The sequence below is a fragment of the Streptacidiphilus melanogenes genome (genome assembly GCF_000787835.1).
In the GTDB taxonomy this organism is placed as follows: domain Bacteria; phylum Actinomycetota; class Actinomycetes; order Streptomycetales; family Streptomycetaceae; genus Streptacidiphilus; species Streptacidiphilus melanogenes.
Genome location: NZ_BBPP01000007.1, coordinates 87,292 through 143,880 on the forward strand (window position 1 = coordinate 87,292; position 56,589 = coordinate 143,880).

Consider the following 56,589-nt stretch of genomic DNA (forward strand, 5'->3'; position numbering starts at 1 on the left):
CCCTCACGATTGTCTTCCTGCTCGCGGTCGTGACCCTGCAGCCGATGGCGAAGTACGCGGGCGCCGAGCAGACGATCATCGTCCTGGTCTCCCTGCTGGTCGCGCTGATCCCGACCACGATCGGCGCGCTGCTCTCGGCGATCGGCATCGCCGGCATGGACCGGCTGGTGCAGCGCAACGTGCTGGCGATGTCCGGCCGCGCCGTCGAAGCCGCGGGCGACGTCTCCACCCTGCTGCTCGACAAGACCGGCACCATCACCTTCGGCAACCGCCAGGCCGCCGAGTTCCTGACGGTCGGCCAGGTCACCGAGGCGGACCTCGCGAACGCCGCCCAGCTGTCCTCGCTCGCGGACGAGACCCCGGAGGGCCGCTCCATCGTGGTCCTCGCGAAGGAGAAGTACGACCTGCGCGAGCGCGCCCAGGGCGAGCTCACCCACGCCACCTGGATCGAGTTCACCGCCCAGACCCGCATGTCCGGTGTCGACCTGGACGAGAAGGACGGCGTCCACTCCACCCGCAAGGGCGCGGCCGCGGCCGTGGCCAACTGGGTCAAGGAGAACGGCGGCGAGACCGACAACGAGCTCGACGTCGCGGTCGAGCGGATCTCCAACCTCGGCGGCACCCCGCTCGTCGTGGCGGAGAAGAAGGGCAGCGCCCCGGCGCGCGTCCTCGGCGTCATCTACCTCAAGGACGTCGTCAAGCCGGGCATCCGTGAGCGCTTCGCGGAGATGCGCGCCATGGGCATCAAGACCGTCATGATCACGGGCGACAACCCACTGACGGCCGCCGCCATCGCCGAGGAGGCCGGCGTCGACGACTACCTCGCGGAGGCCACTCCCGAGGACAAGATGGCGCTGATCAAGAAGGAGCAGGAGGGCGGCCGCCTGGTCGCCATGACCGGCGACGGCACCAACGACGCCCCCGCGCTCGCGCAGGCCGACGTCGGCGTGGCGATGAACACCGGTACCTCGGCCGCCAAGGAGGCCGGGAACATGGTGGACCTGGACTCCAACCCCACCAAGCTCATCGAGATCGTCGAGATCGGCAAGCAGCTCCTGATCACCCGAGGCGCGCTGACCACGTTCTCGATCGCCAACGACGTTGCGAAGTACTTCGCGATCATCCCCGCGATGTTCGCGGTCGTGTACCCGGGCCTGGGCAAGCTCAACATCATGCACCTGCACAGCCCGATGTCGGCGATCACCTCGGCGATCATCTTCAACGCCCTGATCATCATCGGCCTGATCCCGCTGGCTCTGCGCGGTGTGCAGTACAAGCCGTCCTCGTCGCAGTCGCTGCTGCGCCGCAACCTGGGGATCTACGGCGTCGGCGGTCTGATCCTGCCGTTCGTCGGCATCAAGGCGATCGACCTGATCGTCCAGTTCATCCCCGGCCTGCACTGAGACAAGAAGAGAGTGATTCAGATGTCCAAGCCTCTTCCGACCGCGGTGCGCAACCACCTGACGGGTCTGCGGATCCTGCTGCTGTTCACGGTGATCTGCGGCCTCGCGTACCCGCTGCTGATCACCGGCGTCTCGCAGGTCGCGTTCCACAGCCAGGCCAACGGCTCGCTGGTCAAGAACGCCTCCGGTCAGGTCGTCGGGTCCTCGCTGCTCGGGCAGAACTTCACGATCGTCTCCAAGGACGGCAAGTCCCAGACGCCCGACCCGAAGTTCTTCCAGTCCCGCCCCTCCGCCGCCGGCGCCCTGGGCTACGACCCGACCGCGTCGGGCGGCACCAACAAGGGCACCAACGACGCCGGTCTGGTGACCACCTACACCCAGCTCAAGTCCGACATCGCCAAGTTCAACGGCGTCCCGGAGAGCCAGGTGCCCGCGGACGCGATCACCTCGTCCGCGTCGGGCCTCGACCCGGACATCAGCCCCGCCTACGCCGCCATCCAGGTGAACCGTGTCGCCAAGGCGCGCGGCCTGAGTGTCGACAAGGTCCAGGCGCTGGTGAAGCAGTACACCCAGGACCGCACCCTCGGCTTCCTCGGCGAGCCCCGGGTCAACGTCCTCCAGCTCAACCTGGCCCTGTCCAAGCTGGGCTGACTGGCTCCCAGACAGGCATACCCGGTCCGGCCGCGCACCGTGCGCGGCCGGACCTCGGCGACAGTCCGCCCCACGAGCGGGGCGGGGACATGGAGATCAGGTCGTGGCAGCGCAAGCCCCCCAACCCCCGCCGCCCGCACGCGGCTACGGCCGGGGCACGCTCAAGGTCTTCCTCGGCTCCGCGCCGGGTGTCGGCAAGACCTTCAAGATGCTGGACGAGGCCCACCGCCGTGCCGAGCGCGGCACGGACGTAGTCGTCGCCTACGTTGAGTGCCACGGCCGCCCCCGCACGGAGCAAATCCTTGCGGGGCTGGAGGTCGTGCCCCGGCTCTCCCGGGAGTACCGGGGTACCTCGTTCACGGAACTGGACACGGACGCGGTGATCGCACGGCGCCCGGAAGTCGCCGTGGTGGACGAGCTCGCCCACACCAACATCCCCGGCGGCCGCCACGCCAAGCGCTGGCAGGACATCGACGACATCCTCGACGCCGGCATCGACGTGCTGACCACCGTCAACGTGCAGCACCTCGAATCGCTCAACGACGTCGTCCAGAAGATCACCGGCGTCCCGCAGCGCGAGACCGTCCCCGACGAGGTCGTCCGCCGCGCCGACCAGATCGAACTGGTCGACATGGCCCCCGAGGGCCTGCGCCGCCGGATGGCCCACGGCAACGTCTACGCCGCCGAGAAGGTCGACGCGGCGCTGTCCAACTACTTCCGCGTCGGCAACCTCACCGCCCTGCGCGAACTCGCCCTGCTCTGGCTCGCCGGGCGCGTGGACGAGGGCCTCAAGCGGTACCGCGCCGCCCACGACATCAGCAAAGTCTGGGAGACCCGCGAACGCGTCGTCGTCGCCCTGACCGGCGGCCCCGAGGGCGAGACACTGATCCGCCGCGCCGCCCGCATCGCCGACCGCGCCGGCAGCGGCGCCCTCCTCGCCGTGCACGTCGCCCGAAGCGACGGCCTCGCCGACGCCGACCCCGCCGCACTGGCCGAGCAACGGCACCTGGTCGAGTCCATCGGCGGCACCTACCACTCGGTGGTCGGCGACAACGTCCCCCAGGCGCTGCTCGACTTCGCCCGCGCCGAGAACGCCACCCAGCTCGTGCTGGGCACCAGCCGCCGCAGCACCGTGCGCCGGGCCCTGTCCGCAGGCCGGGGCATCGGCGAGACAACGATCGAGCTCTCCGGTGACATCGACGTCCACATGGTCACCCACGAGCGCTCCGGGCGTGGACGCCCCCGGGCGAGGGGGCGACTGAGCCCGACCGGACGCCTGATCACCGGCCTCGCCGCCGGCCTCGTGCTGCCGACGCTCCTCACGCTCGTGCTCACGCACTCCCGCCACACCATCAACCTGACCAGCGACGCCCTGCTGTTCCTGGCCCTGGTCGTCGGCATCTCGCTGCTCGGTGGCATCACCTCGGCGCTGGTCGCCTCGCTGGTGGCGTCCCTGCTGCTGAACTACTACTTCATCCCGCCGCTGCACAAGTTCACCATCGCCGAGCCCAACAACGTGCTCGCGCTCTTCGTGTTCGCGATCGTCGCGATCGTCGTCGCCTGGATCGTCGACACCGCACGGCAACTCTCAGGGCGCGCTGCCCGCGCCACCGCAGAGGCCGAGACGCTGTCGGCGCTCGCGGGCAGCGTGCTACGAGGTGATCAGGCTGTTCCCGCCCTGCTCGCCCGGCTGCGCGAGACCTTCACCATGGACAGCGTCCAACTCGTCGACGGAATCCCCCAGCCCGAGCCGGGGGAGGAGGTCGTCCCGGTCGGCGACAACGCCGCCCTCGTCCTGTGCGGCCGGCCCCTGCCCGCCTCCGACCGCAGGGTGCTGGCCGCGTTCGCCGCCCACGTCCAGGTCGCCCTCGAACGTGCCCGACTGGCCGAGGTCGCCGCCGAGATCGAGCCGGTCAAGGCCGCCGACCGCCTGCGCACCGCGCTCCTGGCCGCCGTCAGCCACGACCTGCGCACCCCCCTTGCCGTGGCGCTTGCCTCCGTCAGTTCCCTGCGCAGCGACGACGTCCAGTTCACCCCCGAGGACCAGGCCGACCTGCTCGCGACCGCCGAGGAATCGCTCGGCAAACTCTCCCGCCTGGTGGAGAACCTCCTCGACATGAGCCGCCTCCAAGCCGGCGCGCTCACCTTGGATCTTCAACCCACCGCCGTCGAGGACGTGTGGGCCAGCGCGGTCGGCTCGCTGACCACCCCGGCCGACGACGTCGAAGTCCACGGCATGAATGCGGCACCACCCGTCCTGGCCGATGCCCCGTTGCTGGAGCGGGTCCTGGCGAACCTGGTCACCAACGCCCTGCGGCACGCAGCCGGCTCCCCGGTCCTCGTCTCGGTGAGCGCCCTCGCGGACGCGGTGCAGATCCGCGTCGTCGACCGCGGCCCCGGGCTGCCCGAGGCCGACCGGGACCGGGTCTTCCAGCCCTTCCAGCGACTCGGCGACACCGACAACACCAGCGGTGTCGGACTGGGCCTGGCCCTGTCCCGCGGTCTGACCGAGGCCATGGGCGGCACCCTCACCCCCGAGGACACCCCCGGCGGTGGCCTCACCATGGTGCTCACCCTGCCCGCCCACACCCTCGACGAGGAGACGGACGGGCCCGACGGCTCGGCCGCGCCTCACCCCATCCGTCCCTCCTCGTCCGGAGAATCACTGACGTGACCAAGATCCTGGTCGTCGACGACGAGCCCCAGATGCTGCGGGCCCTGAAGATCAACCTCCAGGCCCGCCAATACGAGATCACAACGGCCGCGGACGGCGCCGAGGCCATCCGCGAGACCGCGCGCATCGCACCCGACGCGGTCATCCTCGACCTCGGCCTGCCCGACATGGACGGCCTCAAGGTCATCCAGGCTGTCCGCGGCTGGAGCAGCGTCCCCATCATCGTGCTCTCCGGCCGGGCCGACGCCGCCGAGAAAGTCGCGGCCCTGGACGCGGGCGCGGACGACTACGTCACCAAGCCGTTCGCCATGAACGAGCTCCTCGCCCGCCTGCGCGCCGCCCTGCGCCGCCCGACCGCCGAGGGAACAGGGAGCGTCACCGCCGTCATCGGAGGGTGGACCATCGACCTCGCCTCCCACACCATCCGCCCCACCGACGACGCCGACTCCCTGGCGCCACTGCGGCTCACGCCGACCGAGTGGAAGATCCTCACCGTGATGCTCCAGCACCCCGGTCGCCTGGTGACGGCCGGTCACCTGCTCAACAGCGTCTGGGGCCCCGGACACGAGCACAACACCAACTACCTGCGCGTCTACTTCACCGGCCTGCGCCGCAAACTCGAACCCGACCCGTCCCGCCCCCGCCACCTGATCACCGAACCCGGCATGGGCTACCGCTACCAGCCCTGACGAGCCGAACGGCACCGGGGGGCGTGACGGGTCTCGCGGCCCTGTCAGCCCTTCCTCACCGGCCTGGCCCAGGTCACCGCCCCGCAGGAAGGGCAGCGCAGCAGCTTCTGCCCCATGCGGTGGTGCGCCAACGCGGCGAGAAGAGGCGAGATGCCGAATGATTCGCCGCAGTGCGTGCACTGGTAGTGGTACAGACTTGTCCGACCTCGCTGCACGAGAAACAGCGCGAGGAAGCCGGCCATGACGACGATCAGCGGCAGCAGGTCCTTCCGCACGGCGCCTCCCCCAAGTTCTGCAGCACCACGCGAGGGCATGGCCGGTCGGTCCGGTGCCCTTTGCGTGCCTGGTGCCGACAGGATCGGTGTTGTGCCCAGGGTTCGGCCAGGGCCGTCTGGCTCTCCTTGTGCAGGACGGCGAGGTCGGTGTGGGCCGGATTCTTCGCGAGCAAGGCCGGCGTGCGGAGCTTACGTGCCGTCACCTGCGCCAGGAGATGAACCTCGCGTCCGGCCCCGGCGCTCAAGGAGGCCGAGGACCGGCGAGGCTACTGGACGTGGGCCGGTGGCCTGACGAGTTCGCCGTTCATGGCGGCGTCGACGGTGTCGGCGAGCTCGGCCCAGCCGGCCACGGCCGCCGCCAGACTTCGTCGTGCCAGGGTCTCGGCCACCGCCTCCACGTCGAGCCCGAGCGCGGCGGCCTCGTCCATCACCTCGCGGGCTGCCGGAAACCGGCCGAGCAGCACGTGGTCCGCGCCAGGTCCGTGTGAGGCGAGCGCCCGCAAGGTGGCCTCGGGCAACAAGGTGATCGTGCCGGGCAGGGACAGGCTCTCGGCGCGCCGCGCGTCGTCGTGAGCGGGATTGCGGGGATGAGCGGGGTCGCGGCGGGGGACGGTGAAAACGTGCCAGAGCAAACGCTCCGCGCGCAGGCCGGTGTGAGCGAGTGACTGCCAGCGTTCGTGGGCCAGCCGGGCGGTGGCGATTGCGATCTGGCCGCGAAGACGCTCGGCCCGTGCGGTGCCCACGCGTGCCAGGAAGACGTCGGCAGCCTGGTCGAGGTGACCGACCGCGAACGAGGCGAAGGCCGCTGCGCTCGCGGGACCGCGCCCTGCCCGGACCGCCTGTTCCAGCCCGGCCTGGAAGGCTTCATGGACCCGAAGCAACCGGCTGGGGGAGAAGACCCGGGTAGCGTGCACGCCGATCCCTTCGGCGAGACAGGTGCGCATGGCCTGCAGTCCCGCGTTCGTTGCCGGGATCTCGACGACGAGGTTGGGGCGGCCCACGAGCTGCCGCACAGCGTGCGCCTCGGCCACGGTGTGCAGGGCGTCGTGGGCGGGACGGGGGTCCATGCCGACCGAGACCCAGCCGTCCATGCCGGCGGATGCCTGGTGCAGTGGGCGCAGGACGTCGCAGGCCCACCGGGCGTTGCAGGCGATGAGCGAGCGCAGCGCGTCCTCGGCGGTGACGCCGGAGGCCGCGCACTGCGCGAGCTCACGGTCGTACTGCTGGGTCGAGTTGATCGGCCACGCAAGGCACGCGGGTCCGGTGACCGCTCCGCTGACGCCGTAGAGCGCCGCCATGCGGGCGAAGGTGCCGCCGCGGAGCAGATCCCGTCCGACGCCGTCCAGCCACACGGAAGTGTCGGCTCTGGTCAGTCTGCCGAGGGGAACGGTCATCGGCTGCCCCTTCTGAGGGCTCCGGGCTACTCCAGCGGCAGTCCTTTGCTCAGAGCAATCCTTGTTCGACGCCGTAGACGCGGCAACAGCTCAGGCGACGCGCAGGCGCACGGCGGGAAGCCGAACCAAGGGGTCACCACTGAGTGGGGCGCCGAGGTCGGGCGGGGCGCGCTCGCTGCCGTGGTCACTGTCCCGACTCGGCTTCGGCTGCGACGTCGCGGATGCCACGTGGGCGTCCGGCCTTGACCCACATCCGGTACAGCACGCCCGCGATGATGACGGCGGCGGCCAGGGAGGCGATGGGCTCGCCCCGGGACAGGTTGACGACGAGGACGAAGGCGACGGCGACGGCTCCGACGAGGTTCACGATGGCGTGGCCGAACTGGCGGTCGCGCAGGGAGAAGCGGGCCATGGCGATCAGGCCGGCGAGGAAGGCCATGAAGACGGAGACGGCGTAGAAGAGGACCAGGCGCTGGTCGTCGCCGCCCGCGGCGACGATGACCAGGGCGGAGACGGCGAGGAAGAGGACGACGCCCCAGTAGGGGGTGTGGTGCTTGTTGGTGCGGCCCCACAGGGCGGGCAGGATGCCGGCGTCGCCGCCGTCGGCGCGGTGGTGGCGGGCGAGGGCCTTGAGCAGGCCGGGGCCGGCGGCGAAGGAGGAGGACGCGGCCGAGAGCAGCAGCAGTGCGGTGAGCAGCTGGAACAGCGCGTAGAGGGGGCCGGAGGCCGCGGCGTGGGCGAGGTCGGCGATCTGGGTGCTGTCGGGGGCGGGGATACCGATGCGCAGATGCACGGCCTCGGCGGTCAGGCCCATGGTGATGCCGCCGACCAGGAGCAGCGTGAGCCAGAGGGTGACGCGTCCGAAGCGGCGGCGTCCCGCGTCGTCGAGCTGGCCCAGCTGGGCGATGGCGGAGGAGGGGGCCTCGACGCCGGTGGCCAGCGCCATCGCGACGGGGAAGGCCACCGCCACGGCGATCGGAGCCCAGTGGCCGGCGCTGTGGGTGATGGTGCCGCTCGGGTGCACGGGGGCGGTCAGCCCGCCCCACAGCACGGCGACCGTGACGGCGATGAAGACCAGCGTCATCAGCGCGAACACCGCACGCCCGAGGTGGCCGAACCAGGTCAGTCCCGCCACCAGCGCGGTCAGGACGAGCGCGAGCGGGATCCGCCACGGCGCGGCGGCGGGCAGGTAGGCGATGATCGCGGACGCTCCGGCCGCGGAGGAGATCGCGATGGTCAGCACAAAGTCGACAATCAGGGCCCCGATCGGCACGAACGCGGCGGCCTCACCGAAGGCGTCCCCGGCGGCGGCAGCAGCGCCGCCGCCCTGCGGGTAGCGGGCGACGAGCTGGTGGTAGTTGACGATGACCAGCGCGATCAGGCCGACGACCAGGCCCATCGTCGGCAGCAGCAGATCCAGGTCCCCGTGCAGGGCCCGCAGGGCGGCCTCGATGGCGTAGGCGACGGAGGAGACCGGGTCGGCCATCACCGCGAACGCGAACGCGATCAGCAGCACCGGCCGGGCATGCAACGCGGCCCGCCAGCGCCCGGGGTGTTCGGCGGTGGGCTGAGACGTGGGTCGGCTGGTCACGGGGCGGACTGCTTTCGCTGGCAGGGGCAACAGGGGTACTGCATCGCCGACCAGACTTCCCGGCACACCAGACCGGGAGCCTAGCTAAGAATCCGCTAGGCAGCCGTCAAGAACGCGTCAAAATCCGCAATCCTGGCGACTGGTCGCCGGGCCCCGGACCGCCCGCCCGCGCAGCCACAGGACCTGTTCGCCCGAGCGACCGTGTCAAGGCGTGGTTAAGGTGAACGGGTAAGGCACGTGCGGAAGGGCCGTGGGGAGGCGGGCGATGGCGCGGTGGATCAGCCGTCCGGAGCGGGTTCTTCGCCGCGCCGGGGCCGGGATCGCGGTGCTCGCCCTGGCCGAGCTGGCCACGCTCCTGGCCGTGTCCGGGCGAGAGCGGCTGATCATGGCCGGCGCCCTGGTGGGAGCCTGCCTGTCGCTGGCGGTCGTCGCCTTCGGCATCCTGCGGCTGCGCCACGTAGTGGGCGCCGCCGAGGTTCCGCATCCGCAGGCCGGCGTGGCGCGGTCGTGGGTGCCGGCGGCGATGCTCGAAGGCTTCCCCATGGACCAGCTGCGTCCGGCTTTGCTGGCCGACCCGGACCGGCTCGACCTGGACCTGCTCTACACGGCCTGGACCAGTGCGGTCCTAGGCCGGGACGCGGCATGGATCCAGGAGCGGTTCCGGTTGGATCCGTGGGTCGCCGACCTGCTGGTGCGGGCGGCGCGAGCGTCCGCCGACTCCTGACCGCCTGCCCGGCTCCGCGCCACGACGTCAGCTTCCGCCCAGGCCCGTTTCCTCCAGGTCGAGTTCGTGCTGGAGGCGGCGCCGGGTGGTGTCACTGATCTCGTGGTCCTCGTAGAGGCGGCGTAGCTCCGCACGCTGCACGGTGATCACCTCGCGGCGCAGCTCGCGGTAGGCGTCGAGCACGCTGCGACCTCCGGGCGCGCCCGTGTCGTCCGGGTCGGTGCCGTGGTCGAGCTGGGCGTCGAGGCGGCGGCGGACCCGGTCGAGCGCCGCGGTGGGCATGGTCTCCAGGTCGGTGATCTCGTCGAGATGGACCAAGGCGGTGCGGGTGAGGGTGTCGCGGGTGTCCGTTTCCTCGCGGGCGGTGTGCTCGGGTTCCAGAGCCAGGCCGGAGCGGTTGACGACGGCGGCGAGGGACAGGCCCTGGACGACGAGGGTGAAGATGACGACAGCGGTGGTCAGGGTGAGGACCAGGGCGCGTCCCTGCAGCGGCTGGTGGTCGGCGGTAGTGAGCGGGATGGACAGGGCGGCGGCCAGCGGCATGACGCCGCGGGTGCCGGCCCAGGAGGCGACGGCGGCCAGCCGCCAGGAGGGGCGGCGGGTGGTGGGCTTGAGTGCGGCCGACAGGGGCAGCATCCACGCCAGTCTCAGTGCGATCAGAGCCAGGGCGATGACCAGGGCCTGGAGCGGCCAGGCGCCGGTGCCGGCCGGGAGGTCGCGGACCAGGGTCGGCAGTTCCAGGCCCACGATGGCGAAGACGACGCTTTCCAGCAGGAAGATCACGACGGCGTAGACGGCCTGGAGCTGGAGCCGGATACGAGCGTCGGTGAGCCGGTGACTGGAGCGGCCGAGCAGAACTCCGGCGATGACCACGCAGGTGACGCCCGAGGTGTGCAGTTCCTCGGCGAGGACGTAGGCGGCGTACGGGGTGACCAGGGCGATGACGGTCTCCAGCACCGGGTCGGTGGTGCGGCGCCGGATCAGGGCGACGATGCCGGCCACCGCCGCGCCGACGAGGGTGCCGCCGCCGGCCAGCAGGAAGAACTCGCCCCCGGCGCGGGTCCAGCTGACCGCGGTGGTGGACACGGCCACCGCGACGGCGACCTTGAACATCACCAGCGAGGTGGCGTCGTTGAACAGGCTCTCGCCCTGCACCAGGACCTGCACGCGGCCGGGCAGAGCCAGGCGGCGGCCCAGCGCGGTCACCGCGACCGGGTCGGTACTGGCCAGCACCGTGCCCAGCACGAACGCCATAGCGCCGCTGAGCGGGGTGAGCCAGGCCCCGAGCAGGCCGATCACCGCCGCCGAGGCGAGAACCAGGCCGAAGGCGAGGACGATCACCGGCTTCCACACGGTGCGCAAGTCCCGGACCGACAACTCCTCCGCCGAGGCGTACAGCAGCGGCGGCAGCACCACGAGGCCGATGGTCTGCGGGGCGATGTGCAGGGCGGGAGTGCCGGGTATCAGCGCGACGGCGAGGCCGACCAGCACCAGCAGCGAGGGCGCGGGGATGCGCCACCGTTTGGCGCCCGTGGCCACCGCGGTGGCCAGGACGACGAGGAGGAGGACGGTGCCCACGGCGCGCATTGAAGAGGGTGCTCCCAGGTCTCACCGGAGGACGCCAGCCGCGCGTTCGCGACCGGTCACTGCCCCCGCGCCGACCAGACTTCCCGGCACACCATGACGGGACTTTATCAACGCTTTAACCAGTTCTCGGGGTCGGGAGCGTTGCCGATGCGTTTCGCGGCCCCGCAGGGTCGCCGCCGGTCCCGCTGGAAGCGGGACAGCCGCCGTTGGGGCCCCGTGCGTGGGGATCACGGCGGGGGCACGACGGCCACCGGGCAGTGGGCGTATTGGACGACGGTCTGGCCGACCGAGCCCAGGCGGCCGAGCGGTCCGGTGGGGTGGCCGTGGCGGCCGACGACGACCAGGCGGGCCTGCTGCGAGAGGGCGACCAGGTACTTGGCCGGAGTGGAGTGGACCGTCTCGGGACGCAGCTGCACCTGCGGGTAGCGCTCGATCCACGGGTCGAGCAGACGGTTGAGGACGCGGTCCTGCTCGGCGGGGATCCGGGCCTCGTCCGCCAGCGGGCCGACGTGGTCGGAGCCGCCGGTGAGGGTGTGGTGCCAGGCGTGCACGACACGGAGCCGGGCGGGCTCGCGCTGGGCGGTCTCGAAGGAGAACGCCAGGCAGGCGTCCGCACGGTCGGGTCCGTCGACGCCCACCACCACCTGCCCGTCCCCTCTGTCAGGGGGCTCCGACCCGCTGCCGGGCACGACCACGACGGGACAGTCCGCCGTGGCGGCGATGCGCAGCGCGGTCGAACCGACCAGAAGACCCGGGAAGCCACCCGTCCCACGCGCCCCGACGACCAGCAGCCGCGCGTCGGCGCTGCGCCGCTGCAGCGCCTCGTGCGCGTCCGCATCGTCGGCCGTGGTGGTGACTTTCAGCCCGGGGTTCCAGTGCCCCAGCTCCCCGGCGAGCGCGTCGAGGCCGCGCCGCACGCCGTCCTGGAGGAATCCCTCGCGCAGCAGGTGCGAGTCTCCGTGGGCGGCGCCGATCCAGCCGGTGACCAGGAGCAGGGGAGCGTCGCGCAGGACGGCCTCCTGCGCGGCCCAGGCGACCGCCGGGGTGTGCTGGGCGGGGTAGTCGACACCGGCGACCACGGCGGAGGACGGCGGACTGGACATGGCGCTCCTTCACGCGCCGCCCGCGCCCGACAAGGCCCGCGCGGTGCCGATGCCGGCGGCGCTTGGGACGTTCGCTCGGGCAGCTGTCCCCCTCATCGTGGGGCACCGCACCGAGCCCCGCCCGCCGCGCGGACGGGGACGGCGTCCGTTCGAGGTGCCTCACCCGCTGAACCGCCACCGCTTCCGCCGACTCGGCCGCAGCCCCTCTGGACGTTGACTGAACAAGTGTTTAGCATGCTGTACATGCGTTCAGTCAAGGACGATCGGACCGCCCGTGCGGTCATCCGGGACGAGGCCTTGCGGCTGTTCGGCGCGCACGGCCCCGACGGGGTGTCGGTGCGGCAGATCGCTGCCGCGGCCGGGGTGTCGCCGGCGCTGGTCGTCCATCACTTCGGTTCGAAGGAGGGCTTGCGCGAAGTGGTCGACCAACACGTGCTCGACACGTTCGACGAGGCGCTGGCCGAAATGACCCAGCCGGGCGCCCCGGACCTGTACGACCCGGCCGCCACCGGCTCGCTGGCGGAGGCGGTCCTACGCCACTTGCCGTCGGACTCGCCGCTGCCCGGCTATCTGCGGCGCCTGCTGCTCGACGACAGCGAGGCGGGCCGCATCCTGTTCAGGCGCCTGTTCACCGTGAGCCAGGGCGTCCTGTCCACCCTGTCGCAGGCGGGACTGGCCAGTGAGGGCAACGACCCGGCCGTGCGCGCCGCCTTCCTGATGGCCAACGACCTGGCCGTGCTGCTCCTTCGCGACCGCCTCACCGAAGTGCTCGGAGTGGACCCCTTCTCGCCGGACGGGATGCGGCGGTGGGCGTCCGAGGTGCTCGCCGTCTACGGATCCGGCCTGCTGGCCGCCGCACCGCGCCAGGAGGAGCCGTGACCGCGATCCTCGTCGCCGAGGGCCTGCACAAGTCCTACGGCCGCCACCGAGTCCTCAGCGGTACGGACCTGAGCGTGGACCGGGGCCAACTGGTCGCCGTGGTCGGCGAGAACGGCGCGGGCAAGTCGACCCTGCTTAAGGCGCTCGCCGGAACACTCAAGACCGACGCCGGAACCGTGCGACTGTCGGGCACGCTGGGCTACTGCCCCCAGGAAGCCGTCCTCTCTGACAACCTGACCGTGGGCCAGCACCTGCGCTACTTCGCCGCCGCGTACCGCCTGGCCGACCTCGGCCGCGGAGAGGAGCTGATGCAGCGGCTCGGCCTGGCCAAGTTCCGCGACACCAGCGCCGGGGCCCTGTCCGGCGGCACCCGGCAGAAACTCAACCTCGTCCTCTCCCTGCTGCACGACCCCGACGTGCTCCTGCTCGACGAGCCCTACCAGGGCTTCGACTGGGAGACCTATCTCCGGTTCTGGGACCTGGTCGGCGACCTGCGCGCCCGGGGCAAGGCCATCGTGCTCATCACCCACCTGGTGTTCGAGCAGGACCGGTTCGACGTCCTGGCCGACCTCGTCGACGGTCGGCTGCACCTGCGCGGCACCACCACGGTCGCCACGAACACGCCGGGAGCCGACGATGACCGTCTCTGACCTCGCCGCCGTTCCCTCCGGCCGATCGAGCGCTCCGGCCGTCCGGCAGTTCGGCGCCGCCCTGCGTTTCGCCCTGCGCAACCAGACCCGCAACCGGCTGGCCGCGCTGCTGCTGGTCGGCTTCGTGCCCACCTGGTACGGCCTGATGCAGGCGATGGCCGGCCACCAGCAGCTCAGCTTCAAGCTGTTCGCCACCGGCCGCACGCTGACCGTCGACGGCGGAGAGCTCACCTTGATCAGCGCGGGCCTCAACGCACTGTCACTGATCGTCGGCTTCGCCGTCTTCGACGCGATCCGCAGAACCCTGGCCTTCGACCGACGCCTGGTGTTCGCGGGATTCCGCCAGCCCACCCTGATCGGCGCGAAGACACTGTCGATCACGGTGATCTCCGCCGCGGTCGCCCTCTACGCCGCACTCGTCCTGCTCGGCTTCTGGCGCCCGAGCCCCGCGGGATGGTTCGCGATCCTGGCCGGCTACGCCGTGATCGCCCTCACCTACGGCGCCTTCGGCCTGCTGCTCGGCGTCCTCGTCAAGGGCGATCTGGAAGGCTTCTTCCTGATCATCATGGGCGGGCTGATGGACACGTTCCTGCAGAACCCGCTCGGCAACCCGCTGGCCAACAAGCCGGTCCTGCAGTGGTTTCCCTCCTTCGGGCCGATGCAGTTCGCCGTCGCCGGCTCCTTCGGCCACACGGCGTTGTGGGGGCACCTCGCCCTCGGGCTCGCGTGGGCCGCCGGGTTCGCCGCCTGCGGACTGATCGTCTTCCAGATCAAGACCCGCACCCGCCGACACGAGCCCCACCGCGGCAACGTTTCGGGGCCCGTGGGATAGGTCGGTCTTCGTCTCGTGCGCGGATGGCCGGGGCAGGTGGGGTGAGGTCACCGGTGGTTGCGGTAGGCGCGCATGGTGAGCGGCGCGAAGATGGCGGTCAGGGCAGCGGAGGCGGCCAGGACGATGCCGACCTGTCCCGGTGTCACCGTTCCGTCCATGGCGGCCCGAGTGGTGGTGACCAGACCGGTGACCGGGTTGACGCGGACGAAGGCGCGCAGCCAGCCGGGCATGGTGTGCGGGTCGACGAAGGCGTTGCTGGCCAAGGTGAGCGGGAAGAGCACCACCACGGCCAGGCTCATGATGGCGTTGGAGGAGCGCACAACAAGGCCCAGAAGGGTGAAGACCCAGGAGAAGGCCAGCGCGAACACGACGACGAGCGCGATGGCCAGCAGCATCCCTGGCGCGCCACCGCCCGGCCGATAGCCCAGCAGCAGACCGAGACCACCGACGAGGGCGGAAGCGAGCAGGTACCGCAAGGCGTCTCCGACCAGCGCGCCGACGATCGGGGCGGGCTGCCAGATCCGAAGTGTGCGGAAGCGGTCGTAGACGCCCTTGCCGAGGTCGGCGTTGAGGTTCACCCCCGTGTACATGGTGGCCAGCAGGACAGCCATGACCAGGGTGCCGGGCAGCAGGAACTGCAGGTAGCCGTGCGGGGATCCGGCCAGCGCGCCGCCGAACAGGTATGTGAACAGCAGGGTGAAGACGATGGGGACGGCGATCACGTCGGACATCTGCTCGGGGATCCGGCGGATCTTCAGCAGCGCCCGCCAGGCGAAGGTGAGCGAGGCGGACACGCGTCCCGGCGGCGCGGGACGCGGCTTCCGCGCGAGCACCGAGCCGGGGTCGTGCAGCGCGGCCGCGGGCTGCGTCGTGATGTCAGGTCCGCCGGCGGGGCTGGGGATCGGGGCCGTGGTCATGCCGCGTGCTCCTTCGAAGAGTCCTGGATGCGGGCGGTGAGGGCCAGGAAGACCTCGTCGAGGCTCGGCCGGGCCAGTGCGAACGCAGCGACCGGGATGCCGTTGCATTCCAGGTGAGCGACGGCCAACGCGGCCTGGTCGGCTGCCGGCCCGGCCACCGAAAGGCTGCCCGGCTCCGTATCGGGGTGGACCGGCAGGTCCAGTAGGTGGGCCAGTGCCGCCTGGGCCTGCTCGCCCTGGCCGGGTGAGGCAAGCTGGATGTGAAGGTGTCCGGCGCCGGTTTCGGCCTTGAGCTCGCCGGGCGTGCCCTCGGCGATCACTCGGCCGTGGTCGATGACGGCGATCCGGGAGGCAAGCCGGTCGGCTTCGTCGAGGTATTGGGTGGTCAGCAGCACGGTCGTGCCGGCGTCGGCGAGGGCCTGAACCGTGTCCCAGACCTGGAGGCGGCTGGCTGGGTCGAGACCGGTGCTGGGCTCGTCGAGGAACAGCAGGTCGGGGGTGGTGATCAGGCTCGCGGCCAGGTCCAGGCGCCTGCGCATGCCGCCCGACCAGGTCTTGACGGGACGATCAGTTACGTCGGCGAGGTTGAAGGCGTCGAGCAGTTCCTGCGCACGGGCATGCGCGGCCCGTCCACGGTTGCCGACGAGGCGGGCGAGGATGCGCAGGTTCTCGCGTGCCGTCAGATCCTCGTCCAAGCAAGCGAACTGGCCCGTGAGGCTGATCCGCGCGCGTACCGCCTCCGGCTCGCGGACCACGTCATGGCCCAGGACGCGGGCGGTGCCGGCGTCCGGGCGCAGCAAGGTGGCCAGGATACGCAGGGTGGTGGTCTTGCCGGCCCCATTGGGGCCGAGGAACCCGTAGACCGTCCCGGCGGGAACGGCCAGGTCGAGTCCGTCCAGGGCCAGGGTCGATCCGAAGCGCTTGGTCAGTCCGGTGGCATGGACGGCGAGGTCGGAGATCGCTTCCACAGCAGGTCTTCTCTCATGAGGTGTTGCGAAGACATCGCGGGACTCACGCCGTCGTCAGGGCATGCAGTGACGCACTGAGCGGCGCTAACTCTGACAGTAATGTCCAAGTTACGCGCGCCCGCTATGATTGACAACCGTGTCAGAGCTAAGGTCCGGTCAGTCCTCCCGCCCGCGCCGTGCGGACGCGCGGCGCAGTATCGCCACGATCCTGGACGCCGCCTCCCGCGTCCTGGCCCGCAGGCCGGACGCGTCGATGGACGAGATCGCCAAGGAAGCCGGGACCGCCCGCCAGACCATCTACGCGCACTTCCCGTCCCGCGACGCCCTGATCAGCGCGCTCGTCGACCGCGCCACGGAGCGCGTCCTTGCCGCGATCGACGCTGCCGACCTTGACAGCGGACCTGCCGACGCGGCCCTGGTCCGCCTGTTGGAGGCCGGCTGGGAGGCTTTCGACACCGATCCGTTCCTGCTCCACCTCGCCCAACCCGATGTCACGCCCGAGCGGGACCGGGAACGGCACGAGCCCGTGATGGCGCGTCTGGAGCGTGTCATCGTGCGCGGGCAACGCGACGGTGACCTCGACCCAGACCTGCCGGTCTCCTGGATCCTCGCCGCCGTGCTCGGCCTGGCCCATGCCGCGGGCGAGGAGGTCCGCGTCGGACGCATGACCTCAGACCAGGCCGTCCGGATCCTGCGCGTCAGCATTCCCCGCCTGGTCCAGCCCGGCCAAGTCGACTGAGGCCCGGCAGACCAGCTCCCGTCGCCTCATCCGAGTGTCAGCGACTGCGGCCGCGTGTGCGGAAGGTCCGGACGGCTATCGAGCTCCGGGGCGCAGACGGATCGATTGACCTCCCCGCGCGGTTGACGGCCGGCGATGTTGACGTGGAGGCTCTCGGCGAACGTCCACGGGTTGCGATGGCGGGCAGGTACTGATCGAGTGAGGCGGTGGTGTCGGCCCTCGCGGGAGCTGTGGAAGTCGATGGCCCGCGTCTTCCTCAACCTGCGCAACCTCGAACCAGATGGAAGGAGGGCAGATTCAATGAAAGCGATCGTGGTAACCGACCAGGCCGCGGGAACAGCTGGGATGACGCTCACGGAGCGACCTGAGCCGCTCGCAGCGATCAACGACGTGATCGTTCAGATTCATGCGTCGGGCTTCGTATCGACTGAGATGGACTGGCCATCGACCTGGACCGATCGCGCCGGCCACGACAAGACACCGTCGATCCCCGGCCACGAACTGGCCGGAGTGGTCACCGCCCTCGGCTACGGCACGACGGGGCTGTCGCTCGGGCAGCGAGTGTTCGGCCTCGCCGACTGGCACCGCGACGGCACCCTGGCCGAGTACGTGGCGATCGAGGCACGCAACCTCGCACCGCTGCCCGGGGACGTCGACTTCACTGTAGGCGCGTCCCTGCCGATCTCAGGCCTGACCGCGTGGCAGGGGCTGTTCCAGCACGGCCGCCTTCAGGCCGGCCAGACCGTCCTCGCCCATGGCGCGGCCGGGGCGGTCGGGACGATGGTGACCCAGCTCGCACGTGAGGCCGGCGCCTACGTCATCGGCACCGGTCGCGCCGCCGACCGTGAGATGGCACTCGACTTCGGCGCGCATGAGTTCGTCGACCTCGACAACGACGCCCTGAAAGACGTCGGCGACGTCGACCTGGTCTTCGACGTCATCGGCGGCGACGTTCAAAAGCAGTCCGCTGCCCTGATCAGGCCCGGAGGAACGCTGGTGTCCATCGTCGGCCCGGCTGAGGCGCAGCCCACTGACGGCCTGGCGGTGGATTTCGTCGTCGAGGCCAATCGCGCGGAACTGGGTGAGATCGTGCAGCGGGTGCGGGACGGACGACTGCGGACAAACATCGGTCACATCGCGAGCCTCGACGACGCCGTCGGTGCCCTTAACCCGACCATGCGACGCCGCGGGAAGACAGTCATCCGCGTACGACCCTAGAGGGGTATGGCCCGCTGTCCGGCTGGCGGGTCATCCTCAGGGTGTACGAGACGAAGCGACCCGGCCGTGGTGCCGCCGAACTCATCGCGCTCGCAGACGTCTTGATCAAGCGGGCGGACCCACCCATCGAGGGCTTGGTCTTCGAGTTGATCGACTCCTGCGGCTTCCCGCAGAGCACTCCGGACAATCCCCAAGAGGGCTCCAGCTGAGGACGGTGACTCCAGAGAGGACTCGACGCCCCAGCCGTACTCGCTGGACGGGGCGCCGGTTGAGCCCAAGTCCGTTGCTCGTTGTTAAGCGACGTCGACGCACCTGGGCAGGGGTGGGAGCGCGTGTTCAACCGCCGGTCGTATGAGCCGTTGTCCTGTCAGTTCAGTCCACTTCGTCCGTGTGCTCTATGACTCTCCCTAGGTACGCATGCGCGAATGGGCGCGGCGGCTCTTTGACCTGGGGTGATTAAAGAGCGCCGAGCGCTTCGATCGCTCGCGCGTCCAAGGCGGACTCGGAGCAGTTGGGCGATGCTTGATCGGCTACGGGGCGGCTTGTTGGCCCCGAATTGGCCCCGAGGTGTTCCCTGTTCGCTCAGATAGCTGTCTGACCTGCGGCGTTGCAGGGCGGCGGACGAGTCGGCCATATACGCCGGGTTCTTCCGCCCTACCTTTCCGACCTGCACCGATGGGGTAGCGAACCGGTCGTGACCTGCGGGAAGGGCAGTCAGAGGCAGTCAGAGGGCGTCACAGGCAGTCAGTCTGCTTGGCCCCCGATTGGCCCCGCTGGCCCCCGATTGGCCCCGGGCTGATGCTGTGAGCGCAGGCCTGCCTCCGAGCAGTGCCGGACATACGAATGCCCCCAGGAGTGGAGTCCTGGAGGCTTCGCTGGCACCGATTGGAGGTCGGTTCCGGGCACCACCCGCGGTTTTGACGGGCCTCGGTGGTGGTGTCCACGTCCTTGCGAGACACGACCAGGATGCCATCTCCTGTCTTCCCTCGGCAGCGGTCCGAGGAAGAGCCCGCAACCCAGTCTCATCGCCTGCAGGTGGGCGCACCCGACGGGCTCGGGCTGGGCAGCCTGCCGCCGGCGGCGGCTGATCTGATCCTGCTGGGTGATCTCGGCGGCCGGTACGCGACCGGCGCCTATTCCCGGCTCGGCGGCGACGGGGCGGTCCGGCCGCGGGAGCGGCGGCAGGCGGAGTCCGAGCAGGGTCACCGGATCACGGCGGCGATCGCCTGCCACGTGGCCCGCGCCGGCGGGACGGTCGAGCAGCTGACCCGGCTGCTGATGCATCCGGAGCACGAGGGCGGCCGACACGCGCAGGTGATCGCGCTGCGGTCCGGGCACGCCCGCGCCCAGGGGTACGTCGAACGTGTCTGGGCCAGCGCCACAGCCCTGGTCGAGGGCACCACGGATGTCGGATCCCGCGAGGGAGCGCATGAGGGTCTCGCGCGGCTGCGGGAGCGGATCGAGACCACCGCGTGGCGTGGTGAGCGCGGCCGGACCGCGCTGCGGGTCCTGCGGGCGCACCTGAACTTCGCCCAGGCCGCCGGTGGCCGTCTGCACTTCGCGAGCGAGCGGCAGGCGGCGGAGGAGGCCGGGATCTCCCGGCAGACCCTTCGGCAGGCCTATGAGCTGGTGCTGAAGCCGGGCGGCTGGCTGCGCCGGCTCCGCGTCGGGTACGGCACGGAGGGTTCGACCTGGTACCTCGCGGACGGACCTGCAGACCTGCAGCGCGCTGGTGTGTCTCGTGATCAGCCCAGTCAGTGCCCCCCCGACGGGGAGCTTGGGGAGTGGACCACCCCTGAGACGGACACCGGGGCTGACGTCGATTCCCGGGTCATCGGCCTGCTCATGGGGCACGACGCCTTCGCCCACCACGCCCTCGGGTCTTCCGCACTGATGGTCATCGGTGCCCTGCACGCCCGCCCCGGCCAGACACCCGCCGAGCTCACCATCTCCGCGTCGCTGTCGCGGGCGACCGCCTACCGCACCATCGCCCGCCTGCAAGGCCACGGCCTCCTCCAGCGGTCCGGCGCGGGCTGGGCACTCACCACCCAGGCGCTGCGGGGGATCGGTAACAGCGTCCCGGAGGCTGCTACCGCCCCTGCGCCCGAGCCCGAGCCCGCCGTTGTCGGGTGGGACGTCCTCGCGACCGCCTACGGCACCGCGGGCGTCGCGGCTGCCCGGCGGGCCCTGCACGCGGCGGAGCGCGCCGCCTACCGCGCCGCCCTCGCGGCCCTGGACGAACGACGCAGCCCCGCCCTGACGGCCGTGGTCGACGGCCGAACCGTGTTGGTGCCTGGTCCTCGCGCCGACGAGATCCCCACCGGCTGGCACGGCCCGGATGGAACGGTCCTGGACCCGGTCACCGGACGGGCCGTGTCGGGCTGGCAGGTCGCCACCGACGGCCGCCTCATCCTCCTCAGCCCCGACGACGACCGCAGCTACGACGAACTCGTCGCCGCCCACACCACCGCCCTGCACGCATGGGAGACCGCAGCATGACCACCACACCCGCCCGCCCCACCGGCTGGAGCCCGGCCCGCCAGCGCCAGGCACTCGACCTGGCCGCCCGCTACCGCCACGGAGAGACCGTGCGCGAGCTCGCCACCGCCACCGGCCTGTCCCGCGCGACCATCTTGAACCGGCTGCGGATGGTCGACACCCCCATGCGCACCGCACAGCAGACCCGCGCACGTCGCCAGGGCCCCGACCGTGCCCGCCTGGCCAACCAGCTGCGCACCGCCTACGAGGCCGGGTCCACGGTCACCGCCCTCGCCGAAGCCCACGGACTGTCAGCGCGCACGGTCCGGCGGCTCCTGGGCGAGGCCGGAACCGTCCTGCGCTCCAGCGCCGAGACCCGCCGGCTCACCCGCGCCGGGCACGAGGCCGAGCGCCGGCGGCAGATGGACGAGCTGCGCCGCTGGTACGAGGCGGGGGTCAGCGTGCCCGCCCTGGCCGCCGTGCACGAGTGCTCACCGTCGACCGTCTACCGGCTGCTGCACCGCGCAGGTACCACCCTGCGCCCACGTGGCCGAACCATCGCCGGCCCCGCCACGGCACCCCCATGACCGGGAAACCGATGCGGCCACTCAGCGCCGCCCGCCGACAACCCCTCGCACCCAACCAAGGGAACCAACTCGTGATCATTGCTCACATCAGCCCGCGAACCGGCGGCAAGACCACCTCCGTCGGATGGCACAGCCACGCGCTGCACGAACGCGGCCATCAGGTGGCGGCGTTCGAGGCCGACTACAGCCGTCAGCTCGCCGAATGGGACGCCTGCGCGGGCGGGTTCCCCTTCCCGGTGCTGCAGCTGGCCTCCCCGCTGTTCTACAAGAACGCCCCACACGTGATGCGGCCCGGCCAGATCGGCGTCGTGGACTGCGGCCACGCCGAGGACCACCGCACCATCGTCCAGTCCGTCCTGCGCGTCGCCGACCTGGCCATCCTCAACACCGCGCCCACCATCGCCGACATCGACCGGATCGAGCGCCTGCCGATGGACCAGCTCATCGACGACGTCGCCGTCCTTCGCCCAGACGGGAAGCCGCCCGCGACATGGGTGCTCCTCAACCGGACTTCCGCCGGGGCCAAGCCACCAACGACCACCGCAACTATCTGCGCGACCGCGGCTGGAACGTGTTCACCACCACCATCCCCAACCCCAGCTCTACGCCCAGTCCATGCTGCGACCCGTCACGGCCCGCGGCTCCGCCTACGACGAACTCGTCACCGAGATGACCCACCTCGGCCTGCTGCCCCCGATCGGAGACCTGTCGTGACCCCCACCGACCGCAGCGCGCCCCTGCGCGCCCGCACCACCGACGCGGCGGCCGTCCGTTCCGACGCGACGATCCCCATGGCGCCCACGGCCAGGCCGGCGGATCTGGTGATCACCAGCGAGCTGATCCCCACGCCGGTGGACGGGCGGGCGAGCGGCCTGCTGAGCGAGGTCGAGCTCCACGACCTCGGCGTGTGCGAGCGCGCGGTGGAGAACCTCGCGACCGCCACCTGGCTCGCGGGCAAGGCCCTGCAGTCCATCCGCGACGGGAAGCTCTACCGCCACACCCACGCCCGCTTCGAGGACTACGTCACCGAGCGCTGGGAGATCAGCGAGCGCGCCGCCTACCAGATGATCGAGGAATGGCCGCTCGCCGAACGCCTCAACCAGGCCTACGGCAAGCCCGTCACCGCCTCCCACATCCGCGCCCTGCTCCCCGTCACCACCCGCTTCGGCCTCGACGCCGCCACCGAGCTCTACCAGCAGCTCCGCACCCGCGCCCAGGCGGATGGAGTGCGCCTCACGGCACAGATCACCGGTCAGATCGCCAAGGCGGTCCTCAGGCGCGCCGGCCAGCAAGCCGAGCACATCGAGTTCACCCAGGCAGCACGGCAGTTGATCACAGCTCAGCCCTCACTGGCCGAAACGCGAGCGGAACGCCCTCGGTCGGGTGTCACAGGTGACCGGCTGGCCGTGGCTGCTGCCGACCCAGACCTGCAAAATTTCGCAGGACATCACGCGGAGATAACGGCGGTGCGGCCCGCTGCGCAGCCGGGACCACTGATCGCGGACAACTCCGGAGCCGCGCAAGCCGGTCCGGCGGCGGCGAGCTCCGCGCCCACGGATGACAGGGCGTCCAGCGGAGAGCTCGGTGCAGCCCCCGTCACGGATCCGAACTTGGGCACGGCGAGGACCGCGGTCGGGCTGTACCGGGACATCGTCAGCCACATCTTGGCCATCGAGCAGCTCGCAATCTCGCCGTGCCTCGTACCGAGCGGACCTGACGAGGAGGCCGAGTTCGACCACCTCCACGTGCAGATCACCACCAGGCTCACCCAAATCCTGGACTCGCTTACCGCCGAGGGTTGAACTCACGTTGCCGTGGTCCTGCCAATGCCAATCTGCGGACCACGGCAACCCTCGTTCACCAGCCTGCATCTACTCGGAGCAAGGTCATGTCGAACAAGCCCCCACCGCCAACCGACCCGCCAACGTCGCCCTCGGTCGGCACGAGGGCTGAGCAGTTGTCTCTGCTCGGCCCCAGGGACCCCGGCCCCGGGGCGGTTGGCGCTGTCCAACTCTCGTTGCTGGGGCGGCCAGTCGCTGTCCGGCTGCCAGCGGAGCTCTGGCGGTCCTGGCTCGACAGTCCCATCGTGGTCGCACGCTTCGAGGCCAAGCGCTACGTCCGTCGGGACAGCGACTGCTGGCCGTGGCTTGGCGCGGTCAGCGACACCGGACACGGCAGCTTCCGAGCGGCGAGTCTCCCGGGAGTGTCCCGGCGTGGAACCGTCCCGACGCACCTCTTCGCCTACCAGCTGGTCCATGGCGTCATACCGCGACTGGGCTGGTCGGAATCGGAGGACTCGGTCGTGTGCCACCGCTGCGATTCCCACGGCTGCGTCAACCCGTACCACCTACGCCTCGGCACCGCCGCCGAGAACCGAGCCGAGTGGGCACGCCGCCACCGCGACCCTGGCGGGCCACTGGCGGACGTGCGCGGCCCAGCCGGCCGAACCCGTGCCATCGCTCGCGCCGTCCGGACCGGCTTAGCGCTCGCTGAAGGTCGCGACCTCGTAGATGAGCGGATCCGCGCTGCTGAGCTCGAAGGCCTCCCACTCACCTTGTGGTGATGGTTGCTGCCGGTGGATTCGGGTGGTGCTCGGCGCAGCCAGCACCGGTTCGTTAGAGATCTTGATCGTCCCCACCCGGAAGGATACGATCACGGCCTTCACCGAGTGTCGCGCAGCGAGTACTTACGGCTTCTGTACGGCCGATGGGTGGGCGGCACTTCTGGGCCGACGTGTGGGGGTGGCCATGCCGGAGAGCGCTGTAGCCGTGGCGGCTGGGGTGCCCCCAATCAACTTCGTGGCGCACCAGCTGCGTACGGGCGGCATGGGTGGAGCGCGGGACGACTTCGAGGCGATGATCAGCGAGCTGGCTGCCTCCACAACGCCGAACGTCCGCATGATCTCTGCGAACCCTGGGGACTGGGGCATCGATGCCTTTGCCGGGGACCTCGGTGGGGCCATCACGGTCTGGCAGTCCAAATACTTCCACCCGGCCACAACCGCCGCCCATCAGCAGAGCATTCGCGACTCCTTCGCTTCCGCCTTGAAGGCAGCGGAAGCCAACGGGCACAAGGTCGAGATCTGGATTCTGTGCATCCCGTCCAGCATGGATGGGCCGACCGCGAAGTGGTGGGACGGCTGGAAGAAACGGCAAGAGAGAGACCACGGACTTGTCGTCAGACTGTGGGATGAGACGGAGCTCAGGAAGGCCCTGCACAGTCCCGAAGGCGACCACGTGCGCCGCGCCTACTACGAGCCCTTCACGCCTGCCCCGGTGCAGGAGCAGACGCGTGCGGTTGTCGAAGTTGATGACCAGCGGGCCGCGGAGTTCGACTCGGCTTTGTTCGTGCGGCAACTGATCGAGGCCGGCCATGTCGAGTTGGACTCTGCGAAGCAGCAGTTCTTCAACGCTGATCTCGTAGCCCGGGAGATCGCGCACAAGGCCGTTCTCACCGAAGTCGCCGCACTGACCAGCGCCGACGCGACGCTGCACGGCCTGTGGGAGATGAACTTCAACGAGTGCTGTGCGGAAGACGCTCTCCCCGCCCTGCACGGACGGGTCTGGCGCGAGGTCCGCAATGAGCACCCGAACCTGCCAAAGGTGCTCCGCCTGGAACTGGCCCACTCATGGGGCCTTGTCCACCGGCTGGTCGACAACCGCAAAGCTGGGTGGGTCAAACACTGGCGGCAGATCGCTATAGACCACGCCGAACCTTGAGCTGCGCCGCCGACGACAACCTGACGACCTTCGAGGGGGACCAGAGTGCAAGCCAACCGACCGGTAGCCATGCCGGAGGATGAGGTGCCCTTCCGGCTTGCTCAGCTCCTTCTGTTGCTGGATGCCGTCGCCGATCAGTCCCCAGGCGGAGTCAGTCTGGAGCGGATCGGCTACTACGACTTCCTCTCCGCCAACCCCTTTCTCGTAGTCCCGTCTGACAGTCGTGAAGCCAGCCTTCTACGGCTGGCAGGCTTCGACCCGCAGGTCTTGTCGTACGCCTCCTCGTCCCAACGGTTCACCAGTCGTCGCGAACGCCTTCAACACGACCTGGCACTCCTCGTCGCGTATGGGTGCTGCCAAGTCAACAACCAGAGTGGTTCCTTGACGTATGCCATCAGCCCAGAGGGCAGGACGCTGGGCGCACAGTTCACCGCCACGTACGCAACCTCCTTCAGCACGGCAGCCGCCATCGTGGTTCGTCAGTTGCGCAGGCTCAGCGACAAGGCACTGCGAGACCAGACCGCCCAGTGGCTGCGCCCGGCCGGACACGCCGGACCCGCCGCGGTACTGCTGAGCGTTCTCGGTGCCGGTCCGCACCACTCCGACGTGTCCTGGGAAGGTTGATCACATGCAGGCGCCACAAGGCATCAGGGTGCGCCGGCTGCGCCTGGCTGGCATCGACCGCAGCTACGACGTCGACTTCACAGTCGACGGGCGCGTAAGAGGTCTATCCGTCGTCGCAGGGGCGTTCAGCTCCGGCAAGACCGCCGTCCTTGAGTTCATCGCCTATGGCTTGGGCGCCCGCAGGCACCCCCGCCATCAAGAAGTGCTCCGGAAGGTCCGGTCCTGCCTCCTTGAGGTCGAGCTCTCCGGACAGTCGCATGTCATCGAGCGTTCCGTGGGCGAGCCATCGAAACTTGCATACGTGCGTCGCGGCACCCTGGCGCAGCCGGCCTCCACCATGGCCGAACCACGTACGCTGGAGCCCGCCGGAGCAGCGGACAGCCTCTCCACTTTGCTGTTGAGTCACTGCAAACTCGAAGGCGTTCAGCTGCGTGAAGCGCCCACCAACCGTGAGTCGCGCACGGACCCGCTCAGCATCCGTGACCTCATGTGGCTCGCCTTCCTGCCGAACGAACGCGTCGCCGACAAGAACTTCCTCTTCGAGAACGACCGCGCCCGCAAGCACAAGCTCCGGCAGGTCGTCGACGTTGTGTTTGGCGTGCATGACGATCGAGCCATCGAACTCGGCAACCGCATCCAGGAACTCGACCGGCGTCTGGCTCAGGCCCGCGGCGAGCTGGCAGCGGCCCGAGCGTTCGTCGCGGAGCAGGACCCCTCCGCGCTTGACGACACACCCGTGCAGGGAGAGTCGGAGCAAGAACTGGCTGAGATAACAGAGCAGTTGGCCGTCCTGGATTTGCAAGCTCAGTCGGCCACAGACTTCGCTGCCCGATTGCGCCGGGAACATCAGGAGGCTGCGAAGGCGGCACGAACCGCGGCGGCGGTCCTACGTGACCACGAAACCCAGATCGCGCGACTTCTCCCCTTGCGCGCCCAATATGCTGATGATCTCCTCAAGCTCGGCATGCTGGCCCAAGCCAGGCAACTCTTCGATCCGCTACGGGTGACGACCTGCCCGGCCTGCCTGCACCGGCTGGCCCAGACGCCTACCGCAATGAACGGGCAGTGCAGTCTGTGCCATCACGAACTGGGTGCCCCCGAAGGCGATGCGCCGGCTGGCTCCATGGATGACCGACACGGAGCCGAGGATGGACAACTCGATGTTGCGGCGGAGATCAGGTCCACCAGGGCCCGCCTCAAGGAGATCACCACTTACATCGAAGATCTCGACTCCTCCATGGAGACGCTGAAGCTCCGAGCCGAGGAGGCCAGCCTGGACGAGCAACGGGCCGCCGCGATCCTCGACCAAGCCACGTCGCCAGCGGTCTCCACCTTCCTCGTGGCCCGCGACGACCTCTATCGCCGCCGGGAGCAGGCCCTACACCGACTCGAACTGACCCAAAACACCGTCAAGCTGCAGGAAGGCCTCGCCAAGCGAGCCAGCGCTGTTGACCGCCAGCAAGCCCAGGTGGCGCGCCTGCGCGAGGAGCTCGCCGACCTCGGCGACGCCACACGGGACCGCGACGCCATCATCGCTCAGATCAGCAGCCGATACGCCGCGCTGCTAAGCGATTGGCGCTACCCGAAACTCAGCAACCCCTACATCGACACCGCCCTCACACCATTCGTCAGGGGAGAGCGCTACCAGGAGGCATCCTCAGGTGCCCGCACACTGATCACCCTCGCCTGGCAGCTGGCCGTCTTCGAAGTCGCCACCGAACTGGGCGCTGCACACCCAGGTTTCCTCATGATCGACAGCCCTCAGAAGAACCTCGGTCACGGCGGCACGCTCGACGTCACGATCGCGGATGCCGTCACCATCGACGACTTCTACCATCACCTGTCCACCTGGCTTGCCGAACGAGGCTCGGGGGCGCAGCTCATCATCGCCGACAACAGCCCACCGCTCATCGCTGAAGGCGACGTCGTGGTCCGATACAGCCGGAGCGAAGACCGGCCGCCGTACGGCCTGATCGATGATGAGACCAGCTCGGAGGAGGCACCCGCCACTTCTCACGGGTGATTGAAGCGCGAGACTATTGCCCCGGGTTGGGTTCTGCCGCGCCTGCTAGCGTGCCGGGCATGCCCTACCGTGCTACCCCGCGCCGCGTAGACGGCGTCTTGTCCTTGGCAGGCGCGGACGCCTTGTGGGCTGAGCTGATGGCCAGCAGCGCAGTCCCGGTCACTCTGGGAGCATTCACCCGCCCCCCTGCCGATCCGCGTACCGGCTACGTACTGCTCGGCGCACGCGTTGTTCAGGTGACGGAGCGGGCCGACGGTGCGTGGAACGTCCGTGAGGCTGACGTACGCCGGGCGGCGGTGGAACTGAGCGCGTTCCAGGTCAACACGAGTGGTCTGGTCCGTGTTGCTCCGTTCCACGGTTCACTGAGAGCGGGACAGGATGACGCGCGGGCGCTGCGGTGGCGTCAGCGCCTTGGCCAGGAATGGGTCCGCGAACGTACTGGCGTTGCTCCTGGGCCGCCAGCTGGCGTTGGCGACCATCTGCCGCACCTGGCGGGGGTGGACTGGCGCCGGGCTCTCGTCACGCGGAGGGGAGCGGGCACAGGCGACATGTGGTGGCTGCCCCGCGCGCTGGTGAAATTGCTGGACACGGCTGAGCATGCTGAGGCGCAGTGGTCGCTGGCCGTGCGGACCTGCCAGAGGTGCGGGGCCGTGGCGGACCAGCCCGACCAGTGGCGCGTCCGAACCGACAACGGCCAGCAGACGGTCTGCCCCAGCTGCCGCACCACCACGCTGCGCCAGTACAAGGGGGAGCTGAATGGGCACCGATACTCGGTGCTCAGCAAGAAGCGCGCCGCGCTGGAGGTCTCCGGGTGGATCTGCGCCGTCTGCCGGGACGCACCAGCCGCCGTGCTGGACCACTGCCACGAGCACGGCTACGTCCGCGCTCCCGCGTGCCAACCCTGTAACACGCGAGAACGGCCCAACTACCTCTACAGCAACGACGTCTACGTGACAGGCCGCTATGTGCCACTGTTCCGCACCCAAGTCCAGGACTGGCTGCGGCACTGGCACCGCTGCGACGGCTGCCGCGCCCGTACCACGCTGCCACTGCCGCACTTGGCCGCACTGACCGCCATCCTGGTCGGCGAACCACTGCGCCCGACCCACCGCGACGCTGGCAGCTCTCGTGGGCGAAGGCCCTGCGGTGAACTGCGCGCCTCCTGGACCGGCAGCCATCACGCTCCAGGCTCGTGCATGATCAAGCTGAGCGTGGACTACTGCCCCAGTGGAGAGCACCGCACCTTGGCCCAGGTCATGTACCGAGAGGCCGTCGACCGGTTTGGCACTTGGCTGGCCGAGACCGCGCCCGCAGTGGCTGCAGCGGCCGGCGCGGGAAGACATGAGGCGATCCCTGCCCAGTTCCGACCCGTTATTCCGGACGCCAGCGGCGAGGGACAGGGCCTGTTCTGAGCTGCCCATCTGGGCAGCCGATGCATGTCTTGGATTCGACGCGACGCCGGCGTCGGCGACTGCACAATCCGCACCGCCGATGGCGCGCTCAGCCCGCACGCGTGGGTGCCGCCGGCCGACGATTGCCTCTGCGGGCGGCGCACTGGCGGAGGTGCGCGGCCCGGCTGGCCGAGCCCGCGCCATCGCTCGTGCCGTCCGGAACGGCTAATCGCTCGCTGACCCGTCGCCGCCCCGTCCGCGGGAGCAGTGGCCGTAGCGCGGATGTACGAAACCCACCCCGCGTGTGACCGTCAATCACCCGGCGACTGCGAACACCACGGCTCTGACCTGGGGCTTACCAGCTGTACCGGCACTGTCAAACCCGGTGGCTCCGCTCGGCGCCCGCCCACGCGGCCTGCAGTGACCTGGCGAGCCGCTCGGGTTCGATCCGGTGGGGCGGGTCGAAGTGGTGCCGGTCTTCGAAGGTCTCCAGTTGGAACTCCGGGAAGACCTTCGACAGCCGCATGGCCACTTCCCCGTAGTCGTCGGGGTTGCTCAGGCCGCCGAGTGCGAAGTACACGGGCTTGTCGAAGGCGGCGAGTCGGTTGCGGTCCAGGTCGTAGGTCTTGAACGTCTTCAGGAACGCCCGGATCCCGGCCGGCCGCTTGGCCATCCAGGGCGGCGGGGGACCGGGAGGCGGCGGAGGCAGGACCACCTCGGGTTTGACTCCCAGCCGCATGAACCCGGCCATGAACTCCTGCGGCGGCAGCCCCTCCAACTCGTCGTACTGCGCCCACAGTGCCGTGTGCTCCGGGCTCCAGTCCCAGCTCCCGGCCCAGGCGGGTTCCAGCAGCGCCAGGCTTGCCAGTCGCTCGGGGTGCCGTTGGGCGAAGGCCAGCGCCGCGGCGCCCCCGCCCGAATAGCCCACGAGATGGAACGTGTCCCACCCACGTGCGTCGGCTTCGCGCAGCACACCCGTGACCTCGGTGTCCAGGCTGTAGTCGGCCGGCGGCTCGTCCGCCTCGTACAGCTCCAGGCCCTTGGCCACCGCGTCGGTGTCAGGGCCCAGAGCGGTGATCAGGGCACCGTAGGCGAGGTCCGCCGGGAGCACGCTGCCGGGGAGCAGGATGACTCGGTGGAGCTTCAAGACTTCCTCCTTGGCATGGGCCGGCACGCTGCCACCAGCGTCGAGGCGCCCGCGCGTCGGCTGGTCGCGGCAACTCCGGACGGGCTGCGTCGTGCCGAGGGCGCGCCGATGGACGTAGCCGACCGGCTAGTCGGTCACCACGTTGAACGCCTGGTAGACGGCCGGTTCACCCATGGGCATTCCGGCCTTCTCCATCAGTGGCGCGAGCTTCTTCCCGAACTTCGCAAACGCGTCTTCGGACTCCCAGACGTCCGTCACGAACCATCCCGTGGGGCTGGGTCCGGCCGCGTGGGAGATCAGGCCGGGGACCGGCCAGTCCTTCCGGTTCCGCACCAGGCCGCGTCCGCCTGTCATCTCATTGGTGACCTGCTCGTACTGGGCCTGTGTCCCGCCAGGGATGTCGAAGACGGTGATGATCGCCATGTTGGACCCGCTCTCGTCGGAGTGCCGTGACTGACGGTTCTCAGTGGAGCAGGGCAGGGAGCGGGCCGCGCGGGCGATGCGGCCATTCGGGCCCATCGTTTCAGGCGCGGGGGCGAGGGCAGGGGCGACGCCGACCACATCGGCGCCCATGGCACCAGGTGCTGTTCTCGCAGCGCCATTCGGGTACCAGCGGGACGCCGGCGCTGCTTGCTTCCCTTGCGGCCAAGATGCGCCCCCGGATCGTGCGGAGCCGACCGGTACGGCGATCGGGTCACGACCGCACGGTCATCCGTGTCAGGGTCCGCGAGGCGACGCGCACGACGCCCGAGTCTGGCGGACGCTGGAGGAAGCAGCCAGCTGCCGTGCCGCTGAGTCAAGGAGGAGGCGAGCGATGAAGTTCGTTCAGATCATCGAGTGCAAGACCAGTCGCATTGACGAGTTCAATGCCCTGCTGGACGCCTGGGTCGAAAAGAACGCGGGCAACCGTATGGCGTCGCGGGCCCTGCAGGCCCGCGACCGTGACAAGGAGAACGTGTACCTGAACATCGTGGAGTTCCCGTCGTACGAGCAGGCGATGGACAACTCCAACCGCCCGGAGACGACAGAGTTCGCGGCACAGCTCGCGGCGCTGTGCGACGGCCCCCCGGCGTTCCGCAACCTGGACCTGCTGAACGAACGGAACTTCCAGGACTGAGCCGGGGCGGACACCGGGGCGGACCCCGGAGCGGCCCCCGGAGCGGGCCAGCCTGCCGACTCGCCCAGGGGCACCGCCCGTGTGGGACCGCCTCTTCCGCTCACGCCTCCGCGCGCATCCCCGCCCGGCTTCCAGTCTCTCCGACAACCTGTATCCCCTGCGGTCAGGTACCGAGCCGGAATCCCGTGACGATCTCGGGGTGGATGCGGATGGTGCGGTCCATCGTGTGGTCGGTCCAAGGGCGCAGCAAGGTGGCGTAGTCGGCCAGTTCCTCGGGGTCGGTGACCAGGGTCGCGTAGCCGGTGACGACGACGCTCCAGCCGGTGCGGCTGGTGGGGTCGATCTCGTCGGCTTCGTAGGCGACCACCACGCCCACGGAGCCGGAGGCGTTCGCGGCGTTGACCAGGTCTGCGCCGTCGTGGCTGCGGATGATGATGTCGCCCTGGTGGACGATGTGGTTGACCGGGCGGATCGCTGGCAGGGCGTGCTGGGTGAACACCACGCGGCCGATCGGTGTGCCGGCGAGTAGCCGAAGTGCCTGCCCGGGCGGCAGGGCCTGCATGTGTCGGGCGCTTCCGCCATCCACGGCTGTGGCCACAGTTGCCCTGTCTTGTGGGCCGATGGTGGTCATGGCGCCTCCTGCCGCCGGGGTACAGTCACGCCGATCATGTGGCTTCCGGTGCCGTCCGCGATAGGGCCGACCGGCCCCAGCCGCTGGGGGCGGTGCGGCGGAGAGTTGGCAATCAACCCGGCTGCGTCGAGTGCGGGCCGCGCCGCCCGGCGCCAGGGGCCAGCTTGACCGCACCAGGACTGGCGCTCGCTGGCTGCCATCGGTGCGAGGATCGTGCAGATCGCCTCATCGGTGGGACTGAGGCGGTGGACCCGGCGGCCGAGGGCCGGGCGCTGTGGAGACTCGTACCGCGTCGAGTGTGATCCTTGACAAAGCTTAGGACAGCTGTCCTAGGATCGAGTTAGGACCGTCGTCCTAAATCTGGCTGGGTTGACGGCAGGGACGCGGGCGAGGAGGAGCATGAACGTGCGAGGCGGGGCGACCCGGGCCCAGATCGTCGACGCGGCGGACCGGCTCTTCTACCGGCAGGGATACGAGCACACGTCCTTCGCGGCGATCGCCGAGGCCGTGCGCATCTCGCGGGGCAACTTCTACCACCACTTCAAGTCGAAGGACCTCATCCTCGACGCCGTGATCGAGGCTCGGCTCGCCGACGCCAGACGGATGCTGGAGCAGTGGGAGACCGAGCACGCCGACCCCGGTGACCGCGTCCGCCGGTTCGTCGAGATCCTGCTCGCCAACCGGGCCGACATCCAAAGCTACGGCTGCCCCGTCGGCACCCTGACCAGCGAACTGGCCAAGCTCGACCACGCCGCGCTCGGCGAGGCGAACAGCCTGTTCACACTCTTCCGCGCATGGCTCCGAGACCAGTTCACGCTCCTGGGGCACGCGGAGGAGGCCGACGCGCTGGCGATGCACGTCCTCGCCATGACCCAGGGCGTCGCCACGCTCGCGAACGCCTTCAAGGACGAGGACTTCATCCGGCGCGAGGTCCGCCGGATCAACGACTGGCTGGACACCTACACAACCACCTGAAGGGGAACCCATGTTCGTCGTGCTGCTGCGCTTCTCCGCCAACAAGGCCGCCGCCGGCCAGTACATGGACGGCCACCAGCAGTGGATCCAGCAAGGCCTCGACAACGGCGTCTTCCTGCTCGTCGGCAGCATCCAGCCCGGCCTCGGCGGCGCCGTCCTCGCCCACGGCATCGACAAGGAGGAACTGGAGCGGCGCGTGCAGGCCGACCCGTTCGTCGCTCAGGACGTCGTCAGCGCCGAGATCATCGAGATAGCCCCGGGCATGGCCGATGACCGCCTGAAGTTCCTGCTCCCCTGACCGAGGACCACGATCCGATGACCAGCATGACGCCCGACCTCGACCTGCCCCGCTGCCCGTGGAGCTACGCCGCACCGGAGTTCCTGGCCTACCACGACACCGAGTGGGGCTTCCCCGTCGCCGACGACCGGCGCCTGTTCGAGAAGCTCAGCCTGGAAGGCTTCCAGTCCGGCCTCAGCTGGCGCACCATCCTGGCCAAGCGCGACAACTTCCGCGCCGCGTTCGCCGGCTTCGACATCGCCCGGGTCGCCCGCTACGGCGAACGCGACGTCGAGCGCCTGCTTCAGAACTCCGGCATCGTCCGTCATCGGGGCAAGATCGAGGCGGTCATCAACAACGCCCAGCGCGCCGAGACGTTGGTGGAGCGCGACGGATCACTGGCCAACTTCGTTTGGCGCTACGAGCCTGATCCGGCAGAGGTGCCCGAACCGCAGACGATGTCGACCTCGCCCACCTCCGTCATCCTTTCCAAGGAGCTGCGCAAGCTAGGCTGGAAGTTCGTCGGGCCGACCACTGTCTTCGCCTTCATGCAGGCCATGGGACTGATCAACGACCACACCAACACCTGCGCGATCCGGCCCGAGGCCCAGCGTCAGCGGTCGAGGTTCACGCGCCCTGGCCGGTGACGGTCTCGTCCGAACGAAAACCGGTCGCGCGCAGCGCGCGAGGCCCGGGACGGCCGCTACATCGACCGCGGCCGTGCTGGTGGCGACGTGAAGGCAAGCGACGGACAGCAGCTCGCGATCAAGAACGGGCGAGCCGATCCACGCCGGTCAGCGGCGGGAGAAGGTGGTCTGTGGATGCTCTTGGAGGATTCCGTCGACGTAGATGTCGACGAACTCGTTGTAGAAGGCCACCCGGTCACGTATCGGCTCGACAGCCGGAAGCGGCTCGGGGTAGCTCCAGACCACGCTCCTGCGCTCCGCGTCCGTGCCCCGGAAGGACCAGTACTGCGCAACGCCCTTGTAGGGGCAGCGCGTCGTCAGGTTCACGCGGTGGAGCAGGTCCCAGTCCACATCGTCGCGGGGAATGTAGTACCGGGTCGGGAGCCTGGTCTCGAACAGCAGCACCGGATCCGAGGTCTCGGCCAGGACCTGCCCGTCCGCCTCGACGCGCACCCGGCGGGTGCTGTGCAGCGCGTCGACTCTCTTGTAGGGGTCTCGTGGATGGACGAAGATCTCTTCCTCCTCCTCGAACCAGCGATCGAGGGAACGCGGTGCCCGACCCTCCAAGCCGAACCACTCGAAGCCGATGTGGCCTCCGAGCTCGTCACCCGGGTAGGACCACGCGGCCCTCGGCAGAACCTCGTCGTCGACCGTCAGGTCGTAAAAGACCGTGGAGCCGGCGTGGACGCTGCCGCTGGGGACGGCGGCCGGGGTGAGCAGATCGGTGCGCACATCCCCGGCCGGAAAGACATAGAGAGGGACCGGCATTCCGGGCTCCCACACCAGACGCGGCTTCCTGCTGTCGACCACGAGGGTGTCTCCCCTGAAGCCGCGCACCCACCGCTCACTCGGCTCCCAGGTGAGCTCGTCGTCCGGCAGCTGCCCACGCCGCGACACGCGAGGCATCGCAGTGCCCCTGCGGCCCGAGGGCGCGGTGTCATGCCGCGGTTCTTCCGCTCGGCTCAAGGTGGGCTCTCCTTGGCTTGACCCCGCGGAACCTGCTCGCAGGCGCGGTGGCAATTCTGGGGTAAACGCCAACGATCAGCGCGTCCGTGAGAAGCGGCTCCCATCACTCCCACACTACGCCGACGGCCGGGAGGCGTCGGGGTGCCGCCGATCGCTCCCGCGGGGCTTCACCTGTCGAGTGGTTCGCGTCCCTGTCTGTGGCGGGTCCAGGCGACGGTCGCTATCACGGTCCACCACGCGGCAGCGGAAAACAGGACCACCGCGGACAAGAGGAGCAGATCGGCATTGCGAAGCCCGAGCGCTACCGCAAGCAGGGCAATTCCCACGAGCGACATCCACCATGACATGCGCCGACCGACTCGTGGTGGTGCGGCCTGTTGGCTGAACCGGGTCAGTAGCAGTTCGAGGTCCGGCGCCTGCTCACGCAGTTGCTCCTCGATCGAGGCCAGATTCCGTCGATCGTGCTCCGAGAGCATCACGGTCCACCTATCCCTCCTCTTGAGGCATGCCCGCTCGCGCCGTGCACCCCACGGACCCGGGAGCTTTTGGCAGCGGCTCTCGTCGCGGACGGGACAGCCGGCGGGTTGAGTTCTGTTGCCGGGTCAACTTCTTGGGGCCGGGCGCGGTCGTGCCGCTGGCGTCGCTCGGGGCCGTCGTGTGCAATGTTGACGAGCCGCGATGGGCAGCGCGCGGAAGCTGCTGAGACGATCAAGGCATGTTGCTTGATCTAACCCCGTGTCGCCGTCAGTCGCCGCGTTCGAGGATCTCCTTCAACCGCTGCTCGTTCCGAGGCAGTTCCTTGCGCACGCTCGGGCGGACGACCAGGGGCGTGAGCACCTTGCCCGTGCCGTGGCTCTCGAAGTCGAGCGAGATGGTGACGCGCGAGCGCGCGCCTTCGTCGAGCGGCTCGACGGTGGTGGTGACCGTCGGCCGGACGGGACCGTCGATACAGTGCGACCGGAAGCTCCGTGGCGGGTCCATCTGGTCGATCTGGGTGGTCATGGTCATCTCGCGCCGGTGGACGTGACGCGTCACCACGGTCCTGGAGCCGACGTGGGCTGGGGTGTCGTCGTCGGGCCGGACGGAGACCACGCTTTCCTGCCACTCGCCCATGTGGGCCGGGTCGGTCATGTAGGCGTAGACGTCCTCGGGACGACGCGCTATCTCGACAGTTCCTTTGATCGCGGACATCGCTGCCCCCTTAGGAATGGGTGAGATCAAACAAATGATCTCACCGCGGGGTGAAGCATGCAGCCCCCGAAGTCGTCACCCCCGCGTGGTCGGCGGGGCAAGCCAGCCGGTGCCGGGGCGAGCGCGAGGGTGCCACGCAGCTGACGTGTCAGGTCGATGGCGGGGGTGTTCATCGGTGCCTAGGCTGGTGGGTGAGGTTCGGGTGCCTACCGCTCGCATCCACCGTGAGGTTTCGTGCGTGCCTCCACGGGCGGGTGCTCCTCAGCCCACGACAAGCGCGGGCGGCCCCGCTCCGGCGCTCGGGACCTCCGAGGAGGCCGGTATGACCACGACCCCGGTGAGCCGCGCCGAGGTGGAAGCGGACATCAAGGAGACCCTGGGCCTGGTGCCGCACTTCTTCCAGTCCATCCCGACCGAGTTGCTCGGCCCGGAGTGGGAGATCTTCAAGCGGATCGAGCTCGGCGAGACCTTGATCCCGAACAAGTACAAGGAACTGATCGGCGTCGGGCTGCACGCCGAGACGAAGTGCCGCTACTGCAGCCTGTTCCACACCGAGGCCGCGAAGCTGTTCGGCGCGACCGACGAGGAGATCCAGGAGGCCGTCCACTACGCGAAGGCCAGCCTGGGCTGGAGCGCGTACATCAACGGCATGCAGGAGGACTACGACCAGTTCGCCGCCGAACTCGCCCAGGTCGCGGACTACGTTCGCTCCAAGGCCGGCTGATGGAACTCGAACGGGTCCGACCATTGGTGCTCCGGGGCACCTTCCATGCCTACGAGCTCGCCGCGTTGGTTGCGGCGGCCCGCTACGTGGTGGATTCCGCGCCCGCCGAGGTCCCCCAGGAGGGACTCGACCAGCTCTCCCGCTTGCTGGCCGACTACGACCAGCAGGTCCGCGAACTGGCCACACCGTAGCGCCCTGGGAGTGCCCGGGGCGCTGCACTGCCATGTGCGGACCGCGCCGACCCTGCGGATCGCACATGCCACGTGACAGCTGACCGCGGACGGTGTGGATCAAGGTCGAGTACGAGTTCCGTGCCGTTCTGGCGTGGCACGTCGTTCCCGAGGGCAGTCGCCGGAGCCTGTGCGGGCGCCCGCTGGCGCCGGCGGCGACGACCCGACCGATCGGTGACCCCGGGCTGGTGGCGCACCACTGCTACGCGTGTGAAGCCATTTATTCGCTGCGCGCCGTCCTCACGTAGGAACGCGTCCGGATGTCGTACCGGCCCCCCGGCTGGCGCGGGCCGGTACGACAAGGATCATTCGCCCAGGACTCAGCTGGCAGCGCCCGACACGCCGGGGGCGATGAAGCGGCGGTGCAGGGGCCTGAAGGTGGTCTTTGGCTCACCCTCGATGCCGGCCTCCTTGATCGCGGCTGCGAGCCGGTCGTTGAAGAAGCGCTCGAAGTCTGCCTCGGACTGCCACACGTCGGTCACGTGCAACGCACCGGCCTCGAAGGAGCACACGTGCAGCTGTGCGCCGTCCGGTGTGTTCTCCTCCCAGCGGACCATGTCGCGCACCTGGTCGTACTGCTGCGGCGTCACGCCGTCCCAACGCATCGTCATCACAACAGACATGTTCAATCATCACCTTTCGAGTTGACCGGCCCCATCGACAGCAGATACCGACCCGCCGAGCACCGCACTCTGAAGGGGTCCGTTCGCGCGCACCCCGGATCGGTGGGTCACGCCCGCCCTGCGGCCGCCCGGCTGTTGCTGCGGTGGCACTGCGGCCGGTGACCTTGTTCCCTTCGGGCGGCTCGCCCGCGTAGTCGCTTGGCCGCGCCGTGATCCGGCTACAGGCGCCCGTGGCGGGCCTGGTCCAATGCGCGCTCAAGGCGGAGGTGAGCATCGTGGTGATCTGGACGCAGCAGGGGCCCCGTCACTCGTCCCATGCCTCGATCATGATCTGCTTGGAGATCTTGCCGTCGCGCAGCGTGATCATCGATTCGGACAGGACGCGCAGCCCGTCCGGGTACTCGCACGATTCGCTGTAGGCGACGGTGTCGCCCTGGACCACGCACTGTTCCAGCTTGTGCGTCATGTTGCGGCTGTAGACATCGGTGAGCATCGCGCCGATCGCGTCCCGGCCGGTCAGGACCTTGGGGTGGCTCGGCGTGGCGTCCCGGTTGACCAGCCGGATTTCGGCGTCGTCCTGGTAGAGGGACAAGAGCGTCTCCGGAGTGTGCCCTTCGATGCCTCGACGCAGTGTGTCGCCGTCGAAGGTGGGATGTGCCGCAGTGCCCATAGTGGCCTCCTTCGTCACCTTCGAGACTCCTCTGCCCCAGCGACCTCAGCAAGCGCGGGAGCCTTCGTACGTCCAGTCTGGAGTCGACGGCATCATTGGCGAGTTCACCGTCAGCCCCGACGGCACCCTGACCCAGTTCGGCGTCGTGAACATCCCGGGCGGTGGCAGCGAGGGCATCTCCGCCACTTGACCCGGTGCGCGTCGTGCCCTGCGAATCGGCGTGTGTGTCCGATCCGCGCAGATCAGCGGTGTTCGGGGTTTTCGGAATCGAATCGGCAGCCGGCGTCCCACTCGGAGCGTTGGTTGCCGTGGGCGGGGATGCCGCCGGCGTCCTTGAGGATGCGCGCCAGGTGGAGCTGGTTCCAGGTCATGAAGGTCGTGTTGCGGTTGGTGAAGTCGTTCTGCGGTCCGCCCGAGCCCTCGTCGAGGTAGGAGGGGCCAGGACCGGCCTCGCCGACCCAACCTGCGTCGGCCTGCGGCGGGATGGTGTACCCGAGGTGCTGCAGGCTGTAGAGGACATTCATCGCGCAGTGCTTGGCGCCGTCCTCGTTGCCGGTGATCAGGCAGCCGCCCACCCGGCCGTAGTAGGCGTACTGGCCGTGCTCGTTGAGCAACGAAGAGCAGGCGTAGAGACGCTCGATGACCCGCTTCATCACCGAGGAGTTGTCGCCGAGCCAGACCGGTCCGGCCAGGGTGAGGATGTCGGCGGCCATCACCTTCTCGTACACGCCCGGCCACGCGTCGGACTGCCAGCCGTGCTCGGTCATGTCCGGCCACACCCCGGTCGCGATGTCGAGGTCCACCGCGCGCAGCACCTCCACCTGGACGCCCTGTCGTTCCAAGATGGTGCGGCTGAGGTCGATCAGCCCCTGAGTGTGGCTGCGCTCCGGGGAACGCTTCAGCGTGCAGTTGACGACCAGCGCGCGCAGGTCGGCGTAGGAGGTGGCGGGGACCGTCATAGGTGGGCCTTCCCTTGGAATGGGCAAGCTCGATCTCACGTCCACTCCACCAGGTCGGCCTCCCGTGTGCTGACGGAGTCGGGGAGACACGACCGTGCGTAGCCCGAAGCGCGTAGCGCGCCGCTCAGCGGTCCAAGCGGCCCAGTCCCGGGAGCCGGTGTCCAACCCGCTGGCGCGAGTGCACGGCGCACACCGGTATTCGCTTCGGCGGGCATCCGGGTCGGCTGAAGTCGAGGCCGGTCCCTTCCAGCCCAAATGGCGCCGGAAGTGGCATCAGATGGGGTTGTGTCGTCCCCCTGCTGTTCGTCGAACGTCAGCCAGGAGACACGGCGATGCCGAGAGAGTCGGCACCCAGGGGCTTCGGGGCGCCCTTCTCGTAGAAAACATCTAGGTCGGTGATGACGAAGCCCGCTGTGGTCAGCATGTCGACGATCGGCCGGGTCAGATGGCATCCGTCGAAGAGCCGCTGCTCCATGGGGTCGAGCCGCTGCTGCCAGCGGCGCACGCTCTCGTCCCCGGCCGGGGCCAGGCCGTGTTCGACAAAGTGCAGCGTCCCGCCCGGCTTGAGCACACGCCGCACCTCATGCAGAGCGGCATCGGCGTCCGGAATGGTGCACAGAGTCCAGGTCGACAAGGCGGCGTCGAAACTGTGGTCGGCGAACGGCAGTACCTGGCCGTCCAGGCCGGTGCGCTCCACACGGACCGGCGTCGCCGCGAGGCGCTTGCCTGCGAGCTTCCATCCGACGTCGGAGGGCTCGACCGCGTCCACCCGCGTGACGGCCTCCGGATAGAACGGCACGTTCAGCCCCGAGCCGAACCCGATCTCCAGGACATCGCCCTCAAGGCCTTCGCAGACCCGGCGCCGAAGATTCTCGGCTTCCTTCATTCCGCAGGCGACGTTGATGATCCGCGGGACGACCTGCTTGGCATAGAAGCCCATGGCAACCGACCTCCGTCCTTCGTGACAAGTCTCGCATCGAGTCCGGCCCGACGCCCGGCGCGCGGGCCGTACCCGCCAACCGGCAGGTCGGGAGGGACAGGGGCGTGGGTGGATGGTCGTTGGTCTGCTGAGGTCGGAACCGTCGGCGCGGATCCTGGCCACACCGCCCTACCTCCCACCCAGCGCTTGCTTCGCGTCTGAAGCGCACGCACGACACGCTCATTGGCCGGGCGCAGCTGCCGACGGCCGGCCATGATCGCTATTCACGGCCTGCGGATGGCCCTGTGGATAAGAGAGATCGGCGCACTCGCACAGGGTGGGAATCCGTGTTCGCCGACCGGTCGTATGAGCCGTCGCCCCGTCGGTTCTGTCCTCTTCGGCCGTGCTGCCCTCGCGACCGCGGCTTGAGCAAGCGGAGTGCGGGGTGGCGGCCACTTGACCTGCATCTATGTAGAGAGCGGCGCACTCGTGGGGCTCGGGCGCCCTCGGCAGTTGGGGCTGACAAGCCCTGCTTGATCGGCAGAGGGGGTGGTCCGTTGGCCCCGGATTGGCCCCACAGCGTTCCCTGTGTACTCAGGCAACTGCCTGAACTGCGGGGATGCTGAGCGGCGGACGAGTCGGCCATATACGCCGGGTTCTTCCGCCCTACCTTTCCGACCTGCACCGATGGGGTAGCGAACCGGTCGTGACCTGCGGGAAAGGCAGTCAGAGGCAGTCAGAGGGATTCACAGGCAGTCACCCTGCTTGGCCCCCGATTGGCCCCCAGATTGTTGGCCCCCGTTTGGCCCCGGGCTGATGCTGTGAGCGCAGGCCTGCCTCCGAGCAGTGCCGGACGTACGAATGCCCCCAGGAGTGGAGTCCTGGAGGCTTCGCTGGCACCGATTGGAGGTCGGTTCCGGGCACCACCCGCGGTTTTGACGGGCCTCGGTGGTGGTGTCCACGTCCTTGCGAGACACGACCAGGATGCCATCTCCTGTCTTCCCTCGGCAGCGGTCCGAGGAATGCGCCCCCAACCCAGTCCCGCCGTTCACAGACCTTCGGGTCCGACGGTCTCGGGCTGGGTGGCCTCCCGCCGGCGGCGGCTGATCTGATCCTGCTGGGTGATCTCGGTGGCCGGTACGCGACCGGTGCCTACTCCCGGCTCGGCGGCGACGGTGTGGTTCGGCCGCGGGAGCGGCGGCAGGCGGAGTCCGAGCACGGTCACCGGATCACCGCGGCGATCGCGTGCCACGTGGCCCGCGCCGGCGGGACGGTCGAGCACCTGAACCGGCTGCTGTTCCATCCGGAGCACGAGGGCGGCCGCCACGCGCAGGTGATCGCGTTGCGGTCCGGGCACGCCCGCGCCCAGGGGTATGTCGAGCGCGTCTGGTCTAGCGCCACCGCCCTGGTCGAGAGCACCACGGATGTCGCATCCCGCGAGGGAGCGCACGAGGATCTCGCCCGATTGCGGGAGCGCATCGAGACCACGCCGTGGCGCGGCGAGCGCGGCCGGACCGCGCTGCGGGTGCTGCGCGCGCACCTGAACTTCGCCCAGGCCGCCGGGGGCCGCCTGCACTTCGCGAGCGAGCGGCAGGCGGCGGAGGAGGCCGGAATCTCCCGGCAGACCCTGCGGCAGGCCTACGAGCTGGTCCTCAAGCCGGGGGGTTGGCTGCGTCGGCTGCGGGTCGGTTACGGCACGGAGGGTTCGACCTGGTACCTCGCCGACGGCCCCGCCGACCTTCACACCGCTGGTGTGTCTCGTGATCAGCCCAGTCAGTGCCCCCCCGACGGGGAGCTTGGGGAGTGGACCACCCCTGAGACGGACACGGGGGCGGACGTCGATTCGCGGGTGATCGGCCTGCTGATGGGGCACGACGCCTTCGCCCACCATGCGCTGGGTTCCTCCGCGTTGATGGTCATCGGAGCGCTGCATGCCCGCCCCGGCCAGACCCCGGCCGAGCTGACCGTCTCCGCGTCGCTGTCGCGGGCGACCGCCTACCGCACCATCGCCCGCCTGGAAGGCCACGGTCTCGTCCAGCGATCCAGCGTGGGCTGGGCTCTCACCGCCGAGGCGCTGGGAGGCGTCGGTAACAGCCTCCCGCAGGCTGTTACCGCCCCCGCGCCGCCCGCTGCTGATCACCATCTGGCGGTCAGCGGTTGGGACGTGCTCGCGAAGGCCTACGGCACTGCTGGTGTCGCGGCGGCCCGACGGGCCCTGCACGCGGCGGAGCGTGCCGCGTACCGGGCGGTTCTCGCGGCCCTCGATGGGCGGCGCAGCCCTGCCCTGACGGCCGTGGTCGACGGCCGGACCGTGCCGGTGCCTGGCCAGCGCGCCGACGAGATCCCCTCCGGCTGGCGGGGCCCCGCCGGGAGCGTCCTGGACCCGGTCACCGGACGGGCCGTGTCGGGCTGGCAGGTCGCCACCGACGGCCGCCTCATCCTCCTCACTCCGGCCGACGAGCTCACCTACGACGAACTGGTCGCCGCCCACACCTCGGCCCTGCACGAATGGGAGTCAGCAGCATGACCACCACACCCGCCCGACCCACCGGCTGGAGTCCGGCCCGCCAGCGCCAGGCCCTGGACCTGGCAGCCCGCTACCGCCACGGAGCGACTGTGCGCGAGCTCGCCACCGCCACCGGCCTGTCCCGCACGACGGTCCTGAACCGGCTGCGGATGGTGGACACCCCGATGCGCACCCAGCAGCAGACCCGCGCACTGCGCCAGGGCCCGGGCCGCGCCCGCCTGGCGAACCAGCTGCGCACCACCTACGAGAGCGGGGCCACGGTCACGGCCCTCGCCGACCGGCACGGTCTGTCGGCGCGGACGGTGCGCCGGCTGCTGCGCGCGGCCGGAACCGTTCTGCGCTCCAGCGCCGAGACCCGAAGGCTGACCCGCGCCCAGGACGAGACCGACCGCGAGCACCAGCGGATGCACGAGCTGCGCCGCTGGTACGAGGCCGGCGTCAGCGTGCCCGCCCTGGCCGCCGTGCACGACTGCTCACCGTCGACCGTCTACCGGCTGCTGCACCGCGCAGGCACCCCCCTGCGCCCTCGCGGCCGAACCATCAGCGGCCCCGCCACCGCACCCCCATGACCGGGAGACCGGTGCGGCCACTGAACGCCGCCCCGCCGCCCCCGCCGACAACTCCTCGCACCCAGCAGCGAAAGGACCACACCATGATCATTGCTCACATCAGTCCGCGCACCGGCGGCAAGACCACCTCCGTCGGCTGGCACAGCCACGCGCTGCACGAGCGCGGCCACCAGGTGGCGGCGTTCGAGGCGGACTACAGCCGCCAGCTCGCCGAGTGGGATGCCTGCTCCGGCGGGTTCCCCTTCCCGGTGCTGCAGCAGGCGTCCCCGCTGTTCTACAAGAACGCTCCGCAGGCCCTGCGCCCTGGGCAGATCGGCGTCGTGGACTGCGGTCACGCCGAGGACCACCGCACCATCGTCCAGTCCGTCCTGCGCGTCGCCGATCTGGCCATCCTCAACACCGCGCCCACCATCGCCGACATCGACCGCATCGAGCGCTTGCCGATGGACCAGCTCATCGACGACGTCGCCGTCCTGCGGCCCGACGGGAAGCCGCCCGCGACATGGGTGCTCCTCAACCGGACTTCCGCCGGGGCCAAGGCCACCAACGACCACCGCAACTATCTGCGCGACCGCGGCTGGAACGTGTTCACCACCACCATCCCCAACGCCCAGCTCTACGCCCAGTCCATGCTGCGACCCGTCACGGCCCGCGGCTCCGCCTACGACGAACTCGTCACCGAGATGGCCCACCTCGGCCTGCTGCCCCCGATCGGAGACCAGCCGTGACCCCCACCGACCGCAGCGGACCGCTGCGCGCCCGCATCAATGACGGGGCCGTCGCCCGCCAAAGTGCGGCAGTGCCGATGGCCGCGACGGCCCGGCCGGCGGACCTGGTGATCACCGCCGAGCTGATCCCTGCTCCGGCTGACGGGCTGGGGAGCGGACCGCTGAGCACGGTCGAGCTCCATGACCTCGGCGTGTGCGAGCGGGCGGTCGACAACCTCGCGACCGCCACCTGGCTGGCGGGTAAGGCCCTCCAGTCCATCCGCGACGGCAAGCTCTACCGGGAGACCCACCGGACATTCGAGGAGTACGTCACCGAGCGCTGGGAGATCGGTGAGCGCACCGCGTACCAGATGATCGAGGAGTGGCCGCTCGCTGAGCGCCTGAACCAGGCCCTGGGTAAGCCGGCCACTGCCTCCCATACCCGGGCCCTGCTGCCGGTGGTCGCACGGTTTGGCGCGGACGGATTGGATGCGGCCGCCGGCTTGTACGAGGAACTGCGAGACCGTGCGCAGGCCGAGGGAGTGCGGGTGACAGCTGCCTTGACCGGACAGATCGTCAAGGCGGTGCTGAAGGGCGCGGCCCGGCACACGGAGGCCACCGAGTTCCGGGCCGCCGCGCGACAGCTGATGGCAGCTGACTCCCTGCCACCGGCCATCGGGCGGGGAACGGCCTCGGCTCCGGCGACGGTCGTTCGCTCCGGCGAGGAGACACTCCCGCTCTCGGGCCAGCCGGATCCGGACCTGCGAAATTCCGCAGGAAATGGAGAAGCGGCGCCAGCCGCAGCAGCCCTCCTAGCCGCCCTGCCGGATGCCCCGCTCGCCCGAGGCGCGGGGGAGGAGCGTCCCGTGGTGACCGCCCTGCCGCAGTCGGGCACCGTGAGTACGCCCGAGAAGAGCCTGCGAAATTTCGCAGAAGATCACCGAGCGGTCTCGGCATCGGTCGACGGCGTCGTGCGTGAAGCGTCGGCCCCGCAGCCAGCGGCCGAGGCGGGACCTCCGCGCGCCGTCGACGTCCTGCGCGACGTCCTGCAGCGCGTCCACGACCTCCGACAGATGCTCAGCTCGCAGTCAGTGGTGGCCGCGCCCTCGACACCAGCCGAAGCCGATCAGTACTGCCGACTCGTGGACGAGATCGTGCAGCAGCTCCGCACCACAGCCGACGGCGCACCACCGTGCCGCACGGCCGACCACCCCGACCGCCTCAGCCGCTCGTGAAACCACTGGGGCCTGGTGGCTGTGCACTTCAGCCACCAGCCCCCCGGAACCCCGAGGCAGTACAGGCTCCGGGGTGTTCAGCCGGCTGAGGCTGTTGGGGCAAGGCCCCGAAGTTAAGGGGGAACGGTGCACGTCAAGTGGGTTGTAGGATCCGCGTCCTGGTGCCACACGTCCGCGCTGTGAACTTGGCATCCTTGCGAGTCCACGTTCCATGTCATCTTGATCGTTCCAGGTTTCGTGTCATTCCCCTGGGGCGGTGCCTTGAGCGGGGTGCTTCTCCTTCCGTGCGGGCCGCCAGTTCCTCGCGGAGCTCCTTCGGCGCTTCTTGCAGTTGATCGCGTTCGTTCTCGATCTCGTGCAGCCGGACGACGTCGTTACGGGCCACGGCTATGGGTGCACCGTGGACGGCCAACACCGTAGCCAAGGCGCAACGCCGCCTCAGCGCCCCGGCTACACTCCGACTTCATGACGACGATCTACACGACCCAGGAGTGGAAAGGCCACGGGAAGCAGAACTACTACTGGAACGAGTACAGGCTCGAAGGCGACACCGTCGTCAAGTACAAGTGCCACCGGCAGAAGTTCTTCGACGGGGATGAGAACACCTGGCAGGAGGACGAATCGTTCCAGGAGTCCTGGGGACTTGACGAGCCGAGCATGCCCGACTGGCTGAGGCGGTATCTCTGATCGCGCCCCTAGGGCTCTACCGGGACATCGTCAGCCACATCCAGGCCATCGAGCGGCTCGCCAGCTCGCCGTGTCTCCTACCGAACGGACCTGACGAGGAAGCGCAGTTCGACCAGCTCCACGTGCAGATCACCACCCGGCTCACCCAGATCCTGCACTCGCTCACGGCCGAGGCCTGAGCTCACGTTGCCGTGGTCCGCCAACCTGCGGACCGCGGCTACCCCCGACCATTGGTGCAGGGCAGCAGTGCGGTGCGCCAGCTGCTGGCTTGTTGGGCGCTGCGGTGATTGCGAGCGGACGCCAACCTTGTGTCGCCGCAGGTCGGACCATGGGTCAAGCACTGGGCTACGGCTGCTTGTGCGGTCGGTCGATGACAAGCACCATGGCCTGCACGTGGATTGATAGTAGCCCGGCCAGGGTCGCGGCCTGGATCTGCAGCTTCTCTCGCAAGGACTCAGCCGAGTGCACCTTCGCCTTGGCCTTTCGGTCGTCGGATGCGGTCCACTGGTCGAGTGGGTACCAACCGACCAGGTAGACCCCAGCGTCGGTCGGGACTTCGGGGAGGTAGGTGCGCGCCAATTGTGTCTCCTGAGCAGTGAGAAGATCCTTGTTCCATGGGCCCTTCACTTCGATGACTAGCCGCAGTGTGTCGGGCGTTGGTGACACGCTGCCGCTGCGCGCGATGGACGTGGCCTGGACGAGGATGTCGACGCGTTCGCCTGCACCGTAGGCATCAGTGGGCTGGATAAGCACTTCCCGGTTCACCAAGACACCGTGCCCGCCGAGCCGTAGCTGCAGCACGTGCGCGAGATACGCGGACAGAGCCGCCTCGGGTTTGGGTCGCCAAACGTCTGGAATCGCGACCGCGCCTCCCAGCTTTGCCTTCGCTCTGGGCGACTTGCCTGGCGTCCTGTCCCACAGCAGTTCCCCGTGGGGTGCGACGTCGGCAGCGATCGCGTTGAGAGTGTCGACGACGACGTCCAGGAGACCACTGGTGGTGTTGATGAGGCGCCGCCGTGGATCGGTGAGGACTTGAACCAGGTCAGCCACGTCTGCCCGGACCCGGCTGGAGGCGTAGAACTGGGTTCTGGCACTGATGAGCGCCGCGCTCAGGGACAACTTGCCGGGATGCTGCTTCGTCAGGTTCAACAGCTGCAGAACGCTTTCCGCGGTGCCTCTACGGCTCAGTTCCCCAAGCACGGCGTTGCGCCACTGACGCCCCTGTTCGCGTGAGTCGACCGCTCGGACGCCAGGCATCCACACGTCCTGGTCCTGCGACCCGTACAGGCCGCTCAGCCACTGGTACATCTCTGCGAGGGCGGCTTCGTCCAGGGGCTGCGTCGGGACTTCGACGGTCGGCTGGGCGCAGGCTTCGGCCAGCCGCCGGCTGAAGTCGTCGCTGGTCTGTGTGAGGGGCTCGATGCGGGGCCAGAAGTGGGCCACGTCCTGGATCAGGAGCGCTCTGGCCGCACGAACCGAGATTTCCGGCGCGTCTTCGGCCCCAGCAGTCACCAAGGTCAGCGCCGCTTCGGCCAAGGTGAGGGCGCGCTGGCTCTGGGCTGCCAGCAGGTTGCTGACGATCGTGTCGCAGGTGCTCATTGCGGCTTGCTGGAATCCGTCCTCCTCAGGCAACTCCATCGGCCGCCCGTCGAGGTTTTCGAGTTCATCGGCGATGTCGTCAAGGTCCGTGGGAGGGTTGCCCGGTGCGGCACGGTGGAGTTGGCGGAACAGACTGACCGCGAGGTTCTCCAGCGTGTCCTGGATGCGGGATGACCAAAGCGGGTCGATATCTCTGGCCCGGTAAGCGGGGAAACCGCTGGCGATGTTCCGGCGAAAGAGCAGGTCGATGCAGCTGGCGAGGTGCTCAGGGGCGTGTTCAGCCGCCAGGTGCAACAGGTCGGCTCGGGTGTGCTGGGTGGCGGCATCCGGCCGGAGGTCGGTGTCGAGGATGGCTGCCGTCCAGGAACTCCATGCGGATGTGGGCACCTGGTCCAACCGGCCCCGTAGATGGAGATGTGTCAGGGCTACGTAGCCTGCCCAGGCCCGGTAGTCGATCCGGCTCTGCCCGAGCCATTCCTCCCCATGGTCATGGGCCGTGGCGAGGTAGTGCAGCGCAAGGTCGGAGAAGTCCGTGAAGCCGGGCCCGAGCACTGCGCTCCCAGGCCAGGTCTCGACGTCTGGGGTCAGTTTGCCGGGTTGGAGGGAGTACGGGTCCGCTCGCAGGGCCCAGAGCAGTTGCCAGAAACCGTCGTTGTCGCCGGCGCGGGCGCGCGTAAGGCGATCTCGCTGCGCGGCTACGAAGGCTCCCGATTCGGGCCGTACCTGAGGGCTCCGCGCGTGGTAGTCCTCGCGCAGAGCCTGGGCGAGGGGACTGTCCAAGGCCATGGGCTCGTAGAGGTGCTTGAGGTGCGGCCATGCCGGGTGGTCGGGGTCGTAGGCCAGTTCGACAGCTTCAGCATCGTCGGGGCTGAAGAGCCATGCGCTCAGCTGGCCATACAGCTCAATAGAGGTCCTGTCCTGCTCCAGCGATGCAGCCTGTGTCCGCTCCAGGGCCCAGGCGAAGTCAGTGCTATCGAGGAGTCGGCGGCGTTCGTGTTGGGGTGGAATGAATCTCGTGCGGCGGCGCAGCAGGGTGGGTGCCTGCCAGTCGTGGATCACCATCCACAGGGAGTGGGTCGAACGGGCCGAGGACGCAGAGATCTCGTTGATCAGCGCTTCGGCCAGGGCGCGGCGCAATTTGGTGGTCTCGGGTGCTTCGTTGCCGTGTTCGTCGGGCTGGAGGGCGTCCGGGAAGTAGGTCGGGAGGTTGGCGTCGATGCGGGCGATGAGGATCGAGGCGAGTGCAGGGAGCCCTTCGGCGGCTTGTTCACTGTGCAGTGTTCGGTCCACCAGCGTGTTGATCATGGCGCTGTCCGGGAGGAAGCGGTTGGGGCGTGTCCGGACGGAGGGGGCCACGACGTGTCCGGTTGCCGGGTCGGCCTGGAAGTCGGGGAGGTCGTCAGTGGGCGAGGGCTGGACGTGCCAGGCTCTTGCTGCCCAGGCCAGGACCTCAGTCAGTTGATCTTCGTTGCAGTGGCGGGGCATAGCGTTCAGGAACGCGCCGTAGATGGCGAAGTCGTAGGGTCGCAGGGGCTGGCGCAGCGCCGCGATCATGGTTTCGGTTTCTAGATGGGCTGGCCACAGGAGGCCAAGGACAGTACCGCGCAGGCTGTCATCGGGGTCGACGCGCGCTGCGTGTTCGGGGTCGCTGAGAGAGTCCAGGATGGTCCGCAGCGCGGGTACGGCGGTGGCGGGGTCGCACGTGTGGGCCGCGGTGGCGGCGATGCGGCGCTCAGTGTGGAGCCACTTCTCGTCCAGGGCCACGGCCAGCAGCGATGCTGCCAGGGCAGGATCGGGCGCGGCGGCGTCACGAGCTAGGCGCACGGCCAGGCGCACGCGGGCCTGGGTGGGCCAGTCCTGGGCGGCGCTTGCGGGCGCGGTGTCGAGGGCCTGGATGATCTGGGCGGCCAGGTCAGGGTGGTGGAGGTCCCAGTGGGACATCTGCCAGCGGATGTCGCTGAGTTCAACCTGCGCAGCGCGGTCCAGGAGTCGTTCGACGATAAGTTTGCGAATGGGGTCCGAGCGCACCAGGGCGCTGTGGGCAGCCAGACTCTCCGGGTCTGCTGTGGCCAGCCAGGCGGTGTGATCGGGCTCCAGGGCCACCAGCCAGGCGCCGGTCTCGCGCAGGTGGCCGGGGAGGCTGGCCGTGTCGTCGGCAGGATCACCGACGAGGAACAGGTCGCGCAGCTGTCGCGGGGGGACTTTGCGATCGGTCAGGTATGACGCGGCGAGGTAGGCGGCCAGGGACGAGTGCCTGAACGCGATTCTGTTGTCGCCCTGCTCTGTGAACAGGGCCGTCGCTAGCGTCTCGCGCACGCAGGCGGTACTTACCTGGAACTGTCCGGCCGCGGTGTGCTCGACGCCGTCGACAAGGGAGCCGACCGGCAGGTCCAGGTCGGCGATCTGCAGGCCCTTGCCGCTCCACAGGGTGCGGCGCCCGTTCAGGAGCATCCAGGCGGCGATCCGACCTGCCACCACCAGGCGCTGGGCGGGCGTGGTCGATACGTCGACGGAGGTGACCCGATCGGCATCGTGCTCTTCGACCAGGAGCTCCACGCCGCGGCGAAAGAGGTCGCGCGGCGCACCGGTCAGGCTGCCATCTGTCCGGTAGGTGAGAACCAGCAGTTCAAGGGTTAGCGGCACGCAGGCCAGCGCCTGTGCGCGTGCCTGCTCGGCAGCGGCTACTACGGCAGTGCCAGGTAGGCCGAGGCTGTCGACCAGGTTGACCGCGTCGCTTCGGCGCAGCGGGACGAGGTCGACGCGGTGGCAGACCTTGAACGCATCGCTCAGGACGCGGGTCATTCGCCCCGGGTAGTCCGCGGATCTGCACGCGATGAGCATTCTGACTTGCGATACGTCCTGGCCTCGGAGCGAGCCGGCCAGGCGCGCGGGAAGCTGCTGGAGCATTCCGCTCTCGTCGGCTTGGTCCACCACGATGGTGAGCGTCCCGACGCCGCCCGACGCTTGGTTCAGATCGGTGAGGAGATGGCCGAGTTGGGCGTGGTAGGTGTGCTCGGTCAGGTCTGCTCCGGTTACCCATGCACAGGCGTCGGCTTCACCTGTCCAGGTACCGGCGAGCTGGGGGATGTCTGCGGTGAGTGCAGCGAGAACCGATGTCTTACCGCCTCCTGGCTCACCGAGCAGAACCATCGCCCCGGCGGCGGCCACCGTTTCGGGGAGGGCAAGATCGCCCTCCTTGAGAGCGGCGGAGTCGGTCTGCAGTGCAGGGGCTTCATCGCCGAAGCCGTCCGCTCCCAGACCGTTGGCGTCGCCCGCGGGATCGCCGGTGCCCAGTACGCGGCAGAAGCGCGGGACATGCTGGTGGAACACCCCGGAACTCATCCTGGAATCCTTCCACGCGCCTGGCCGGCATCGACGCTGTTCCAGCGTGCCGCGACGTCAGGCTGTGCCCGTGATCCGGCTCCTGGGCGTCGCTGCACTGCCCATCTGATGTCGCTGCCCAAAGAAACCCAGCAACCCCTACATCGACACGCCCTCACGCCATTCGTCAGGGGAGAGCGCTACCAAGAGGCGTCTTCAGGTGCGCTCGGACACTGATCATCCTCGCCTGGCAGTTCGCCGTCTTCGAAGTCGCCACCGAACTGGGCGCTGCACACCCTGACTTCCTCGTGATCGACAGCTCGCAGAAGGACCTCGGCCAAGGGGGCACCCTCGACGCCACGATCGCGGATGCCGTCACCATCGACGACTTCTACCATCACCTGTCCACCTGGCTTGCCGAGCGCGGCTTGGGGGCGCAGGTCATCATCGCCGACAACAGCCCGCCGCTCATCGTTGAAGACGACGTCGTGGTCCGATGCAGCAGGAGCGAAGACCGGCCGCCATACGGCTTGATCGACGACGAGACCAGTTCGGAGAAGGCGCCCAGGACGTCAGCTGTGTAACGGCTAGGGGAGCGCAAGTCCGACTCGGTAGCATCGGGGCATGCCCACGGGACGTTTGCACGACCGCGCCGTCAACAGCATCGTCAACGGTGAACTCACCCAGGAGATCTTCCCCTGCCGGTGCGTGATCGGCGAGGATCACATCGAGGGTCCGGACTCGGTTGACCACGAGGAAGAGTCTGAGGACAACTCGTTCGCTGGAGCCGAGGAAATTTGGCTCTCCAGTGGCATGGATGAGGACTACGACTTCCGCTAACGACCGCAGGGCGACCCACCGCAGGCCCAGTACCGAGCTCGTGCTCGCCCGACAGGCCGCCTGCTCATCACCCAACAGTCGATCCGCCAGGCCAGCACGCCCCTAACTCAATCACTCCCGAGGGCGTAAAGAGCGCGTCGACGCCGAGCGGCAGGCTGAGACCTGGGGTGGCGTTATGGCCCTGCTAGCGTGCCGAGCATGGCACACCGCGCTCAACCGCTCCGCGCAGACGCCCTGTTGCCCATGACCGCCGTGGACACGCTGTGGGCCGAGTTGACGGCCAACAGTGCAGTCCCGGCCGCTCCCGGAGCGTTCACCCGTGCACCGTCTGATCCGCGTCTGGGGTACGTGCTGCTCGGCGCACGTGCGGTGTCGACGGCGAAGGGGGCCGGCGGCCGATGGACCGTTCAGGAGGTCGATGTCCGCCGGGCGGCCGAGGAGCTGCGGGCGGGCGGGGCCAACATGGATGGTCTGGTCTGCGTCGCTCCATTCCGCAGCTCGACGAGCGCGGGGAACAGCGACGTGTCGACGCTGCGGTGGCGACAGCGCCTTGGGCAGGAATGGGATCGCGTCCGCGCTACCGCTGGCCGTGAGCAGCACTCGGCCTACGACGGTGACCATCTGCCGCACTTGGCAGGGATCGACTGGCGTCGGACCCTGGTGGTGCGGCCCGGGGCAGGGCCCGTTCACACGTGGTGGCTGCCCCGCGCCCTGGTGAGAGTGCTGGACGCAGCTGAGCACGCTGAGGCGCAGTGGTTGCAGGCCGCGCGGACCTGCCACGTATGCGGGGCCGTGGCAGAACAGGCTGAACAGTGGCGTGTCCAGACAAGCACCGGTTGGCAGACGAGGTGCCCAGACTGCCGTGTGACCGCACGACGCCCCTACCGAGGCGAGTTGGATGACCACGTGTACGCGGTGCTCAGCAGGAAGCGTTCGCTGCAGGTGTCCGAGTGGCAGTGCGCCGTGTGCCAGGAAGCCCCCGCCTCCGTGATCGACCACTGCCACGAACACGGCTACGTTCGAGCCCCGGTCTGCGCCTCCTGCAACACGCGGGAACGGCCGAACTACGTCTACAGCAACGATGTCTACGTGACCAACCGCTACGCCAGCCTGTTCCAGCTGCGGGCTGAGGCCTGGCTCACGCACTGGCACCGGTGTTCTGGATGCCGCGCCCGCACTACGTTGCCACTCGCGCACCTGGCCGCGCTGACCGCTCTCCTGGCTGGCGAGCCGCGACGGTCGACTCACCGCGACCCCACCAGCTCACGCCGGCGCAGGCCCTGCGGGGAGTTGCGCGCGTCCTGGAAGGGCAGTGCCGCTGCCCCCGGCTCCTGCGTGATCACTGTCGGCGTGGACTTCTGTCCCAGCGGGGAGCACCGCGTTCTCGCGCAGGTCTCATATCGCGACGCTGTCAATATGTTCCGTGATTGGCTGACCGAGACTGCCCCGGGCCTGGCTGCGGTGGCCGGTCCCGGCCGCCACGACAGGGTCCCCAGGCAGTTTCGTCCCGTCATCGCGGAAACCAGCGGCGAGGGCCCGGCGCTGTTCTAAAAACGAAGGCCAGTGGCCGTGACGACCGGTCCATCGTCGGTGACGGGCCGCTCTCTCCGTCATGCAGGGAGGAAGAGCGGTCTGGCGATAGTTCTCCGTCGTTGATCAGACGTCAGCTGAGGTGCACGCGGCGGACGTAGCGGCGACGTGCTCTCAGGGCTGCCCATTGTGCAGAAGTCGTGTGTGGCGGGCGACGGTCCGGTAGTTTGCTGACCCGATCAATCGGGATGAGCGGGGAGTGCGCACGTGACGCGTGGCCCAGTAGTACCAGCGGGTGAAGCGGGCGGGGGCGAAGAGCCTGAGGTCGTCGGCACAACAGAAGAGGCTCTGGCATCCAAAGCCAAGCGCGTCAAGAACCTTCTCATCGGCGGACTCAGCTTCGCCCTCGTGGGCAGCACCGCAGCTGCTGTGGTGTTCGCGAAGCGATACAACGAGATGAAGGCCCAGAACGGCGAGCTGGAGTCCGAGCTTGGCGAGCTGCGGACTGAGAACAACGACCTGACCGCTCTGGCGGGCAGTCTCGTGGCTGAGGTGCTCGAAAAGATGGTGCAGATCGAATGGCTGCAGTCGCCCAGCGGCGCCGGGAAGACACTCAACGGCTACCGGGGACAGGCGGACGGAACACAAGAAGCGTAGTCCGCGGGGCGGGGGCCTCCTCGGGGCGGCACGCCAGGAGAAAGACGTCGAACGGCCACTAGGGGCTGGACATTACCCGAGGTCCATGGATCACAATGCGCGAAGCGGACTTTGACAGACCGAGGCGCCAAGCGTCTCCATCGCATGAGGTCCGCTCGGCTGTGGGGCGGGGGGGAGTCGATGAACGGCAAGCTCTGCGACGGCTGGGTCCGATCGCTCGCCGGTGAGACGCTTTGCTTCACCGGCAAGGTGCTGATCGACGGCGTGTGGACGCTCCGGAAGGACTGCGTCGCGCGGGCGCACCACCGCGGTGCGAGTTGCAAGCCGGACTTCTCGCGCAAGATCACGATCTTCGTTCACGGCGATCTCGCCAGCCAGGTGGTGACCGATGAGCAGCGAGGTTACAGCCAGAAGTTGGTGGGTGCGGAGCGGGAGCGCCACCTGGGGCATCACGTCTGTGTGGTGGATGGGGACGGCTTCGCGGACCTGCTTGTAGGGCAGCCCGCGCGGTGCCGGGAGTTGCGTCGAGCCGCCGGTGGCAGTGACCAGGTGCTTGTGCTGCCGCAGGTGGGTGACGGAATCTTGGGCGGCCCCCTCCAGCGGCATCGGACTGTCCACCATGAGCTGTCCGCGCTGTCGCTCGACCTTGACAAGCTCGACAAGGGCACGGAGGCGCATGAAGCCACCGTTGCGGCTCTCATCAAGCATCTGGCAGCACGGCAGGTCGAGGTTCGGGGCCCCGGCCGCAACGCACCTCGATTCGATGCCGGCTGGTCGCGAGGCGACGAGGTGTTCATCGCCGAGGTCAAGAGCCTGACCGGAGCTGGCGAGGACCAGCAGATCCGCCTCGGCGTCGGACAGGTGATCGACTATGCCCATCAGCTTCGTAGCCTGAAGACCCACGGCCAGGTCCGCCCCGTCCTGGTTCTGGAAAAGCAGCCGGCCGACTCGCGGTGGACGGCGATGGCCCGGGACAACGGGATCATCCTGACCTGGGGCCCAGGCTTCGAAGGGTGCTGACGTGGGCCAGTCGCGAGGGCTCCGGTAGCTCTGCGCGGTTGAGCTTCGCGGTCCGCGGATGAACGACGGCGGCGTCCGTGCCTGCCCGTGTAGCCCCTCGGCCGATGCAAGCTCCCTGGATTGCGTTCTTCACGCATCCGCCGCGCCATGTCCATGGGATGATCACTGCTGGCGGGCCAGGACGGCGTGGGGTGGCCGCGAGCAAAGCTGGAGGAGAGGGACCAGGGTGGATCTTGACCGGGTCGCCGGCCGCTTCAAGGTGACCGGGCCGCTGGGCCGGGGCAACATGGGCGAGGTCTACCTCGCCGTCGATGAGAGCCTCCCGTCGGGCAGCCGCGATCAGCAGGTCGCAGTCAAGATCATCAGCCGTACCCGGTCCGGCGCCGCGGTCTCCGCCGCTGAAGCCGCCAAGGTAGCCGCGCGATTTGCCCGCGAGGTGCGGATCATGCGCCGGCTCCACCACCCGAACCTGCCCCGGATCATCGACGGCGGACTGGACGCCAGCATCGGCGACCTGCCCTTCCTGGTCATGGAGTATCTGGACGGGCAACCGCTGTCCTGGATGCTTCAGTCGTGCCGCGACACCCGGACAAACGTGCCGGTCTCGTGGGCGGCTGCCATCAGCGCGCAGATCGCCGCGGGCTTGCACGCTGCCCACCTGGCCGGCGTCGTGCACCGCGACCTCAAGCCGGGCAACGCGATGCTGCTGCGGGGTGGGGTGGTCAAGGTCCTCGACTTCGGGATGGGCCTGATCGTCGACGACCCGGACACGACCCGCTTGACCAGCACCGACGCGACGGTCGGCACCGCAATGTACATGGCCCCGGAGCAGGCACTGGGTCGCCCGGCGACGCCCGCGACCGACTTGTACGCGCTCGGCTGCGTGCTGTACGAGCTTCTCGCGAACGTTGCGCCCTTCACCGGCGGCTCGGGTTTCGAGCTGATGCGCAAGCACGTCGATCAGCCGCCGACACCGGTGCGGACCCTGCGCGGCGCGGTCCCCGCGGGGCTCGACGCGCTGGTCATGCGACTACTGGCGAAGGACCCCGCAGATCGACCGGCCGGCGCTGACGAGGTCCATCGCGAGCTGCTGGAGCTCGCCCTCGCAACACCAGCCGAGGCGCCTCCGGCAAGCCTGGAAGGCAGCGACCCCGTGGCGGCACTGCGCGCAGATGCGGATGCGGCGCGGAGCCCTGCGGAATTGTCAGCGCCGGGGTCTACCTTCCAGAGCACAGCTACTTCTTACGGTTCGAGCGAGCGAGGGCGGCACGCGGCGATGGACGTGTTCACGGTTCACCAGCGTCTGATCGGCGACTACCGGGCGTTCACCGAGGGCGGCACGGTGATCCGCGATGGGCGCATCGAGAAGTTCGTGGAGGAGGACCTCGATGCCAAGTCGCAGTGGCCGGACCCGTGGCTCTCCCTCAACCCGTCCTTCGCGTCCGGCGGTGCGATCGGCGACCTGGTACGCGAGGGCGTGTTGCACCCGGAGTGCGAGCGGATCTTCCAGGTCGGCAAGAGCGAAGGCGGCCGGGTCTGCGACGGCCGTCCGCTGACGCTGCACCGTCACCAGCGCGACGCGGTCGAGGTCGCCCGGACCGGCGCGTCGTACGTCCTGACCACGGGCACGGGCTCGGGCAAGTCGCTCGCCTACATCGTCCCCATC

Annotated in this window: 54 protein-coding genes (1 of these 54 only partly in view); 35 read left to right on the forward strand and 19 right to left on the reverse strand. The window is 69.2% G+C overall.

What is annotated here, in order from left to right; genetic code table 11:
• The 4 genes from kdpB to TR49_RS10255 all read left to right on the forward strand — a co-directional run.
• Positions 1-1,403 (forward strand): potassium-transporting ATPase subunit KdpB (kdpB, locus tag TR49_RS10240; protein ID WP_042379827.1); only part of this gene is annotated, 1,403 nt, incomplete at its 5' end.
• 21 nt (positions 1,404-1,424) lie between these two features.
• Entirely contained in the window at positions 1,425-2,054 is a 630-nt protein-coding gene (gene kdpC / locus TR49_RS10245; RefSeq protein WP_042379829.1) for a potassium-transporting ATPase subunit KdpC, read from the forward strand.
• A gap of 103 nt (positions 2,055-2,157) precedes the next feature.
• Entirely contained in the window at positions 2,158-4,728 is a 2,571-nt protein-coding gene (locus tag TR49_RS10250) for a sensor histidine kinase (protein WP_084724766.1), read from the forward strand.
• Positions 4,725-5,417: a response regulator gene (locus TR49_RS10255; protein ID WP_042379831.1), complete on the forward strand. Its 693-nt coding sequence runs from the start codon at positions 4,725-4,727 to the stop codon at positions 5,415-5,417. The genes TR49_RS10250 and TR49_RS10255 overlap by 4 nt, the downstream gene beginning before the upstream one ends.
• A gap of 44 nt (positions 5,418-5,461) precedes the next feature.
• Here TR49_RS10255 and TR49_RS10260 read toward each other — a convergent pair whose 3' ends face one another.
• The 3 genes from TR49_RS10260 to TR49_RS46365 all read right to left on the reverse strand — a co-directional run bounded on the left by TR49_RS10260 (position 5,462) and on the right by TR49_RS46365 (position 8,677).
• Positions 5,462-5,692 carry a hypothetical protein gene (locus tag TR49_RS10260; RefSeq protein ID WP_042379833.1) on the reverse strand — a complete coding sequence of 77 codons (231 nt, stop codon included), beginning with the start codon at positions 5,690-5,692 and terminating at the stop codon, positions 5,462-5,464.
• A 266-nt stretch (positions 5,693-5,958) separates the two neighbouring features.
• The gene (locus tag TR49_RS10265) at positions 5,959-7,086 is read right to left on the reverse strand and encodes a transaldolase family protein (protein ID WP_042379835.1); all 1,128 of its coding nucleotides are present in this window, start codon (positions 7,084-7,086) and stop codon (positions 5,959-5,961) included.
• A gap of 184 nt (positions 7,087-7,270) precedes the next feature.
• Positions 7,271-8,677, reverse strand: a complete 1,407-nt coding sequence (locus TR49_RS46365; RefSeq protein WP_268874066.1) for an APC family permease — start codon at positions 8,675-8,677, stop codon at positions 7,271-7,273.
• 265 nt (positions 8,678-8,942) lie between these two features.
• Between TR49_RS46365 and TR49_RS10275 the strand changes: the two genes are divergently transcribed.
• Positions 8,943-9,401, forward strand: a complete 459-nt coding sequence (locus TR49_RS10275) for a hypothetical protein (RefSeq protein WP_042379839.1) — start codon at positions 8,943-8,945, stop codon at positions 9,399-9,401.
• A gap of 27 nt (positions 9,402-9,428) precedes the next feature.
• Here TR49_RS10275 and TR49_RS10280 read toward each other — a convergent pair whose 3' ends face one another.
• The gene (locus TR49_RS10280) at positions 9,429-10,988 is read right to left on the reverse strand and encodes a Na+/H+ antiporter (RefSeq protein WP_042379843.1); all 1,560 of its coding nucleotides are present in this window, start codon (positions 10,986-10,988) and stop codon (positions 9,429-9,431) included.
• Between the two features lie 227 nt (positions 10,989-11,215).
• Positions 11,216-12,091, reverse strand: coding sequence for a universal stress protein (locus tag TR49_RS10285; protein ID WP_042379845.1), 876 nt, complete (start codon positions 12,089-12,091; stop codon positions 11,216-11,218).
• A 243-nt stretch (positions 12,092-12,334) separates the two neighbouring features.
• Between TR49_RS10285 and TR49_RS10290 the strand changes: the two genes are divergently transcribed.
• Genes TR49_RS10290 through TR49_RS10300 form a run of 3 tightly spaced genes read left to right on the forward strand, consistent with a single transcriptional unit; the run spans position 12,335 to position 14,452 of the window.
• Positions 12,335-12,970 carry a TetR/AcrR family transcriptional regulator gene (locus TR49_RS10290; RefSeq protein ID WP_042380170.1) on the forward strand — a complete coding sequence of 212 codons (636 nt, stop codon included), beginning with the start codon at positions 12,335-12,337 and terminating at the stop codon, positions 12,968-12,970.
• Positions 12,967-13,620, forward strand: coding sequence for an ABC transporter ATP-binding protein (locus tag TR49_RS10295; protein WP_042379847.1), 654 nt, complete (start codon positions 12,967-12,969; stop codon positions 13,618-13,620). Before TR49_RS10290 ends, TR49_RS10295 begins: the two co-directional genes overlap by 4 nt.
• Entirely contained in the window at positions 13,607-14,452 is an 846-nt protein-coding gene (locus tag TR49_RS10300) for a hypothetical protein (protein WP_042379850.1), read from the forward strand. The genes TR49_RS10295 and TR49_RS10300 overlap by 14 nt, the downstream gene beginning before the upstream one ends.
• Positions 14,453-14,499: 47 nt before the next feature.
• On the opposite strand, the gene TR49_RS10305 is transcribed toward TR49_RS10300, so the two are convergent.
• Both TR49_RS10305 and TR49_RS10310 read right to left on the reverse strand, forming a co-directional pair.
• Entirely contained in the window at positions 14,500-15,369 is an 870-nt protein-coding gene (locus TR49_RS10305) for an ABC transporter permease (RefSeq protein ID WP_042379852.1), read from the reverse strand.
• A complete protein-coding gene (locus TR49_RS10310; protein WP_201776171.1) occupies positions 15,366-16,337 on the reverse strand; it encodes an ATP-binding cassette domain-containing protein in 972 nt (323 codons plus the stop codon). The genes TR49_RS10305 and TR49_RS10310 overlap by 4 nt, the downstream gene beginning before the upstream one ends.
• 136 nt (positions 16,338-16,473) lie before the next feature.
• Here TR49_RS10310 and TR49_RS10315 point away from each other — a divergent pair, with 136 nt between their 5' ends.
• From TR49_RS10315 to TR49_RS42615, 5 genes are all read left to right on the forward strand, one after another.
• Positions 16,474-17,076 (forward strand): TetR/AcrR family transcriptional regulator, encoded by a 603-nt coding sequence (locus TR49_RS10315; RefSeq protein WP_042379854.1) that lies wholly within the window; start codon positions 16,474-16,476, stop codon positions 17,074-17,076.
• 300 nt (positions 17,077-17,376) lie between these two features.
• On the forward strand, positions 17,377-18,294 hold the full coding sequence (locus TR49_RS10320; RefSeq protein WP_042379856.1) for an NADP-dependent oxidoreductase: 918 nt from the start codon (positions 17,377-17,379) through the stop codon (positions 18,292-18,294).
• 1,035 nt (positions 18,295-19,329) lie between these two features.
• The gene (locus TR49_RS10325; RefSeq protein ID WP_236653300.1) at positions 19,330-20,793 is read left to right on the forward strand and encodes a transcriptional regulator; all 1,464 of its coding nucleotides are present in this window, start codon (positions 19,330-19,332) and stop codon (positions 20,791-20,793) included.
• Complete coding sequence (locus TR49_RS10330) at positions 20,790-21,359, forward strand: helix-turn-helix domain-containing protein (RefSeq protein ID WP_236653301.1); 570 nt, start codon at positions 20,790-20,792, stop codon at positions 21,357-21,359. The genes TR49_RS10325 and TR49_RS10330 overlap by 4 nt, the downstream gene beginning before the upstream one ends.
• A gap of 71 nt (positions 21,360-21,430) precedes the next feature.
• Entirely contained in the window at positions 21,431-23,161 is a 1,731-nt protein-coding gene (locus TR49_RS42615) for a hypothetical protein (protein WP_152627174.1), read from the forward strand.
• A gap of 677 nt (positions 23,162-23,838) precedes the next feature.
• Here TR49_RS42615 and TR49_RS45425 read toward each other — a convergent pair.
• A complete protein-coding gene (locus TR49_RS45425) occupies positions 23,839-23,997 on the reverse strand; it encodes a hypothetical protein (RefSeq protein ID WP_236653322.1) in 159 nt (52 codons plus the stop codon).
• Between the two features lie 160 nt (positions 23,998-24,157).
• On the opposite strand from TR49_RS45425, the gene TR49_RS10345 reads away from it, so the two are divergent.
• From TR49_RS10345 to TR49_RS45430, 4 genes are all read left to right on the forward strand, one after another.
• A complete protein-coding gene (locus TR49_RS10345) occupies positions 24,158-25,078 on the forward strand; it encodes a serine/threonine protein kinase (RefSeq protein ID WP_236653302.1) in 921 nt (306 codons plus the stop codon).
• A gap of 45 nt (positions 25,079-25,123) precedes the next feature.
• Positions 25,124-25,702, forward strand: a complete 579-nt coding sequence (locus tag TR49_RS10350; protein ID WP_042379862.1) for an ABC-three component system middle component 2 — start codon at positions 25,124-25,126, stop codon at positions 25,700-25,702.
• A 4-nt stretch (positions 25,703-25,706) separates the two neighbouring features.
• Positions 25,707-27,725, forward strand: a complete 2,019-nt coding sequence (locus tag TR49_RS10355) for a coiled-coil domain-containing protein (RefSeq protein WP_042379864.1) — start codon at positions 25,707-25,709, stop codon at positions 27,723-27,725.
• A 650-nt stretch (positions 27,726-28,375) separates the two neighbouring features.
• Positions 28,376-29,137, forward strand: coding sequence for an endonuclease domain-containing protein (locus TR49_RS45430; protein WP_236653303.1), 762 nt, complete (start codon positions 28,376-28,378; stop codon positions 29,135-29,137).
• A gap of 355 nt (positions 29,138-29,492) precedes the next feature.
• Here the strand turns inward: TR49_RS45430 and TR49_RS10365 are convergent, their stop codons facing one another.
• Both TR49_RS10365 and TR49_RS10370 read right to left on the reverse strand, forming a co-directional pair.
• Positions 29,493-30,263 carry an alpha/beta fold hydrolase gene (locus TR49_RS10365; RefSeq protein ID WP_042379868.1) on the reverse strand — a complete coding sequence of 257 codons (771 nt, stop codon included), beginning with the start codon at positions 30,261-30,263 and terminating at the stop codon, positions 29,493-29,495.
• A gap of 126 nt (positions 30,264-30,389) precedes the next feature.
• Positions 30,390-30,836 carry a hypothetical protein gene (locus TR49_RS10370; protein WP_236653304.1) on the reverse strand — a complete coding sequence of 149 codons (447 nt, stop codon included), beginning with the start codon at positions 30,834-30,836 and terminating at the stop codon, positions 30,390-30,392.
• 241 nt (positions 30,837-31,077) lie between these two features.
• On the opposite strand from TR49_RS10370, the gene TR49_RS10375 reads away from it, so the two are divergent.
• Positions 31,078-31,380 carry a hypothetical protein gene (locus TR49_RS10375; protein WP_042379872.1) on the forward strand — a complete coding sequence of 101 codons (303 nt, stop codon included), beginning with the start codon at positions 31,078-31,080 and terminating at the stop codon, positions 31,378-31,380.
• A gap of 163 nt (positions 31,381-31,543) precedes the next feature.
• On the opposite strand, the gene TR49_RS10380 is transcribed toward TR49_RS10375, so the two are convergent.
• Complete coding sequence (locus TR49_RS10380; RefSeq protein ID WP_084724768.1) at positions 31,544-32,011, reverse strand: pyridoxamine 5'-phosphate oxidase family protein; 468 nt, start codon at positions 32,009-32,011, stop codon at positions 31,544-31,546.
• Positions 32,012-32,410: 399 nt separating this feature from the next.
• On the opposite strand from TR49_RS10380, the gene TR49_RS10385 reads away from it, so the two are divergent.
• Genes TR49_RS10385 through TR49_RS10395 form a run of 3 tightly spaced genes read left to right on the forward strand, consistent with a single transcriptional unit; the run spans position 32,411 to position 33,910 of the window.
• Positions 32,411-32,986, forward strand: coding sequence for a TetR/AcrR family transcriptional regulator (locus TR49_RS10385; RefSeq protein WP_042379876.1), 576 nt, complete (start codon positions 32,411-32,413; stop codon positions 32,984-32,986).
• A 10-nt stretch (positions 32,987-32,996) separates the two neighbouring features.
• Complete coding sequence (locus TR49_RS10390) at positions 32,997-33,284, forward strand: YciI family protein (RefSeq protein WP_042379886.1); 288 nt, start codon at positions 32,997-32,999, stop codon at positions 33,282-33,284.
• 17 nt (positions 33,285-33,301) lie between these two features.
• Positions 33,302-33,910 (forward strand): DNA-3-methyladenine glycosylase I, encoded by a 609-nt coding sequence (locus TR49_RS10395; protein WP_042379888.1) that lies wholly within the window; start codon positions 33,302-33,304, stop codon positions 33,908-33,910.
• Between the two features lie 147 nt (positions 33,911-34,057).
• Here TR49_RS10395 and TR49_RS10400 read toward each other — a convergent pair whose 3' ends face one another.
• The 3 genes from TR49_RS10400 to TR49_RS10410 all read right to left on the reverse strand — a co-directional run bounded on the left by TR49_RS10400 (position 34,058) and on the right by TR49_RS10410 (position 36,106).
• Positions 34,058-34,855, reverse strand: a complete 798-nt coding sequence (locus TR49_RS10400; protein WP_042379890.1) for a DUF427 domain-containing protein — start codon at positions 34,853-34,855, stop codon at positions 34,058-34,060.
• A gap of 227 nt (positions 34,856-35,082) precedes the next feature.
• Positions 35,083-35,391 carry a DUF3040 domain-containing protein gene (locus tag TR49_RS10405; RefSeq protein ID WP_160311567.1) on the reverse strand — a complete coding sequence of 103 codons (309 nt, stop codon included), beginning with the start codon at positions 35,389-35,391 and terminating at the stop codon, positions 35,083-35,085.
• A 268-nt stretch (positions 35,392-35,659) separates the two neighbouring features.
• Positions 35,660-36,106, reverse strand: coding sequence for an SRPBCC family protein (locus TR49_RS10410; protein WP_042379896.1), 447 nt, complete (start codon positions 36,104-36,106; stop codon positions 35,660-35,662).
• Between the two features lie 322 nt (positions 36,107-36,428).
• Here TR49_RS10410 and TR49_RS43680 point away from each other — a divergent pair, with 322 nt between their 5' ends.
• Positions 36,429-36,830: a carboxymuconolactone decarboxylase family protein gene (locus TR49_RS43680; RefSeq protein ID WP_042379898.1), complete on the forward strand. Its 402-nt coding sequence runs from the start codon at positions 36,429-36,431 to the stop codon at positions 36,828-36,830.
• Positions 36,830-37,021, forward strand: coding sequence for a hypothetical protein (locus TR49_RS42620; RefSeq protein ID WP_152627175.1), 192 nt, complete (start codon positions 36,830-36,832; stop codon positions 37,019-37,021). The genes TR49_RS43680 and TR49_RS42620 overlap by 1 nt, the downstream gene beginning before the upstream one ends.
• A gap of 359 nt (positions 37,022-37,380) precedes the next feature.
• Here TR49_RS42620 and TR49_RS10425 read toward each other — a convergent pair whose 3' ends face one another.
• Both TR49_RS10425 and TR49_RS10430 read right to left on the reverse strand, forming a co-directional pair.
• Positions 37,381-37,683, reverse strand: a complete 303-nt coding sequence (locus TR49_RS10425; protein WP_042379906.1) for a hypothetical protein — start codon at positions 37,681-37,683, stop codon at positions 37,381-37,383.
• Positions 37,684-37,987: 304 nt separating this feature from the next.
• Positions 37,988-38,353 (reverse strand): nuclear transport factor 2 family protein, encoded by a 366-nt coding sequence (locus TR49_RS10430; protein ID WP_042379908.1) that lies wholly within the window; start codon positions 38,351-38,353, stop codon positions 37,988-37,990.
• On the opposite strand from TR49_RS10430, the gene TR49_RS10435 reads away from it, so the two are divergent.
• Entirely contained in the window at positions 38,346-38,543 is a 198-nt protein-coding gene (locus tag TR49_RS10435; protein WP_152627176.1) for a hypothetical protein, read from the forward strand. The two genes, TR49_RS10430 and TR49_RS10435, sit on opposite strands and share 8 nt — an antisense overlap.
• A 52-nt stretch (positions 38,544-38,595) precedes the next feature.
• Here the strand turns inward: TR49_RS10435 and TR49_RS10440 are convergent, their stop codons facing one another.
• A complete protein-coding gene (locus TR49_RS10440) occupies positions 38,596-39,312 on the reverse strand; it encodes a flavodoxin family protein (RefSeq protein ID WP_042379913.1) in 717 nt (238 codons plus the stop codon).
• Positions 39,313-39,625: 313 nt separating this feature from the next.
• Positions 39,626-40,252 (reverse strand): class I SAM-dependent methyltransferase, encoded by a 627-nt coding sequence (locus TR49_RS10445; protein ID WP_042379915.1) that lies wholly within the window; start codon positions 40,250-40,252, stop codon positions 39,626-39,628.
• Between the two features lie 1,156 nt (positions 40,253-41,408).
• On the opposite strand from TR49_RS10445, the gene TR49_RS10450 reads away from it, so the two are divergent.
• The 5 genes from TR49_RS10450 (at position 41,409) to TR49_RS10470 (ending at position 45,956) form a co-directional block, all read left to right on the forward strand.
• Positions 41,409-42,758, forward strand: coding sequence for a helix-turn-helix domain-containing protein (locus TR49_RS10450; protein WP_236653306.1), 1,350 nt, complete (start codon positions 41,409-41,411; stop codon positions 42,756-42,758).
• A complete protein-coding gene (locus tag TR49_RS10455; RefSeq protein WP_236653307.1) occupies positions 42,755-43,327 on the forward strand; it encodes a helix-turn-helix domain-containing protein in 573 nt (190 codons plus the stop codon). The genes TR49_RS10450 and TR49_RS10455 overlap by 4 nt, the downstream gene beginning before the upstream one ends.
• A gap of 83 nt (positions 43,328-43,410) precedes the next feature.
• A complete protein-coding gene (locus tag TR49_RS10460) occupies positions 43,411-44,055 on the forward strand; it encodes a hypothetical protein (protein WP_042379916.1) in 645 nt (214 codons plus the stop codon).
• Positions 44,056-44,162: 107 nt separating this feature from the next.
• Positions 44,163-45,269: a hypothetical protein gene (locus TR49_RS10465; protein ID WP_152627177.1), complete on the forward strand. Its 1,107-nt coding sequence runs from the start codon at positions 44,163-44,165 to the stop codon at positions 45,267-45,269.
• Between the two features lie 465 nt (positions 45,270-45,734).
• A complete protein-coding gene (locus TR49_RS10470) occupies positions 45,735-45,956 on the forward strand; it encodes a hypothetical protein (protein WP_042379921.1) in 222 nt (73 codons plus the stop codon).
• Between the two features lie 345 nt (positions 45,957-46,301).
• On the opposite strand, the gene TR49_RS10475 is transcribed toward TR49_RS10470, so the two are convergent.
• Positions 46,302-50,897 carry an NACHT domain-containing protein gene (locus TR49_RS10475; protein ID WP_042379923.1) on the reverse strand — a complete coding sequence of 1,532 codons (4,596 nt, stop codon included), beginning with the start codon at positions 50,895-50,897 and terminating at the stop codon, positions 46,302-46,304.
• A gap of 287 nt (positions 50,898-51,184) precedes the next feature.
• On the opposite strand from TR49_RS10475, the gene TR49_RS10480 reads away from it, so the two are divergent.
• From TR49_RS10480 to TR49_RS10505, 6 genes are all read left to right on the forward strand, one after another.
• Positions 51,185-51,460, forward strand: a complete 276-nt coding sequence (locus TR49_RS10480) for a hypothetical protein (RefSeq protein ID WP_042379926.1) — start codon at positions 51,185-51,187, stop codon at positions 51,458-51,460.
• Positions 51,461-51,500: 40 nt separating this feature from the next.
• Positions 51,501-51,716: a hypothetical protein gene (locus TR49_RS10485; RefSeq protein ID WP_042379928.1), complete on the forward strand. Its 216-nt coding sequence runs from the start codon at positions 51,501-51,503 to the stop codon at positions 51,714-51,716.
• A 243-nt stretch (positions 51,717-51,959) separates the two neighbouring features.
• Positions 51,960-53,267, forward strand: a complete 1,308-nt coding sequence (locus tag TR49_RS10490; protein WP_236653308.1) for an endonuclease domain-containing protein — start codon at positions 51,960-51,962, stop codon at positions 53,265-53,267.
• A 246-nt stretch (positions 53,268-53,513) separates the two neighbouring features.
• Positions 53,514-53,903: a hypothetical protein gene (locus TR49_RS42625; protein ID WP_152627178.1), complete on the forward strand. Its 390-nt coding sequence runs from the start codon at positions 53,514-53,516 to the stop codon at positions 53,901-53,903.
• A 180-nt stretch (positions 53,904-54,083) separates the two neighbouring features.
• Positions 54,084-54,923 carry a BRCT domain-containing protein gene (locus tag TR49_RS10500; RefSeq protein WP_236653309.1) on the forward strand — a complete coding sequence of 280 codons (840 nt, stop codon included), beginning with the start codon at positions 54,084-54,086 and terminating at the stop codon, positions 54,921-54,923.
• 226 nt (positions 54,924-55,149) lie between these two features.
• On the forward strand, positions 55,150-56,589 hold the start of the coding sequence (locus TR49_RS10505) for a protein kinase domain-containing protein (protein ID WP_052434168.1). It continues 4,881 nt past the right edge of the window; the window shows 1,440 of its 6,321 coding nt (coding positions 1-1,440); it begins with the start codon at positions 55,150-55,152; the stop codon falls past the right edge of the window.

Excerpts from the sequence above, each read along its gene's own strand:
- TR49_RS10385 (WP_042379876.1), top strand. The coding sequence starts at position 32,411 with ATGAACGTGCGAGGCGGGGCGACCCGGGCCCAGATCGTCGACGCGGCG.
- TR49_RS10440 (WP_042379913.1), bottom strand. The coding sequence starts at position 39,312 with ATGACGGTCCCCGCCACCTCCTACGCCGACCTGCGCGCGCTGGTCGTC.
- TR49_RS10395 (WP_042379888.1), top strand. The coding sequence starts at position 33,302 with ATGACCAGCATGACGCCCGACCTCGACCTGCCCCGCTGCCCGTGGAGC.
- TR49_RS10300 (WP_042379850.1), top strand. The coding sequence starts at position 13,607 with ATGACCGTCTCTGACCTCGCCGCCGTTCCCTCCGGCCGATCGAGCGCT.
- TR49_RS10285 (WP_042379845.1), bottom strand. The coding sequence starts at position 12,091 with ATGTCCAGTCCGCCGTCCTCCGCCGTGGTCGCCGGTGTCGACTACCCC.
- TR49_RS10380 (WP_084724768.1), bottom strand. The coding sequence starts at position 32,011 with ATGACCACCATCGGCCCACAAGACAGGGCAACTGTGGCCACAGCCGTG.
- TR49_RS10455 (WP_236653307.1), top strand. The coding sequence starts at position 42,755 with ATGACCACCACACCCGCCCGACCCACCGGCTGGAGTCCGGCCCGCCAG.
- TR49_RS10330 (WP_236653301.1), top strand. The coding sequence starts at position 20,790 with ATGACCACCACACCCGCCCGCCCCACCGGCTGGAGCCCGGCCCGCCAG.
- TR49_RS10320 (WP_042379856.1), top strand. The coding sequence starts at position 17,377 with ATGAAAGCGATCGTGGTAACCGACCAGGCCGCGGGAACAGCTGGGATG.
- TR49_RS10355 (WP_042379864.1), top strand. The coding sequence starts at position 25,707 with ATGCAGGCGCCACAAGGCATCAGGGTGCGCCGGCTGCGCCTGGCTGGC.
- TR49_RS10280 (WP_042379843.1), bottom strand. The coding sequence starts at position 10,988 with ATGCGCGCCGTGGGCACCGTCCTCCTCCTCGTCGTCCTGGCCACCGCG.
- TR49_RS10445 (WP_042379915.1), bottom strand. The coding sequence starts at position 40,252 with ATGGGCTTCTATGCCAAGCAGGTCGTCCCGCGGATCATCAACGTCGCC.
- TR49_RS10470 (WP_042379921.1), top strand. The coding sequence starts at position 45,735 with ATGACGACGATCTACACGACCCAGGAGTGGAAAGGCCACGGGAAGCAG.
- TR49_RS10460 (WP_042379916.1), top strand. The coding sequence starts at position 43,411 with ATGATCATTGCTCACATCAGTCCGCGCACCGGCGGCAAGACCACCTCC.
- TR49_RS10305 (WP_042379852.1), bottom strand. The coding sequence starts at position 15,369 with ATGACCACGGCCCCGATCCCCAGCCCCGCCGGCGGACCTGACATCACG.
- TR49_RS10275 (WP_042379839.1), top strand. The coding sequence starts at position 8,943 with ATGGCGCGGTGGATCAGCCGTCCGGAGCGGGTTCTTCGCCGCGCCGGG.
- TR49_RS10475 (WP_042379923.1), bottom strand. The coding sequence starts at position 50,897 with ATGAGTTCCGGGGTGTTCCACCAGCATGTCCCGCGCTTCTGCCGCGTA.
- TR49_RS10500 (WP_236653309.1), top strand. The coding sequence starts at position 54,084 with ATGAACGGCAAGCTCTGCGACGGCTGGGTCCGATCGCTCGCCGGTGAG.
- TR49_RS10430 (WP_042379908.1), bottom strand. The coding sequence starts at position 38,353 with ATGGGCACTGCGGCACATCCCACCTTCGACGGCGACACACTGCGTCGA.
- TR49_RS10290 (WP_042380170.1), top strand. The coding sequence starts at position 12,335 with ATGCGTTCAGTCAAGGACGATCGGACCGCCCGTGCGGTCATCCGGGAC.
- kdpC (WP_042379829.1), top strand. The coding sequence starts at position 1,425 with ATGTCCAAGCCTCTTCCGACCGCGGTGCGCAACCACCTGACGGGTCTG.
- TR49_RS10390 (WP_042379886.1), top strand. The coding sequence starts at position 32,997 with ATGTTCGTCGTGCTGCTGCGCTTCTCCGCCAACAAGGCCGCCGCCGGC.
- TR49_RS10425 (WP_042379906.1), bottom strand. The coding sequence starts at position 37,683 with ATGTCTGTTGTGATGACGATGCGTTGGGACGGCGTGACGCCGCAGCAG.
- TR49_RS43680 (WP_042379898.1), top strand. The coding sequence starts at position 36,429 with ATGACCACGACCCCGGTGAGCCGCGCCGAGGTGGAAGCGGACATCAAG.
- TR49_RS10400 (WP_042379890.1), bottom strand. The coding sequence starts at position 34,855 with ATGCCTCGCGTGTCGCGGCGTGGGCAGCTGCCGGACGACGAGCTCACC.
- TR49_RS10410 (WP_042379896.1), bottom strand. The coding sequence starts at position 36,106 with ATGTCCGCGATCAAAGGAACTGTCGAGATAGCGCGTCGTCCCGAGGAC.
- TR49_RS10370 (WP_236653304.1), bottom strand. The coding sequence starts at position 30,836 with ATGGGCGCCGATGTGGTCGGCGTCGCCCCTGCCCTCGCCCCCGCGCCT.
- TR49_RS10375 (WP_042379872.1), top strand. The coding sequence starts at position 31,078 with ATGAAGTTCGTTCAGATCATCGAGTGCAAGACCAGTCGCATTGACGAG.
- TR49_RS10485 (WP_042379928.1), top strand. The coding sequence starts at position 51,501 with ATGCCCACGGGACGTTTGCACGACCGCGCCGTCAACAGCATCGTCAAC.
- TR49_RS10490 (WP_236653308.1), top strand. The coding sequence starts at position 51,960 with ATGACCGCCGTGGACACGCTGTGGGCCGAGTTGACGGCCAACAGTGCA.
- TR49_RS42620 (WP_152627175.1), top strand. The coding sequence starts at position 36,830 with ATGGAACTCGAACGGGTCCGACCATTGGTGCTCCGGGGCACCTTCCAT.
- TR49_RS10265 (WP_042379835.1), bottom strand. The coding sequence starts at position 7,086 with ATGACCGTTCCCCTCGGCAGACTGACCAGAGCCGACACTTCCGTGTGG.
- TR49_RS10405 (WP_160311567.1), bottom strand. The coding sequence starts at position 35,391 with ATGCTCTCGGAGCACGATCGACGGAATCTGGCCTCGATCGAGGAGCAA.